Origin of the sequence: Methanosarcina spelaei (assembly GCF_002287235.1) — an archaeon.
Taxonomy (GTDB): domain Archaea; phylum Halobacteriota; class Methanosarcinia; order Methanosarcinales; family Methanosarcinaceae; genus Methanosarcina; species Methanosarcina spelaei.
The window spans coordinates 1-44,111 of the sequence record NZ_LMVP01000113.1 but is presented as its reverse complement, the minus strand read 5'-3'; the positions used below and the strand labels follow the sequence as shown (position 1 = coordinate 44,111).

At 39.2% G+C, this 44,111-nt stretch carries 38 protein-coding genes; 19 read left to right on the top strand and 19 right to left on the bottom strand.

Translation table 11 applies throughout. The annotated features are described in order from the left end of the window. Nucleotides 1-125: 125 nt before the first annotated feature. The 7 genes from mtbC to ASJ81_RS07810 all read right to left on the bottom strand — a co-directional run bounded on the left by mtbC (nt 126) and on the right by ASJ81_RS07810 (nt 8,774). Nucleotides 126-770, bottom strand: a complete 645-nt coding sequence (gene mtbC, locus ASJ81_RS07835) for a dimethylamine corrinoid protein MtbC (protein WP_095643997.1) — start codon at nt 768-770, stop codon at nt 126-128. 880 nt (nt 771-1,650) lie between these two features. After that, on the bottom strand, nt 1,651-1,848 hold the full coding sequence (locus tag ASJ81_RS07830) for a hypothetical protein (protein WP_095643996.1): 198 nt from the start codon (nt 1,846-1,848) through the stop codon (nt 1,651-1,653). Nucleotides 1,849-2,722: 874 nt separating this feature from the next. Further along, complete coding sequence (locus ASJ81_RS22690; protein ID WP_155396696.1) at nt 2,723-2,884, bottom strand: hypothetical protein; 162 nt, start codon at nt 2,882-2,884, stop codon at nt 2,723-2,725. Nucleotides 2,885-3,491: 607 nt separating this feature from the next. Next, nucleotides 3,492-3,698, bottom strand: a complete 207-nt coding sequence (locus ASJ81_RS07825) for a CxxC-x17-CxxC domain-containing protein (RefSeq protein ID WP_095643995.1) — start codon at nt 3,696-3,698, stop codon at nt 3,492-3,494. 673 nt (nt 3,699-4,371) lie between these two features. Then, nucleotides 4,372-5,376 carry a glycoside hydrolase family 130 protein gene (locus ASJ81_RS07820; protein ID WP_095644000.1) on the bottom strand — a complete coding sequence of 335 codons (1,005 nt, stop codon included), beginning with the start codon at nt 5,374-5,376 and terminating at the stop codon, nt 4,372-4,374. A gap of 16 nt (nt 5,377-5,392) precedes the next feature. Continuing rightward, on the bottom strand, nt 5,393-7,468 hold the full coding sequence (locus tag ASJ81_RS07815) for an amylo-alpha-1,6-glucosidase (protein WP_095643994.1): 2,076 nt from the start codon (nt 7,466-7,468) through the stop codon (nt 5,393-5,395). A gap of 340 nt (nt 7,469-7,808) precedes the next feature. Then, nucleotides 7,809-8,774, bottom strand: coding sequence for an alpha/beta hydrolase (locus ASJ81_RS07810; RefSeq protein WP_095643993.1), 966 nt, complete (start codon nt 8,772-8,774; stop codon nt 7,809-7,811). Between the two features lie 457 nt (nt 8,775-9,231). Between ASJ81_RS07810 and ASJ81_RS07805 the strand changes: the two genes are divergently transcribed. The 4 genes from ASJ81_RS07805 to ASJ81_RS07790 all read left to right on the top strand — a co-directional run bounded on the left by ASJ81_RS07805 (nt 9,232) and on the right by ASJ81_RS07790 (nt 12,508). Continuing rightward, nucleotides 9,232-10,392, top strand: coding sequence for an iron-containing alcohol dehydrogenase (locus ASJ81_RS07805; protein ID WP_095643992.1), 1,161 nt, complete (start codon nt 9,232-9,234; stop codon nt 10,390-10,392). Nucleotides 10,393-10,475: 83 nt separating this feature from the next. Then, nucleotides 10,476-10,679, top strand: coding sequence for a hypothetical protein (locus ASJ81_RS07800; protein WP_095643991.1), 204 nt, complete (start codon nt 10,476-10,478; stop codon nt 10,677-10,679). 128 nt (nt 10,680-10,807) lie between these two features. After that, the gene (locus ASJ81_RS07795; protein ID WP_212556047.1) at nt 10,808-11,335 is read left to right on the top strand and encodes an LURP-one-related/scramblase family protein; all 528 of its coding nucleotides are present in this window, start codon (nt 10,808-10,810) and stop codon (nt 11,333-11,335) included. 90 nt (nt 11,336-11,425) lie between these two features. Then, nucleotides 11,426-12,508: an AI-2E family transporter gene (locus tag ASJ81_RS07790; RefSeq protein WP_338037415.1), complete on the top strand. Its 1,083-nt coding sequence runs from the start codon at nt 11,426-11,428 to the stop codon at nt 12,506-12,508. A 1,270-nt stretch (nt 12,509-13,778) separates the two neighbouring features. Here the strand turns inward: ASJ81_RS07790 and ASJ81_RS07780 are convergent. Continuing rightward, nucleotides 13,779-14,219 (bottom strand): lamin tail domain-containing protein, encoded by a 441-nt coding sequence (locus tag ASJ81_RS07780; protein ID WP_095643988.1) that lies wholly within the window; start codon nt 14,217-14,219, stop codon nt 13,779-13,781. 668 nt (nt 14,220-14,887) lie between these two features. Between ASJ81_RS07780 and ASJ81_RS07775 the strand changes: the two genes are divergently transcribed. Continuing rightward, the gene (locus ASJ81_RS07775) at nt 14,888-15,916 is read left to right on the top strand and encodes an AI-2E family transporter (RefSeq protein WP_245859920.1); all 1,029 of its coding nucleotides are present in this window, start codon (nt 14,888-14,890) and stop codon (nt 15,914-15,916) included. A 284-nt stretch (nt 15,917-16,200) separates the two neighbouring features. Here ASJ81_RS07775 and ASJ81_RS07770 read toward each other — a convergent pair whose 3' ends face one another. Next, the gene (locus ASJ81_RS07770) at nt 16,201-16,746 is read right to left on the bottom strand and encodes an HdeD family acid-resistance protein (protein WP_095643986.1); all 546 of its coding nucleotides are present in this window, start codon (nt 16,744-16,746) and stop codon (nt 16,201-16,203) included. A gap of 766 nt (nt 16,747-17,512) precedes the next feature. On the opposite strand from ASJ81_RS07770, the gene ASJ81_RS07765 reads away from it, so the two are divergent. From ASJ81_RS07765 to ASJ81_RS07730, 10 genes are all read left to right on the top strand, one after another. Beyond that, complete coding sequence (locus ASJ81_RS07765; RefSeq protein WP_245859919.1) at nt 17,513-18,013, top strand: mechanosensitive ion channel family protein; 501 nt, start codon at nt 17,513-17,515, stop codon at nt 18,011-18,013. After that, nucleotides 18,010-18,195 (top strand): hypothetical protein, encoded by a 186-nt coding sequence (locus ASJ81_RS23640; RefSeq protein ID WP_245859917.1) that lies wholly within the window; start codon nt 18,010-18,012, stop codon nt 18,193-18,195. Before ASJ81_RS07765 ends, ASJ81_RS23640 begins: the two co-directional genes overlap by 4 nt. 782 nt (nt 18,196-18,977) lie before the next feature. Beyond that, nucleotides 18,978-19,424 (top strand): DUF1269 domain-containing protein, encoded by a 447-nt coding sequence (locus ASJ81_RS07760; RefSeq protein WP_245859915.1) that lies wholly within the window; start codon nt 18,978-18,980, stop codon nt 19,422-19,424. A 185-nt stretch (nt 19,425-19,609) separates the two neighbouring features. Then, the gene (locus tag ASJ81_RS07755) at nt 19,610-20,260 is read left to right on the top strand and encodes a sulfatase-like hydrolase/transferase (RefSeq protein ID WP_245859913.1); all 651 of its coding nucleotides are present in this window, start codon (nt 19,610-19,612) and stop codon (nt 20,258-20,260) included. 143 nt (nt 20,261-20,403) lie between these two features. Next, entirely contained in the window at nt 20,404-21,705 is a 1,302-nt protein-coding gene (locus ASJ81_RS07750) for an anaerobic sulfatase maturase (protein ID WP_095643984.1), read from the top strand. A gap of 263 nt (nt 21,706-21,968) precedes the next feature. Continuing rightward, on the top strand, nt 21,969-22,529 hold the full coding sequence (locus tag ASJ81_RS07745) for a YqhA family protein (protein ID WP_095643983.1): 561 nt from the start codon (nt 21,969-21,971) through the stop codon (nt 22,527-22,529). Between the two features lie 223 nt (nt 22,530-22,752). Continuing rightward, nucleotides 22,753-23,364 (top strand): matrixin family metalloprotease, encoded by a 612-nt coding sequence (locus ASJ81_RS07740; protein WP_245859912.1) that lies wholly within the window; start codon nt 22,753-22,755, stop codon nt 23,362-23,364. A 59-nt stretch (nt 23,365-23,423) separates the two neighbouring features. Continuing rightward, a complete protein-coding gene (locus ASJ81_RS07735; RefSeq protein WP_245859910.1) occupies nt 23,424-23,903 on the top strand; it encodes a hypothetical protein in 480 nt (159 codons plus the stop codon). Nucleotides 23,904-23,925: 22 nt separating this feature from the next. Further along, nucleotides 23,926-24,120 carry a methyltransferase family protein gene (locus ASJ81_RS23635; protein WP_245859907.1) on the top strand — a complete coding sequence of 65 codons (195 nt, stop codon included), beginning with the start codon at nt 23,926-23,928 and terminating at the stop codon, nt 24,118-24,120. Between the two features lie 310 nt (nt 24,121-24,430). Next, nucleotides 24,431-25,186, top strand: coding sequence for a CPBP family intramembrane glutamic endopeptidase (locus ASJ81_RS07730; protein ID WP_095643982.1), 756 nt, complete (start codon nt 24,431-24,433; stop codon nt 25,184-25,186). Nucleotides 25,187-25,437: 251 nt separating this feature from the next. Here ASJ81_RS07730 and ASJ81_RS07725 read toward each other — a convergent pair whose 3' ends face one another. The 5 genes from ASJ81_RS07725 to ASJ81_RS23630 all read right to left on the bottom strand — a co-directional run bounded on the left by ASJ81_RS07725 (nt 25,438) and on the right by ASJ81_RS23630 (nt 33,611). Further along, nucleotides 25,438-26,955 (bottom strand): aminoacyl-histidine dipeptidase, encoded by a 1,518-nt coding sequence (locus ASJ81_RS07725; RefSeq protein ID WP_095643981.1) that lies wholly within the window; start codon nt 26,953-26,955, stop codon nt 25,438-25,440. A gap of 972 nt (nt 26,956-27,927) precedes the next feature. Next, a complete protein-coding gene (locus ASJ81_RS07720) occupies nt 27,928-28,371 on the bottom strand; it encodes a universal stress protein (RefSeq protein WP_095643980.1) in 444 nt (147 codons plus the stop codon). Nucleotides 28,372-29,108: 737 nt separating this feature from the next. Next, on the bottom strand, nt 29,109-30,863 hold the full coding sequence (locus tag ASJ81_RS07715; protein ID WP_095643979.1) for an MFS transporter: 1,755 nt from the start codon (nt 30,861-30,863) through the stop codon (nt 29,109-29,111). Nucleotides 30,864-31,215: 352 nt separating this feature from the next. Then, nucleotides 31,216-32,436, bottom strand: a complete 1,221-nt coding sequence (locus ASJ81_RS07710) for a hypothetical protein (protein WP_095643978.1) — start codon at nt 32,434-32,436, stop codon at nt 31,216-31,218. A 479-nt stretch (nt 32,437-32,915) separates the two neighbouring features. Further along, on the bottom strand, nt 32,916-33,611 hold the full coding sequence (locus ASJ81_RS23630) for a hypothetical protein (RefSeq protein WP_095643977.1): 696 nt from the start codon (nt 33,609-33,611) through the stop codon (nt 32,916-32,918). A gap of 595 nt (nt 33,612-34,206) precedes the next feature. Here ASJ81_RS23630 and ASJ81_RS07700 point away from each other — a divergent pair. Next, a complete protein-coding gene (locus tag ASJ81_RS07700) occupies nt 34,207-34,488 on the top strand; it encodes a DUF3795 domain-containing protein (RefSeq protein WP_095643976.1) in 282 nt (93 codons plus the stop codon). A 117-nt stretch (nt 34,489-34,605) separates the two neighbouring features. On the opposite strand, the gene ASJ81_RS23625 is transcribed toward ASJ81_RS07700, so the two are convergent. The 4 genes from ASJ81_RS23625 to ASJ81_RS07685 form a co-directional block, all read right to left on the bottom strand. Then, a complete protein-coding gene (locus ASJ81_RS23625) occupies nt 34,606-34,791 on the bottom strand; it encodes a pentapeptide repeat-containing protein (RefSeq protein WP_245859924.1) in 186 nt (61 codons plus the stop codon). Next, nucleotides 34,719-35,417, bottom strand: coding sequence for a pentapeptide repeat-containing protein (locus ASJ81_RS07695; RefSeq protein ID WP_141241619.1), 699 nt, complete (start codon nt 35,415-35,417; stop codon nt 34,719-34,721). Before ASJ81_RS07695 ends, ASJ81_RS23625 begins: the two co-directional genes overlap by 73 nt. A 675-nt stretch (nt 35,418-36,092) precedes the next feature. After that, nucleotides 36,093-36,521 carry a pyridoxamine 5'-phosphate oxidase family protein gene (locus ASJ81_RS07690; RefSeq protein WP_095643975.1) on the bottom strand — a complete coding sequence of 143 codons (429 nt, stop codon included), beginning with the start codon at nt 36,519-36,521 and terminating at the stop codon, nt 36,093-36,095. 217 nt (nt 36,522-36,738) lie between these two features. Next, nucleotides 36,739-39,312 carry a PGF-pre-PGF domain-containing protein gene (locus tag ASJ81_RS07685; RefSeq protein ID WP_095643974.1) on the bottom strand — a complete coding sequence of 858 codons (2,574 nt, stop codon included), beginning with the start codon at nt 39,310-39,312 and terminating at the stop codon, nt 36,739-36,741. A gap of 423 nt (nt 39,313-39,735) precedes the next feature. On the opposite strand from ASJ81_RS07685, the gene ASJ81_RS07680 reads away from it, so the two are divergent. The 3 genes from ASJ81_RS07680 to ASJ81_RS07670 all read left to right on the top strand — a co-directional run bounded on the left by ASJ81_RS07680 (nt 39,736) and on the right by ASJ81_RS07670 (nt 42,941). Continuing rightward, nucleotides 39,736-40,194 (top strand): hypothetical protein, encoded by a 459-nt coding sequence (locus ASJ81_RS07680; RefSeq protein ID WP_245859905.1) that lies wholly within the window; start codon nt 39,736-39,738, stop codon nt 40,192-40,194. Between the two features lie 553 nt (nt 40,195-40,747). Continuing rightward, a complete protein-coding gene (gene splB, locus ASJ81_RS07675) occupies nt 40,748-41,776 on the top strand; it encodes a spore photoproduct lyase (protein WP_095643973.1) in 1,029 nt (342 codons plus the stop codon). A 316-nt stretch (nt 41,777-42,092) separates the two neighbouring features. Beyond that, complete coding sequence (locus ASJ81_RS07670; RefSeq protein WP_245859903.1) at nt 42,093-42,941, top strand: carotenoid biosynthesis protein; 849 nt, start codon at nt 42,093-42,095, stop codon at nt 42,939-42,941. Between the two features lie 526 nt (nt 42,942-43,467). On the opposite strand, the gene ASJ81_RS07660 is transcribed toward ASJ81_RS07670, so the two are convergent. Then, the coding region (locus ASJ81_RS07660; protein ID WP_141241618.1) for an IS110 family transposase at nt 43,468-44,111 on the bottom strand (644 nt) is incomplete at its 5' end.

Below are 44,111 nucleotides of genomic sequence, written 5' to 3'. Positions count from 1 at the left end.
GGAAGACACGTTTTCCGTCTCCCATTCTCAAAGCGTATTCAGTTGCCATTTTTATCCTCTTTCAAATGAATTTAGTTTAGACTGTAACTTAGTTTATACTGAACAGATTTTATTGATTATTGGGTTCAGAGTAGCAGTTCCTTTGCTTTTGCGACAGCTTCACTTGCATTTTCAGCGTAGCAGTCGGCACCGATTTTGTCAGCCCAGGCCTGAGTTGCAGGAGCTCCGCCTACCATGACTTTTACTTTGTCCCTAAGCCCTTCTTCCTTGAGTAGATCTATTATGGCCCTCTGTCCTTGAAGGGTTGTGGTCATAAGGGCGGAAATTCCAATCATATTGGCATTGACTTCCTTTGCCTTTTCGATGAAGTTCATGACCGGAACATCACGGCCAATGTCATAGACTTCAAAGCCAGAGGACTGGAGCATTGTTGACACTATGGACTTGCCGATATCATGGACATCGCCCTCGACAGTACCGTTTACGATAACACCGAGTTTCTTGTTCTCCGTCCCTTCTGGAAGCTCAGCTTCAAGCACTTTAACCCCTGCTGTCATTGCATCAGCAGCTATCATTACATGTGGCAGGAAAAGTTTCCCTCTCTCAAAAAGAATTCCTACCTGGTTCATGCCTGCAGAAAGACCTTTGTCAATGATCTCAGCAGGTTCCATAACTTCTTTCGCTTTCGCGACAGCTGCGAGCACTGCGTCTTTTTTGCAGGAGATAACTGCATCAGAAAGCTCCTGAATAAGTTCCTCTTTAGTTGCCATTTTTTGTACCTCCACGAATGCCAGAAATTCACTTAGTGTTTGAGGAATAAACTGAATCTGGCATTCCAATAGGATATTTATATATAAGTCCTGAATTATTTAGCCCAACCTGTAGAGTTTTTTCAAAAAAGGTGAGAACTTGAGTACTACCCGTGCATTTGAAAAGCCAGTGCGCTCTGACGACCCTAATGGGCAGAACTCAAGTTATGAGTTTTTTTAATGGTATTGAAAATTTCAATGAGCTTTTTTGTAGAATTAAATTTCAAGTGAGGTCAATTTTTCGGGTTTTATTGATTACGTAATCACATGTTTACTAATTCTCTGCCTTTCAGCTTCGGACCGAGCTTAAGTATCAGATGTCTGAATTTTCAAAGATAGTTGTATGTTTTCTGGCTCAACAGAATTTCAAGAATGAGTTCCCTGGTTATGAAAGTGATATTTATGGCATCGAAAAGAACTTTCCAGATGAAGAAGGAAATAAATATTTAAAACCTTGCTGACAAAAAATAAGAAATAAACCGGGATAAGTAAGCAAACAGTTATAAAAGATTTAAAAAACCCGATTTTGATCGGTTGCTTGTGAAGAATATATAAGCAATTAATTAAATTTGTTATTTAACAAATTACGTATAGATATTTAAGCTAAGGTTAACAAATATCTCTGCATTGAGCACATTGCAGAAAAGTTATGTATAATCCTCAAAGTTTTCTATTTTTGCCATCTTGAGAGATTAAATATATTTTTATTAAGTATTCGAGAGCTTATAACTGAAAAAGTTTTTCACTTCATGACGTTCTTGAGTGTTCTTCTTTTGCTTCTTTGTTTTTGATAGATTACAATATCTCTTGTCCTACTTTGTCAAATCGGAATTTGTAGCCGTCACGGCAGGTTCATTTGAAGGCTTGATTCTCCTACCAGGTTATTAACTTCTTCTTTAAGCTTATTGTTCTGGTTAGTATACTTTTTTATCTTTTCTTCTATTGCTGTAATTTGTTTTTTTGCAATTTTTATTTTCTTCTCATTTGACTGTATAGTTCTTAATTTCTCGTTTATTTCAGTTTGCGTTTCTGTGTCCATTAGTGATGCCTCTTAAATTTCTTAATTTATTAATATAAACTCATTACATAAATAAATTTTTGTTTAAGTTTTGCATATTTAATGTTTTGTCAGTATTCCAATCAGCTGCCAAAACTGTTTATAGTTCTAGTAACTTTGCCAACTATGTCGTTGGTACTTTTGAATTCTCTTGTATTTTATGCAAGATTTCCACAATAGTTTCAGATAGACTCAGGGAATAGTTTAACTGCTTAGCCTGTCAAAAAAGTCATTTGATATCGATTTTAATGAAAACAAGGAGTTTGATAACTAACTGATAAATAGACTGTATAGAGAATACCGAGATACCTGTTTATGATTAGTTTATATATCTTATTGACCCAATGCCAGTTGGTCAAGGTTCATACAGAACGAAAACTAGTGCTTCGATTCCAAAATCAATTCCTTAATTTCTGGAAAAATCCGTGATCTTCTAGTCTATTCAAAAGTTAAGTTTTATGAACCTACTTTAGAATCACAGTACTAGCTGTGTTCAAGAAATCAAACATATATATGTTAGACCTTAAAGTTCTCAGAGGAGTTTGATAAACTGAAGTTCATCAAATTTCTCAATGTAAACTTTTCAAAATACCAAACAATGCAAATGCTACCCAGATATAAAAATAGCCGGCAGAAGTGCAGAGCGATGCTATATTGTATATATTAAATTCCATCTGTAAAATGAGTTTGAAGATACATATTGATATTAAACTGTTGAAAAAGTAATAAAAGATATTCAGAACCTTCAGTCTCTTAATGTAAGAGTAGTTACCTGCAATATAATGATCTGGAGCACTGATTCCAGCTGATATTTCAATTACTCTTTATTTGTCATTGGTTAACAGAGTACGATAAATTACTTTTGTAGTTCCTTTTTAAGACACTCAGGGCATCCCTGCCCGATTTTAGTCCATTTCCTTCCAATATACATATAAACAGCTTGCTTATAGTATTCTCCGCAGATTTCACATGGGGCATAGTTCCCCCCTTTCTTTGCTTTTGATTTACCGATTTTCATTTTCAACTCCTCGTATCTATACACATTAATTAGTATCTAAATAACGTATACTGATGCATCGATCTCAAGTTACATCAAAAACTAAACATTTGATTTTAGATCCAGGAGAGATTAACGATCTTCAATTATGTGCCTGTTTTGGTCGATGCACCACTATAAAAAACAAACCAGTTCGCGTGAGCGAGCGAAAAGGACGGGGACTGTGCTGATTTTCTATAAAATGAGCTCATCCCAAAACCAATTTCATTCCCAAATCTAGAGCTGATCCCAAAACTAAAAATTGCTTCTCTGAATCCTGTATTTCGAATGATCACTCAAGTTTCTGATCATGACAACAATCCTGAAAATTCTTGATGATTAAGAACTAAATGGCTTTTGGGATAGGCTCCTATACTATTTTCATGTTTAGAAATTAGAGCAATTATTCAAAATTCAAGGTTTTGGGATAGGCTCAATCATAAATCTCAAGATGTCTTGGATAGAGATCGCAATATTGCTAAAGAAGCATCGTGCTCTCGGAGAGAAATTCATGAGGCAGAACCTTAACTCTGCCCCATAAAGGGAAGGAAAAATATGTTTTGATGTAAATCAGTTACAAAAATAACATTTAATATCTACGGTCTTCTCTGGGTGTCCTGTGTTTAGGAAGACATTCCCTGCAGTAAACCGGCCGTCCTTCGGTTGGTTTGAATGGAACCTCTGTCTCAATACCGCAATCCGAACAGATTGCCTTGTACATTTCTCTGGGAGCTCTGAAATCTCTGCTATTGCTGTCTCTTCCCCTGAAGGGTTTTCCTCTATCATTAAAAGCCATTTGTTTTACCTTTGTTCTGGTTGTTAGTTATAGTTTTAGAACTTATGTGCTGAACTGAAAAATCAACAACATTAACCCTCAACAGTTTAAAATGTTAACTTGAAAAACAGTGCTATTGTGATTGATTTTGTCCCTCAAGTGCGTAAGTCCTGTATATTGTAATAAGCGCAAGTTGTATATATACATACACACTTGTATATATACAACTGACTTTTGATTGTTATTTCCTGCATGTTTTATCCCAAAATTAGCCGTTTTTTAATTTTCTATTTGTGTCTCTGAAATATGATAATTTGAGTTACCTTTCACGGATAAATACTCTACTGGAATTATCCTAATGACATTTTCAGCAAATTTTAGCATTATGTCTCCACTTTTCCGAAACTCGTATGCTACCTTTACTTCCTTCACATTCAGCTTCTGTCTTTAATAAATCGATTACAGGATCAACATATGACAATCGGTTGCTATTTACATCTAGCAAAAGTTAAGTATAAACCTCAAAGTCTTCTATTTTTGCCTTTTGAAAGCTTAAATGATATTTCTTTTTAAGTGTTCGAGGGCTTATAGCTGAAAAAGCCTGCATCTTCATGCCACTCTTTAGTGCTCATTCTCTTTTTATGGTCTTCAGTAGACAGTCCATATCCAGCTCCAGACTCATCCTCTTCTCAGATCAATAGGGCTTTCCCTTGTTTTCTTCAAACCACCTGCAGTATTCTTCAGGGCATTGTTTCTCAGGACACCCGCAAATATATTCCATAATATCTTTCATTTTTGCACTGGCAACTGATACCGATGTATCAGCAGCTCCGTAATAAATACGGAGTTCATCGCCTATCTGAACCCATCCGCAGGGAAAAACAACGTCATTGACATCTCCACTGCGTTCGTATGGCTCACGAGGCCCGAAGATCCAGCCTTCAGACCTGCGAAGCACTTTCGTGGGATCTTCGAGATCAAGAAGAGCAAGTCCTAGCCGATAACTTATTTTGGAAGTCGTCTGGCGTACCCCATGGTACATAACTAACCAGCCCTCGGGTGTACGGAACGGCTGAGGACATAAACCGATTTTGTAAGCATCCCACCATCCACCTTCCCTGGCATACAGGAGAACTTCCGGTTTTTCCCAGGATTTCATATCATAAGAAAAGGAGATCCAGATATTAGCCTTCAAAGTATGAGTAGTAGGCGCAGGCCTGTGTAACATTGCCCATTTGCCATTAAACCTTACAGGAAAAACAGCAGCATCTTTATTATCAGGTGGCATCAAAGGTCCTGCTCGGTCAAAATTACGAAAATCCTCGGTAAATGCAAGGGCTGGCAAGGGACCACTATCCGAAAAAGCTACATACACTATTGCCCATTTTCCCAGTTCATCTATGTAAGTTATGCGCGGATCTTCAACGCCATATATCTCTTCAGGGTGATTTACAGGATCCGGAAAAAAGGTTGGCTGACTGTCAATTTCCCAGCCATCAATTCCGTTTTCACTCCTTGCTGCTGTAAAGTGAGATAATCCCCTGTGGTCCTCAACCCTGACCAGTAACAGTATTTTACCATCGACTATGGCAGCTGCAGGGTTAAATACCGAATTAGCCCGATAAGGCCAATCTTCAACCGTAAGTATTGGATTTTTTCTAGACCGTACAAATAACTCCCCATGGTCTTTCCAGGCCATATTATCTCCCTCCAGCTTATATTGTTCTCTCATTTATATTCATAGACGAAAAACTCATTATATCCAGTTCCGGGGATATAGCGTTTAAGAGTGCTGGAGATATTGTGCTTAAGAGTGGCCTTATCTCAAGCACATCTTCTACATATGCTCTAAGAATTTCTGCAACACTCCAGGCCTGAGCTATGCATCCGCCTGGAGAGTGTGGATAATCTCCATTAAAAACTTCGGAAACGGTGCCAAGTCCTGCGGATTCAAGATGAGTATTAAAACCCTCCAGGAGAGCCTTCATATCTTCCAGACTCTTTTCGGAATAGTTGTGGACTTTCCGGTAAGCTCTCACATAAGCACCAAGGAGCCAGGGCCAGGCTGTCCCGTTATGATAGGCTGTATCTCGGGTGAGCGCATCCCCGTGATACTGTCCTTTATATAATGGATGATCACACGAAAGACTTCTAAGCCCAAAGGGTGTCAAAAGGTCTTTTTCAACTCTGTCCACAATCGCTTTTTCTTTATCAGGAGGAAGTATGGTGTTAGGAAGAGCTACTGCAAAGATTTGATTGGGACGGATTGCAGGATCTTTAACCTCGTTTCCGGCTTCATCTCTATATATAAGGTCAAAGAGACAATTAGTTTCCGAGTTCCAGAAAGTGTTCTCAAAATTTGAGGCAACACCATCTGCAAGCATTTCATATAAAAAGACTTCTTTTCCAAGAAGAGTACCCAGGCTGGAAGCAATTTTCAAGGCATTGTACCAGAGGGCATTGATTTCACAGGCTTTACCTGCTCTTGGAGTTACGGCCCACTCTCCAATTTTGGCATCCATCCAGGTTAGTTGAGGTCCCTGTTGAATAAGATGATCAGAGTCCATGCAGATTCCGAAGTCCGTACCTTTACGGTAATTATCTATAATAGCCTCTATAGTGTCCCAGATATCCGCAAGGAAAAGAAAGTTGCTCGTATATGCGAAGTAACGGCTAACTGCATGTATAAACCAGAGAGAAGCGTCTACCGTATTATAGACTGGTTCTCCTCCGAAAGCCGGGAAAGTATTGGGGATTAAGCCTTTCCTGCAATATCGAGCAAAATTCATGAGAACGGACCTGGCCTCTTCATGTCGATAAGGAATTAAAAACAGTCCGGTCAGAGATATCATGGTATCCCTTCCCCAATCAGAGTACCAGTGATATCCTGCAATTACAGTGTTTTCACCTGAAAAAGTATTCTTCACCGTAAAAGTATCCGTTGCCCTGAGAAGTTTAAGGGCAAAGGGATCTCTAAGCCTGGAATTAAGAACAAGGAGATTCTGTCGGTTTACTGTCCGTTTATAAAGTTCGTCAACTTTTCTGAGGTTAAGTGAGGAGATATCTTCTGTTGAAGCTGCAATAAAGAAACGAGAAGTTCCCGATTTTAGTTTGCTTTCGAAATAGCCGGGATTAAAATTGTCTTCCTGGGAGTTAAGCCCTCTTTGCTTTTCAGCGTCATACTCCAGGTTATAGTACCACCTGGGATCGGAATGATACTCAAGATTGGATGAAAGATAAAAGGTGAAACCGTTAGAACTCTCCAGTTTTACTCCTGAAGAATCAGTTTTCTGAGAAAAAGAAAGGTATCCTGAGCGAGCAGTGTAATGGAAGTCTCTTGAGTTTACCAATGGAAAAATTTTTAGTAAAGCTTCTTCTTTTTTGGATTCTATATCATAGAGAACACATGTCATGTTACTATTATGAACCAAAAAAATTTTTTTCTTCACGGTAAAATCACCGGGCTGGTAGACCCAGAGAGGAAATGGATTTTGAGTGTACTCGGAAAGGTAATTGAAGCCTGTGGGAGAGATAGTACCTGGATATTTATGGACTGCAAGTTTATAAATATCTTCATCAGTAGAGATCTCCTCATCAAAGGAAGAAAGTAATACAAACCTTCCTGGAGAGTTTTCCGGAGCAGCAACAAGCAGTCCGTGGTAAGTCCTTGTGCTTACTCCAATAACTGTAGAAGAAGCATATCCTCCAAGTCCGTTTCCTATAATCCATTCTCTTTTTATTCCTTCTTCATATGTTGAAAGACAGTCTGCGTCAAGGCTGATCCCACTCATGTATATTTAATTAGGATTGATTTATTAAATAGCTATACGTTTGGAAAAAAACAAGCTTATCCAGAGCTATTGCACCTTTTTTATATATTTATTAGATCTCTGAGTTTTATGCATCTTCAAATTTATTTTTATATATTTATAAAATCAGAATTAATAGATTTTATATTACGTTAAAATCTGATGTTTAAGATCTAATGTTTAAGAGCTGATGTTTAAGAGCTGATGTTTAAGAGCTGATGTTTAAGAGCTGAGATATTTAAGAGCTGAGATATTTAGGATCTGAGATATTTAGGATTTGTGATATGTTTGATATTGCACCTTCATGAAGCAACCATAACAATTATGATTTTTTGAAAGCCGCCTTGAGGTGCTCGTTCGCCATACCAATCGCACTGCAAGTCGCAGGTGTACCAGCAAGTGCATTTAACATCACGAAATCGTGTGTAGTTCCTAAATATCTAACGGCTGTAACATTGACACCAGCCTGCATCAGTTTGTGGGCATAGGCTTCACCCTCGTCGCGCAGCACATCATTTTCATCGGTTATGATAAGAGCTGGTGGCTGTCCCTTGAGCTGGTCAAGCGATGCCTGTAAAGGAGAAGCTGTGGGCTTCTTGCGTGTTTCTTTGTCAGGCAAATAATTGTCCCAGAACCACTTCATAGCTTCACGAGTAAGCCAGATACCGTTTGCATACTGCTGATAAGAATGGGTATCAAAATTAGCATCCGTCACAGGGTAAAATAGCACCTGATAATCAATTTTTGGACCGCCCCTTTCCTTTGCCAGAAGTGAAACAGCTACCGCCATATTTCCGCCTACACTGTCACCAACAATTGCAAGCCTTGAACTATCCAGTTTGAGCTTCTCCCCATTTTCTGAAATATATTTTGTTGCTGCGTACGCCTCTTCTATTGGTGTCGGGTATTTTGCTTCCGGATACAGCGTGAAGTTAACGAACACAACCGCAGCGTTAGCTCCATTTGCAATTTCTCGAACTAGTCGGTCATGTGTATTTTTGTCTCCGAGTACCCAGCCCCCACCATGAAAATACATAACGACTGGCAGGATTTCCTTATTTCCTTTTGGCCTGATTATTCTGATTGAAACCTGCCCCTCAGGACCGACTGGAATGTCCAGGTCATCAATTTCAGCAGGTAGTTTTGCTACCTGATCAGCCTGCAAATCCAAAAGGACTTTACGGGCGTCTTTTGGTGATAGCTGGTAGATTGGTGTCCCACCCTGCTTGTTTACCTTTTCTATAAATGCTTTGGTTGCTGGTTCGAGCAAGTCGATTGGTTGACTCACGGATAAGATCCTCCTGGCTTGATTAAATCGTACTTAATACTATTGCCGGCAAATAAGGCAAAACAATATCCTTGATTGTCCACCGCCACATGAGTAATTGTTTTAAAATTCACAATAAAACTCACAAATGTAATTTTGTTTGAGTATACATTGTTCAGAGCAAACCGGAAAACAACTGATAATCTATGTATATTTTGATTACTGATAAATATATAAAATAGATAGAATATATTTTCCTTATGACAAATAATTTTAAAAAGTAAGGATAGTAAATATTAAAAAATATTTGCCTTTCGCTCTCAGGATTTTTAATTGAGGCTTCAAAAATTCTATCCCGGAGCAAAACTTTATTAGTTACCGGGAAAATTATTTTTATTAATATTTTGTGTTTTCAATAACAGATTTTGAAAGATCTGTTTAGGATATCTAGAAGGAGTTTCCAGGGGAAGTAAAAAGCATGACAGAAAACAGGACATACACTTATCTGAATCCGAAAGTAGCCCTTATGGGGGCCGGTTGCGTAAAAGAAATAGGCAAGCATGCAAAAGATCTTGGGGCTACAAAAGCCCTTATAGTTTCAGGCAAAAGCAAACATGGAGAACGGCTTGCATTGGATATTTACAAAATTCTTGAAGACGCAGGCCTGGAGGGCACAATCTTCCCAGGGGCAGACCCGAATCCGACTGATACTTCAGTTATGGAAGGAGCGGATATTTACAGAAAAAAGGACTGTAACATAATAATTGCTGTCGGAGGAGGAAGCCCTATGGATTGTGCAAAGGCGATTGGCATTGTAGTATATAATGGTGGACTGATCAATGAATATGAAGGCGTAGGAAAAGTTACGAAAGGAATTCCTCCACTTATCACAGTAAATACAACTGCCGGTACTGCAAGTGAGATGACAAGTTTTACGATTATTACGGATACTAAGCGACATATCAAAATGGCAATCGTAGACCCGCGTATTACCCCTGATATTGCAGTTAACGACCCTGAACTCATGGTAAGCATGCCGCCTGCACTTACGGCTGCAACCGGTATGGATGCTTTAACCCATGCAGTTGAAGCTTACGTTTCTACCATGGCTACGCCTACAACGGATGCAGCTGCTATCAAGTCCATAGAACTTATTTCAAAGTACTTACGTGAAGCTGTTTCCCATGGAAAAGATATAAGAACAAGGGACATGATGGCGCATGCCGAATACCTTGCAGGTATCGCTTTCAATAACGCAAGCCTTGGTTATGTACATTCCATGGCGCACCAGCTAGGAGGGTTCTACAACCTTCCTCACGGAGTCTGCAACGCGATTCTTCTTCCGTATGTGGAGGCATACAATAAGCAGGTCGTCCCTGAACGCTTTGCCGATATTGCCAGGGCAATGGGAGAAAAAGTGGAAGGGTTAAGCAATGAAGAGGCGGCAGACAGGGCTATAGAAGCCATCAGGAAACTTGCATCGGATATCGGAATTCCTTCCGGCTTAAAAGAACTTGGCGCAAAGGAAGAAGATCTGGAACTCCTGGCTGAACATGCGATGCAGGATGTTTGCCGCCTGACAAACCCCAGAGAGCTCTCAAAAGAAGATATTATTAAGATTTACAGAAAAGCCCTGTAAAAAATACATGAAAAGAGCAATTCTGGAGAGAAAAACTCTGGAAAAAATCAAGCCTGAAGAAGAAAATTCCGAATAAAACAGTTTTGAAAAGCTTAAACCTGGAGAGGCCAATTCCCGATAAAACAATTCTTAAAAGCTTAGACCTGAAGAAGGAAATTCCGGATAAAGTAGTTCTGGAAAGTTCAAGCCTGAAGAAGGAAATTCCGGATAAAGTAGTTCTGGAAAGTTCAAGTCTGGAAAGCTTAAACCTGGAAAGAAAGCGTAAAATTGAGATATTACGTTTTTAATTATCTTGCTAAAAAACGAACTATTATTATCTTTCTTTATTTTTTTCTTTGTTTGAGGATAAGATTTGTAAATTGTTTCTTTAAGAGAAGGTATTAAGATTGCATAGATAAGAGAGAGTGATTTTTCGATGAAACTATTTGGCGGCCGTGAAGGCTATGAAGAAGAAAAAAAGCACATTTATCTGATGCATGAAAAGCTTGTTGCCATTGGAGACGATTATTGGATCGAGAATGAAGAAGGAAAACGAGAATTTTATATTGACGGTAAGGCATTTCGTCTCCGAAACACCCTGATATTAAAGGACGCACAGGGAAGAGATCTTTACAAAATCCAGGAGAGGTTACTCAAAATAAGGGACACAATGGATATCAAGCGAGCTGACAACGGACTGGCTGCAACAATTAAAAAAGCGTTGATTAATATTTTGAGGGACACCTGGAAGGTCGAAATTCCGGACGGCCCTGAAATGGAAATTAAAGGCGATATTCTGGATCATGAGTATCGGATTGATGTTGAAGGGGAGAAAATCGCAGAAATTTCGAAAAAATGGTTCCACATCAGGGACACCTATGGAGTGGAAATAGAGCCTGGGCATGACAATGCACTCATCCTGGCGATTACAGCTACGCTCGATCAAATGGCACACGAGGACTGAGTTCTAATCTGAAAAGAGTCCGAAAAAAGTTGATAGGTTAAGGCAGGTATCTTTGATAGATGTTGCTTTTAGAGAAGTAGCAATCAGGGCATAAACTTCTATGATGACTACGAAAAGAGAAACTGGAGGGGTGAAAATATAAATTCAAATGATCACTCAGTACCCGCTAAAATTTTACTTTACAGCACCGTTGCTGTTATTTTGACAATAGGGATGCGGGAGATTGCATCAATACTTACAGTGGTCTTTTTCTCTATGTTTACCGCGCTGATCTTTACTCCGATTGTCCGCTGGCTAAAAAAAAAAGGGGTTCCAGGTGTACTGAGTGTTATTCTGGTAATTTTATTATTTACTCTAATTATCCTGGTCCTTGGGGTAATAGTTGTTAAAGCAGCAATGCAGTTTGGAAGTCAAATACCGATTTATCAAGCTCAGTTGACTGAACTCATAAATAATCTTACAAAACTTGTCCCTTCATATAAAGGATTTTCCGTAGAGTCAATTCTCCGTAGTGCCTTGTCAGTAACGATTTCTCTCATGGCAAATACTGTTAATGTAATTGTGAACGCCGGAACAACAGCCGGAATTATTATTATTACAGCAGCATTTTTGCTAATAGATGCAGCCAGTGCTCCTGAAAAAGTAGACTTGGAAATTGGAAAGCAATCCGAACTCCGCTTGAGGATGAGTGAGTTTAGCAAAAAACTGGTAAAATTCATTGTTATAAGAGCAGAAATAAACCTTATAACAGGTACTGTAATCGCCCTCCTTCTATTTATCGGAGGCATCGAGTATGCTATTCTCTGGGGAGTCCTCATATTTCTGTTAAGTTATATTCCCTATATTGGTCTGGTTATTGCTTCTATTCCTCCCATAATGCTTGCGCTTCTCAAGTATGGGCCTCTAGGTGCTCTTGCAGTCATTCTAATTATCGTTATCGTAGACGCGCTTGCAGAAAATGTCCTTTTCCCGTCACTTATGGGAAAAGGCCTGCAATTATCTCCTGCTTTCCTATTTCTTGCTCTTCTCTACTGGAATTTCGTATTTGGACTCGGAGGTGTGCTGCTTTCGATACCGCTTACAATAGTTCTGAAGATTATACTTGAAAGTTTTGAGGAAACAAAATGGCTGGCCAGATTGATGGGCCCGATTGAAGATGCTGAAGAAAGTTAAGAAAAACTAGATTCTGTGAACTAACCTTCTATGAAGGCCAGAAAACTTAGAAGCCTGACAAATTTTGTAGCCTGGATAATTAAATCACTATCGAATCAGGAAATGTGAACAAGAAACGACGATGAGAAGAGTTAAAACAATAAATTAATGAAAAAATTGAAAATTTTCTGCAAGAATAAAAGGTAGAGATAAATCAAAATCCATGCTTGCCACCTGAACAGGGATTTCCAATACCTTAACGGGTAATTGATCTATCACCATGCTACCTTATATCCAAAAACCATGTCCTGACATTCTTGACACAGCCCCGAACTCTTGAATTCCTTGACAAATACTTCGTTTCGGAATTCTTTTTCGTCTACTTTTTCCGCACATAACGGACATATACACTTTTTAACTATCAAAACTTCTCGTCTAAGTCTTATTGATTTTAGAAAGCTCTTTTTTTCTATATTCATATATATCAACTCTACAATTCTGATACAGTATACTACAATTTTGATACATTATACTGTTTTCATAAAACCACCCAAAAACAAGAAGTAAATACAGGTGGCTCATTTCTCTCAACTTAAATGCCAGATGCTTTTCAGCATACGTATCAACAAACAACTATGGCTGCAATGCTTGCAGTAGTGTTCTATCTTTGTTTTGGTGTGTTATTCGCGAATTTTTGTAATACAAAAGTAGTGTAGGATTTTCCTACCATTTCAATGTTTATTTAAATAAATCTTATTCGCGCATATAACAATCTGCAGAATCAGATATAAGTTTATTGGTTTTTTACGTATTTATTTAGCAAGATTTAAAATTAATTTCTAAAGTCTTTGTTTAATTTAACACCTTTCATATGAGTTATTTTGAGAAACCGTATAATTTATATCTTTGATTATTGCTGTTGTTGTTTTATTCTAAAATTATTTAATTTTTAATTTATTAGTACAGTCAGTTTTTGTATACAGGTGACCCATTATTTTGCCAACTTCTAATTTGTTTTATTTTACATTATCATTGCACAACACAAAATGAAATTGAAATTTACTCAACATTTGACTTTTTACGTCCCCTGTTGTTGTATTATGTATATTGGACTTCCAAATTGTGTTGAGTCTACGAAGTCATTTCAGGAGTCCACGAAGTCATTTCAGGAGTTCACGAAGTCATTTCAGAATGCAACAATTCGGGACAAGCTCGATACTTATTAATAACCTTGATAACAAGCATTAAACAAACGATATTAAAAAAGAAAAATAGAAGAGTTCTTAATATCTCATCCTTTCTTCGACGAAACTAGTTTTCCCTGAGCGTTCCACAAATAAGCCGTATCTCCATACTCTTTATGTTTGGGGTCGTGATTATTCCATATGAAAATATTTTTGCCCCAATAAAGCGTGCTTCCAGAGCTTTTACCAATTCCGCTTCTGAGAGTTACCGTAGATTTAGATTTTAATGTGTATGAACTAAAGATATAGGTGTGTTTTGCACCTTCGTCTTTGATTTTCCAACCTTTCAAGTTTACTGATGTTTTTCCGCCGTTTGTAAGTTTAACATATTCCTGGTTAGGCTTTTCACCAGTAGCGCCAACATATAAAGCACTTACATAAGCTGAACTTGACGAGCCGCTTATCTTTTCAGTGGCACCAAACGCAAAAGGAACGGTACCCAAAAGCAAACACATAACGACAATAGCTACCGCTAAGCGATTTTTCAATATTTACTACACTCCATACAGTTTTATTATTTTACAAAGTAAAATAACTCCATAAAAGATTTATATATTTTGTTTTTATGATAAAAGAAAAAATTTATATCATTGATAGAAAAATTTTTCTTTTTTACGAAATTTATATGTAATCTTTTAATCCAACTCTAATTTTCTTATGTTGTACTGCACTTTTAAAAAGAAAGAAAACTAAAAAATCAAAAAATCTGCCATTTGTTGACATCTGTGATGTTTCTGGTCTGCTAGCAGGGACAAACTATTGCATGTTCGGAAGTATTAAAAGATAACGATTATTTTTTGCTCTTTAACATACTTGTTCGTCCAGTGATTGACACCGGATTTCACGATCTAAAGCCAATTTTTATCTTCATATCAATAAAAGTTTAAAAGCCATTTTCATGATAAGAAACTTGTTGTTTATTCGGAATTTGAAAACTCAGAGATTCTTTTATTGAGTTCCGGATAAGCTCGTAAGTAAGCTTCAACACTGCTCATATTGATTCTGCATCATACTTGCTCGTTAGGTTTTTCTCTTAAGTCTGTTAATGTAAGAGTAGAACCAACTGAAGAAATAGCCATTAATCAAACCATAGTTTAGGAGAATTTCTTATATTTAGACTCATATGTTAATTAATGTAAAAACATTTGGGGCACATATGGACACGGACGATAATTCGGTACCAGCCAGTATTTTACTTTACGGTACAGCTGCGGTTATCCTGACTATTGGGATGCGGGAAATTGGAAGCATACTCGTGCCTATTTTTTTCTCAATATTCGCCTTTCTAATCTTTTCTCCCATTGTCCACTGGCTCCAGAGAAAAAAAGTTCCTGGTTCGATTAGTGTGGGTCTGGTAATTATTTTCCTTATCATATTTGCTATTGCTGCAGTGCTCCTTGTTACGGGGTCCTTACTTCAGCTCAGTACCCAGATCCCGGAGTATCAAACTCAATTAACAAGTATTTTTGAAAATATTGAGCGGTATTTACCTTCGTCAGGTCAATATTCTTCCATTGAGGGAATTTTACGTGACGTAGGAGCATTCCTGCTGGGTCTGACTGTAGGAATACTCACAGGAGCCTTAAATGCCGGAACAACAATTGCGCTCATTGTTATCACGACAGCATTTTTACTTCTGGATGCTGCAGGTGCGCCAAAAAAGTTGGAAAGAGAAATTGAAGATCAACCAGTCCTTCTTTTGCGGGTTCGCGAATTTGGAAGAAGTCTGGTAGATTTTATCCTCATAAGGACCGAAACCAACTTGATTGGCGGCATCGGAACGGCGATACTGCTCCTTATCGGAAGAATCGATTTTGCAATTCTCTGGGGTTTTCTGACATTCCTGCTAGGTTATATTCCTTATCTGGGCTTTTTCCTCGCAGCTGTTCCACCTGTACTGCTTGCATTATTTAAATACGGGGCCATAGGGGCCATTGCAGTGCTTGTCGGGATATGGCTGATAAACGTGCTTATAGAGAATGTTCTTTTTCCATCCCTTGCAGGAAAGAGCCTTAAATTATCTCCTTCCATAGTGTTTCTGTCTCTATTCTACTGGGGTTATGTGCTGGGCGGCTCAGGTGCACTTATAGCCATACCTCTTACAATGGTCGTGAAGATGATCCTTGAAAGTTCCGATAATACACGCTGGATGGCAAAACTGATGGAATCAGGAAGTAAAGAATAAAATACTTATGAAAGAGTAGAATAACTTATTTTAAAGAGTAGAATAAGTTATGAAAAAATAAGATAACTTATCTTAAAGAGTAAAATAAGCTATGAAAAAGTAAGATAACTTATTTTAAAGAGTAAAATAAGTTATGAAAAAGTAAGATAACTTATTTTAAAGAGTAAAATAGCTCATCTTAAAGAGTAAAGTAACTTATCTTAAAGTGTAGAATAACCTATCTAAAAACCTTAATCGAAATATCCGGTAATATATCTCCTCTTTTTATCCTTCGAAATTCGTATTCAGGTTCGTATTCTTATTCCCCAAATAACCGCTCCAATTCCCCCAATAATAAGGAAAAATCCGAATATCCAGGGTAGGATCAGAACTCCTGTCAGAGAGTTAGTCAACAAAAGTAAACCAAGGATAATAGAAACGGCACCAAGAATCCACATACCTCCTCCCCCTTTAAGTGTTGAAGCAAGTATTACAGCACCGTTGACAATAGCTAATGCTCCTATGAAGATAACGAGAAGCTTAAGAACTATGTAAGGACTGAAGATAGGGTACATCAGTATAATAACTCCTGCAATAATGCTCAAAATACCTGAAAGCAGCTTCCATTTTCCGTCCTTCGTAAAGATCAGCGCTCCTATAACAGCAATAATTCCTTCCGCTAGCCAGAAAATAGCCAGGAGTCGTATTAACAGAATAGTGGTTGCTATAGGCTCGTATAAAAGAAATATACCTATAACAACAGCAATAATTCCTTCAAGAAGTACAGACCACCAGGGTATCTGCGATACTTTTAACTCCGTTTTGGAATCAGTACCAATTGGTTGCTCCATATATCCCATCTCCCTATATTCGGACCTTATCACTAATGCTTGCCATATACAGGTATAAACTCATCTGAAGAGACTTAGGCCTATCCGAAAATTGTTCTTATGTGAAACTTTCACAGCGGGCAATATACACAGCCAGAAAGGATATTCGCAAATCATGATCCATTTTAACCTTTCAACTTGCATCACAGACTTTTCGGGCAGGTTCTAAATCCGATTCTACTTTTTGCCGGTTTAATCCTGATGTTAATTTTATACATACTCGTTTATATATATATTCTCATTTTTATATATTTATTGAATAGTACTTCTGTGACAGTTTTTTGACCGCAGAGATTTTGATAGAGGGAACGAAGCCTATAGAAAGCGTACGAGATCCAGATCTCACTCATATGACAACTAGCTGTTTGTGAAGCTCAGCACAACAGAATCATAACAGCAGGACTGGAAATAGAAAGAACACAAATCAAGAACCACTTTTCCAGGTGTAATCGGATACACGTTTGACCAGTCTGAATCAGCCTGGCCGGAATCACTGCGCGACAGAGTCTAACTTCATATTATACATCTTCACTATGTCTTCACTATGTCTTCACTATGTCTGCACTTCTTGGCCAAAAACATATATCCTTAAGAAGAGGTTGGGCACCACACAGGCAAAGCAGGTAAAGTAAAGAACTTCTAAGGAGAAAACGGGTGCATAATGCCCTGATATCAAGAGATAGATGATGAAAAAATCGACCAGCGAGTTGTTCGCTCCATACAGTACATGTTCCTGCTGGTTTTTAGTTTTCTAGCCATAGTTATACTCCTGAGACATTTCGGAATCACGGGAAATGCACTTACCGCATCACTTACAGCCCTCGGTCTTGGTGGAGTAATCATCGGGCTTGCAGCGCAGACAACTCTTACTGATATCATTACCGGGATTGTGCTTTTAATTGACCGCCCTTTTAGAATCGGAGACCGTATTCGGATAGAAAAACTCGATACGTGGGGAGATGTGGTAGAAATCGGGTGGAGGTCAACACGTGTTCTTACAAGAGACAATAGACTTGTAATAGTCCCTAATTCTGTGATCGGAATGGATTTGATCACTAATTATTCCATACCCGATAAGATATACCGTGTCGAGACCGATGTAGTCGTATCATATGGCCCGGATATAGAGTACGTACGAAACCTGATTATTGAAGCAAGCACGAAGACTGGATCATGCATGAAAATCCTATACAGGTTCTCTTACTCGAGTTCACAGGGTCAGGAATGAAACTCAAAGCCAGATCCTGGATAGAGGATTACGTGGAGACAAGAGTTTCAGAGGACCGACTAAACACGGCAATTTATAAAGCTTTGATAAATGCAAATATAGCAATGCCTTCTTCTGATATTATTATTCATTTTGCTGACCAGGGAAATGTGTTAACAATTTCCAAAAAAGACGAAAATTAAAAAAGGAAATAAGATTAGCAAAAAGAATAGAACATTTTTAATTTTAAAGAGTAATTCTCCTCAGCAGACTCGATAAAATAAGTCAACGTGCATAGAATAATATATAAAAGAATAATTATATAAAGTGATTTATTGAACCCCGAGATTGGGGAAATCTCGAAGGTTCTATTGGGGAGTTGACAGTATAAAAATTGACATGTAGATTCCTGCAAGAGGTTTTCGTAAAGAGATATTCGACATATCTCAGCATCCGGGTTGAAATAGAGAATTCAAAAAACAATTTTAATCGATTTGCCTACCTCTGGACAGTCCAGTGTCATGTATACAACAAAATGTCATACAAAATCGATTGCCATTACTCGAAATAATTGAGTTCTTCAGAATTGATGCGGCACTGGTCTGTGAAAGGACATCAATACATGTGAAATATGCAAGATCACACTGTACGAAGAAAATCATACTGGTGGCTTTCTGCAACAAACTGGCTGCTCCCTGACCCTGCCACAAAAAGCTTGAGGGATTTAAGTCAGGTTTTTTCCCGACTATTGTGCTTCTGCATGTTAAGACAGCATAAAACATGTAATCCGGGATGAAGACAGGACTAACCCAGCTTTTTCAATACTTAAAAAACGATAATTGCGATTATGATTTCACCTCTATTAATGAACTGACGTGAAAACATAATAACCAGCAAATATGTCGCATAAAAGGAGGTTTGAACCATAGCAACATTAACAGTTCTGAAGTTTGAAACCGCTGACGGTGCTGAACAAGCTCTTGAGGTGATAGAAAATTTAAGCAAAGAGCAACTGATCAATCTGCATGATGCAGCCATAGTCACCTGGCCTGAGGGAAAAAAGAAACCGAAAACAAAACATTTGAGCGATTTAAAAGGTGCCGGAGCGTTAAGTGGAGCTTTTTGGGGTTTACTTTTTGGCCTGATCTTTTTTATTCCTATATTTGGTATGGTAGTTGGGGCAGCAATGGGTGCACTGATGGGTTCCATGTCTCATGTGGGTATTGATGAAAATTTTATAAAGTCAGTGCGCAGCAAAGTGACTGAAGGCACTTCAGCTCTCTTTTTGATGACCAGTGATGCCATAGAAGATAGAGTCGCAGATGCAATGAAACAGTTCAAGTTTGAAATCATTGCTACCAATTTGTCCAAAGAAGAAGAGAGAAAGCTGCATGAGACATTCGCCGAAGAAGAAGCAGCTCCGGCACGCTAAAATTTGATCGAAAAATGCTAATCTGGGAAACACGTGTTTCTAGAACTTAGTTTAAGCCAAGAACAAAAATTCAAGAAGAAAATAAGTGGGAATAAAATGAGTGGGGGTGCAGAGTAAATTCAGTTCCTCTCTACACCCTTATTTTTATAAATTTTTTAGAAAATCAAAAATTGATAGGGAGACAAATGCCGCTTAAAGAATACAAACCAGGAACCACTTTTCCAGGTGTAATCGGGCGCACATTTGACCAGTCTGAACCATCATGCCATGACCCGGATGTCAGACTCAGGGAAGAAAGCTCGTATGAAGAAAAGAAGCTCTATGCCCGCATGATGGAAGTCTTTGTCGGATTTCTGGAACACACCGATTACCATATAGACAGGTTGCTGCAGTTTCTAAAAGACATTGGCGAATTTGAAAACATCTTGATTATGGTTATTTCCGACAATGGTGCCAGTTCCGAAGGTGGTTCTACCGTACCGGTCAACGAGAATTTATTATTCAACAATGTGCCTGAGGGACAGCACCAACTGCGCTTCGAGTTTGAGGTGACAGGTAAGCCAGATGTTGCTAACGGTAAGGGTGCACCCGGAAAGGCTCAACTCTATATAGACGGGAAATTAGTCGGCCAGGCTGAGATCCCTGTAACTACTCCTCTTGTACTCGGGTTAACCAGCGGGGTTACCTGCGGCTCAGCTCACGGATCACCGGTTACACCTGATTACGAGCCTCCTTTTGAGTTCACAGGCAAGATCTACAGGGTGACCGTGGACGTGAGCGGCAAACTGATCGAGGACAAGGAAGCTGAAACACGCATGGTCATGGCACGGCAGTAAACGGAAACACATCCAAGGAGCCAGGGGACTGCCAGTTCTTCAGAAAGGGTGAGAATCATTACGAATAAAGCCTCCAGAACTGTTTTGTCGGGAGTGTGATGTACGTTGAGCCTGGTTATTTCGATGCAGGGGGGAAATACTGAATGACACAAAACTATCTGCCTCCCAGAATTCATTTGCTGGCCAAGCCTACGGGAGCGATCTGCAACCTTGCCTGCTCCTATTGTTTCTTCCTGGCTAAAGAAGCACTCTACTCGGGTAGCAGGTTCCGAATGTCAGATGAAGTTCTGGAAAACTATATCCAGCAGCTTATCACAGCCCACCGCAGCTCGCAGGTAACTGTTGCCTGGCAGGGAGGAGAACCCACACTTATGGGAATAGACTTTTATCAGCGTGCAATCAAACTGCAGGAAAAGTACAGAAAACCGGGTATGGTATTCGAAAACACAATGCAGACAAACGGCACGCTTCTGGACGATGAATGGTGCCGGTTTTTTAAGGAAAACAATTTTCTCATAGGGATCAGCATCGACGGTCCTCGTGAACTGCACAATGCATATCGGGTGGACAAAAAAGGAGAGGGGACTTTTGACCGGGTCATGCAAGGGCTTCGCCTGTTGCAAAAACATGATGTGAAATACAACGTCCTGACAACAGTCAACCGAGTTAACGCTGACTATCCACTGGAAGTCTATCGCTTCCTGCGGGATGAAGCCGGAACAGACTGGATTCAGTTTATTCCGGTTGTAGAGCGAATCAATGAGGAAGGGCATACTCTTTACCAGAGAGGAAAAACGGTCTCAGACCGTTCAGTACAGCCTGAACAGCTTGGAAGTTTTCTGAGTCTTATTTTCGACGAGTGGGTTAGAAACGATGTGGGGAAAATATTCGTGCAGACTTTTGAAGCTTCCGCTCGCAAATGGCTTGGTCTGCCTTCAGGCATGTGCGTTTTTGAAGAAACATGCGGTATAGGGCTTGTTCTGGAGCATAATGGGGATCTTTACTCATGTGACCATTTTGTGGAACCTGAATACCTTTTAGGGAATATAATGAAAAAAGAAATAAGCGAGCTTGCCGCAGCGGAAAAGCAGTACAGGTTCGGACAGGATAAACGTGACTCTTTGCCTCATGTATGCCGTGAATGCAAGGTGCTCTTTGCCTGCCAGGGAGAGTGCCCAAAGAACCGTTTTCTGACCACTTCTGCCGGAGAAAACGGCCTGAACTATCTTTGTAAGGGCTGGAAAGCTTTCTTTCAGCACATTGATTTTCCGATGCAGATAATGACAGGTTTAATTCGCAGGGGTTATCCGGCTTTGGAAGTTATGAGAGTTATGGTTCTGGAAGATGCTTTTTCCCAGGCAGGGCGCAATGATCCCTGTCCCTGCGGTAGTGGACGAAAGTTTAAACGCTGTCATGGCACAAGAAAAAAAGAAAGAAGTATTTGAAAGAAGGAGCCTGAAACAGATAAAGCAGAGAGTTCAGCTGCAGCCCGGACCTGTAGTTTGATTTTGAAAGAAGTAAAGCTGAGAGTAAAAGAAAAAATTCATAGTTTAGTAACATAAAAATTCGTAGTTTTTTCTATTTAATTTCAGAAGGCTGTTTAAAAGCGCTAATTCAAGATATCAACCAATCTATTTGGGGGGTTAAGAATGGAAGAAAAGAAACCAATTATCCTGCTCATCTGGAGAAAGCAAGAAGGAGTCTGCCATTGAAAGTTGTAAGGTTTATTGCAGGAATGCGTTTTTTCGTATTGATTCCGGTGATAGGATTGGCGATTGCTGCATGTGTTTTATTCATTAAAGGCGGCATAGATATTATTCATTTCATGGGAGAACTCATTATCGGAATGTCAGAAGAAGGGCCAGAAAAAAGTATTATTGTTGAAATTGTGGAAACTGTCCACCTCTTCTTAGTCGGTACAGTGCTTTTCCTTACATCTTTCGGGTTATACCAGTTGTTTATACAGCCGCTTCCTTTACCTGAATGGGTGAAAGTAAACAATATTGAAGAACTAGAATTAAACCTTGTAGGGCTTACTGTGGTCGTACTGGGGGTCAACTTCCTGAGTATTATCTTTGAACCTCAAGAGACAGATTTAGCAATATATGGAATAGGCTATGCTTTACCCATCGCAGCTCTTGCTTACTTTATGAAAGTGCGTTCACATATTAGAAAAGGAAGTAATGATGAGGAAGAAATGAGAAACATAGGTGAAGTGACTTCTGTAAACAGCGAATCAAACTGGCTAATAAACAAAAAGGGAGACTGAAAAAGGGAGACTGAAGTCAGATCGACTATTTCACGTTCTTCTTTGCAGATTGTTCTTTATGTGTCTGTATAAATCAACAATTGCTTTTAAGTGCATTTTGTTCATAATATTGTATTAAGTTTTCAGGATCACTTAACTAATAGTATGGAGGCAGATTTATATTACCCGAAACAGTATGTCTGGAGTAAGATTGCTCTTTTTACTGCTGTTGATGGTACTTATTTTGCCCGTAGACCCGGCAGCTTCGGAGTTTAATTATCCAAGAATCTTAGACCATCCCTGGGATCATTCTCCTATCACTGTATATATAGATAACAAAAGTGTTCCTCCACATTATAGTCCTACTTATTACACACAGGTACAAAAAGCTCTGAATTACTGGGCAGAAGGAGGAAATGGAAAACTGGATTATACTCCCGTTTTTGAAATTGTGGATTCCGAAAAAGCTGACATCAGGATAAGATGGGTTGAAAACCTGCAGAAAGACCAGGGTGTTCCTCCTGAAGTTGCAGGTGCTACAGTTCCATTGATCGTCAACGGGCGATATATACGCGCAGATATAATGCTCGGAGTTGGATATTCTCAGTGGGGGGAATGGATCCCTTATAGTGATACTGCAATGCTTGCCATTGCAAAACATGAATTGGGGCATGCCCTGGGTTTGAATCACAGCAACGACAAGCAGGATATTATGTATCCAACCAACGAGCAGATAGATAATGCAAACCCTATCCTGGATAAGTACGGTTCGTTTTTGCTTTTTGCAGTTTACGCCGTTCTTGCTATTGCCGTTTTTCTCTCTGTAAGCTACGTATTAGGACGTATTGCCAAATAAAAGCTTATCCTAAAAATAATTACCAACTGCAACTTCCACAATAGAGGGGAGTTAATTAAATGAATACTGCTGAAACAACCACTTCTAACCTAAAAATAAAAACTTTGCTTGGCTTTGTAGAGCTTATTGTCATTCTGGGGTTGTTCCTTTTTGCTCCTGCAGGTTCATTAAATTTTTGGCAAGCGTGGGTTTATTCAATTATATACGTCGCATCATCAGTGACAATTACTTTTTATTTATGGAGAACAAACCCTGAACTTCTGGCTCGTAGGGTTAATGCGGGACCAGGCGCTGAAAAAGAAAAGACGCAGAAGATTACACATTTTTTTGTTATCTTATTATTTATTGCCATTCTCGTTATTTCCGCGTTTGACCATCGTTTTGGTTGGTCGCATGTTCCGTTCTACATTGTCATCCTGGGCGACATTCTTGTGATTCTGGGATTTTTTTTACTCTTTCTCGTCTTCAGAGAAAATGCCTTTGCATCCGCAATCATTGAAGTAACAGCCGATCAAAATAATAACAACCGGACCGTATAGTATAGTCCGGCATCCACTGTATGTGAGTGGTCTCATTATAATGTTAGGCACTCCTCTCGCGCTTGGATCGTGGCGTAGCTTACTTGTATTTATTCCCCTTACGCTGGTAATTATCTGGAGACTTATTGATGAAGAGAAGTTTCTATCCAAAAATCTGCCAGGCTATGAAGAATACTGCCAAAAAGTTCGTTATAGATTAATTCCATTTTTGTGGTAAATATTGTCATCAGTTGTAGTCAACTCAATAATCATTGGTTGACTATTTTTATTGGTAATTCATTTATGCTTTATGTTGTCGGCTTTCTACCGGTAGCGAATTACAGATTAAAGTTGATAATTAAATTGGACGTTGTGCAATTTCTGAGACTCAGGTATCCACTTGTCGGATTTTAGATGAAGCGCCACCCTCCTGATCGAACCCCGTCTCTGGTGAATATTTTACTCCGGCAATAGTGTTAGTAATAGCCCTGATGAAAGTAACAAAACTCCAATAAAGATATTGTCAAATCAAATTGGGGAAAACAAAGATGAATGTATCACGAAAACCCTGGCCAATTTCACTTGGGATCTTTACAATCTGGCTGATTGTTGTTGTAGGAGGAGGACTGCTGCAGGTTAAAGGCCAGCCTACTCAACTTGATGAACTGGTTAAAAGTCAGCTTATTTATGGAGTGCTTGCTGCAATAATCTTTTTGTCCGGAACAATTACCTATTTTAACTGGTGGAATAAGATTGGATGGAAAGGCCCTAATAGTTCACGGAATTTGCGCCTTTTATCATTACCGGCTCTGTTCCTTTTCATCATGCTACTGATAGTTTTATTTACAGGCCTGCCGTCAACCCGGGTACTCTTAATTGTAATTATAAACACCTTGATGGTAGGTATCAGCGAAGAGTTAATGTTTCGGGGTGTATTGTTTTATGGCGTCTCTTCATCATTTGGGATCTGGCGTGCAGCATGGATCACAGCAGCTATTTTCGGTTCGGTTCATACGTTAAACAGCTTAATAACCGGAGACTTTAGTGCAAGCGCATTCCAGGCTTTTTTTGCAGGTATGTTTGGAGTCTGGGCAGTAGCCTTGCGGGTTCGCCTCGATACAGTCATTCCATTAATCATCATTCACTGGCTATGGGATTGTCTGGCATTTCTTGCAGGTTCCTCGGAAAGGCTAGGGCTGGTATTGTTATTCTTTTCTTTTATTTTATTATTTTATGGCATCTGGTTATTACGAGGCTTTCGATCAACCGTTGCGCCGGTTAATCAAAACCGTTGCGCCAGTTAATCAAAACCGTTGCGCCGGTTTATCACGCCTATAGGGTTTGGGGATAAGGTACTCAAACTTAAACGTTTCTTGGGGTTTTCACTCAAGCCTTTTTTGAAAAGGCTTGTGACCACACTGTCATGATGTTTTTGAGTTAGCAGTGCTTTTCGCTCAAGCCTTTTTTTAAAAGGCTTGTGGGCAAGCAGTTTTTTTAAAAGGCTTTAGTTTCAAGTACAGGTGGATACCTGCCCATGCTGGATGAAAGGACCTTATCAATAAGTTTTAAACAGGTTTTCCAGGAATGTCCAGACTTTCTCAATAGAAGGAATGAAGATTTTTTCCGAAGGAGAATGTGCATCTTTGATCGTCGGTCCAAAAGAAATCATTTCCATACCTTCATGCACCGAGCCGATTATTCCGCATTCAAGTCCTGCGTGAATTACTTCAACCTCAGGTTCTTTCCCAAAAGTTTCGGTATAAACTTGCTTGCATTTTAAGAGTAGTTCAGATTTCAGGTCAGGTTCCCAGGCAGGATATTTGGGTTCATGTTCAACCCATGCGCCTGCGAGTTTTGCGATGTTTTCTACTTTTTTACTAATTTTCTCCAGTCTGAGATTGTTTGAACTGCGCTGGCTTGATACAATTATCACTTCGTTTTCAACTGTCCGCACCGTTGCAAGATTGTTTGAGGTTTCGACGAGTCCCTGAATAGTTTCCGACATCCTGTAAACCCCATGAGGTAGCCCCAGAATCAGTTTTTCAAGTTTTTCTTCGGTCTCTGGTGAAAAGACCCTAATACAAGGCACTTCCTCTCTACGTATCTTATCTTCTGCAACTTCAAAGATTATTTCTCTATTAATTTCTTCAAGACTCAAAATAAGTCCAGGATCAGTTTTTGCATATTCAGCTTTAAACGCGTGCCTGAGATCTGATACGGTTTTTTCGGCCTTTTCGCGTTTTTCCCTGTGAAGTGCAACAAAGGCTTCTGCAGTACTGGGAATTGCATTATGGACGCTTCCTCCGTTCATCAGGACAAGCCTTATATTTTCTGTCCCAAGCTTTTTCCGGAGTTCGGTCAGTGCCAGGAAGAGCAGCTGTATCCCGTTTGCGCGCTGTTTGTTGATTTCAACTCCGGAATGTCCACCTTCCAGACCTTCAACCGAGAGTCTGAAAAACCTGAATAAATCTTCTTTTTTGAAGTCAAATTCTTCCCACTCAACAGGAAGTGTAATTAACGAATTCTGCCCGCCTGCACACCCTATTATAAAAATACCTTCATCCTCGGAGTCAAGGTTCAGAAGTATTTTTCCTTCAAAAAAGCCAGTATCAAGTCCTCTTGCTCCTGTTAAGCCTGTTTCCTCGTCCACCGTAAAAAGCAGCTCAAGTGGAGGATGCCCGATTTCTCCTTTCTCCCCTGCTTCTGCCAGCACCAGCCCAAGTGCAAGGGCAATTCCATCATCCGCACCTATGGAAGTTCCATCTCCCCGCATCCAGTCCCCGTCGCAAATGCATCTTATAGGGTCTCTGGAAAAGTCGTGTCCGGAATCCTTACATTTCTCGCAGACCATATCCATATGCCCCTGCAGAATAAATGTGGTAGAGTTCTCATATCCGGCTGTTGCAGGAACTTTGATAAGTACATTGTTTAAAGAATCGGTTTTTGTCTCAAAACCTCTGGACCGACTCCACTCCTGTAGCCAGGTTGAAATCTGTTCTTCATGCTTTGAACGTCTCGGGATTTTATTGATTTCTTCGAAGACTTCGAGGATTTGTTGAGTTTTCGGGTGCATAGGAATCAGTTTTTAGTTTTTTATAGGGATTTAGTATAGGGTTCTTTCCAGGGTTGTCTTCAGGAATTCTTGATTGTGATCAAGGTTATTATTAGGGCTATCAAGGTGCTATTTGTTAGTTTACGGATTCACATATTTTTATAATTTATTGAAAACTGTCATGCAATTTAAATAATATACCCAAATTATACTTATTCAGTTTTAGTTTTCAGATTATATTGAGTTATTGCTTTACACTTTGGTCAAAGTTTCAAATTTTAAGGCTTGATGAGTATAATGACTCAGTACCAAAATCCAGTGATGAACGTAGAATTAAAAATCACTAGATTTTGAAAATGGACACAATCCTTTGAATACATCCTCTTGATTGAAGTCTTTAGATATCGAATAGTGAGTTTATAGAAGAAAGAATTCTTCCCGCAAATTCAGTGTTTCAATCGAAAAATGCAAAAATCACTGGATTTTGGACCAGAGTCAGTATAATACAGTAATTATCAACATTTCGATACAAAAAAGTGGTCAACGAAAAATAAATTAAGGCTATGAATGTCTTAAATTGACTTAAAATCAATTAAGGAACTGGATTATGAGGATCAGTTGCTGAAAACTGTAAAAAGGGTAATTCTCAGTCTGATAAGAAAAGTGCTTTCACTTTTTTGTCAGATTTGAGTGATGAACTTACTACCCTTTAGCTCTGTCTTTTCATTTGTTATTCGGTTTTAAAAATCCTAAACGGTATATTTTTATAAAAATATTTTAAATTAAAAGTTATGTAAAAATCTTCCAATTTATAATACACTAAATGTTTTTAAATAGATATAATAGAGTCGAGTTTGTGGTGTTGCATCAATCTTCGAAGACCTTACTAATCTGAGTATTTACAACCGATTCGACACTTCATTTTGCTGTTAACGCGATACCGGGTTTAAGTTGAGCCTAACGTAAACAAGTTTCTAGAGGACTAATGCCTTCTTATTTTCTACTTTTTATAGCCAATACCGGGCAATCAGCAGTTCTTATTACCTCATCGGCAACGCTACCTAACAAAAACCTTTCAATACCACTTTTCCCCTGCGTTCCGACAACAATCAGATCAACAGCTTTTTGTTCTGCAAATTCGGTGATTACACGGGCTGGCCTGCCAGATAGTATAAAGGTTTCCAGATTCACACCCTGTGCACTTTCTTTTACCCGATTAACTGCTTTTTCTCCCTCATCTCTGATTCTTCTGTAAAGATCCTCTGCAATTGGAACTTCAATTGCAGATTTCATCAGGCTCTCGTCCATTACATAGACAGCGTAGACTGTGGACCCGCATGCGCGGGCAATTTTTACTGCTTCTTCAACCGCAGACTTATTTTTTTCAGATCCATCAGTCGCGATCAGTATTTTTTCGAATAACTTTGAATTAGTCATAAACTATTTCCTGCTGGCTAGTTGCCGCTTAATCTTGATTTGCTGTTAGAATTAAAAAGAAGGGAATCAAGATAAAAATTGCGGAATAAGCCTATCCCAGGACTAATATTAAATTTATAATTTAAGTATTATGTTGACTCAGTACCAAAATCTAGTGATGAATGTAAAACTCAAAATCACTAGATTTTATAAATGGTCACCATCCATGTAATACAACTTAGTGATTCAAGTCTTTAGATAGCGAATATCGATTTTGATAAAAACTGGATTCTTCTTGCTAATTAAGACTTTCTATCAAAAATGCAAAAATCACTGGATTTTGGAACAGAGTCATTATGTTATTCCGTGAAACTGATGATGCTCTATGGAAGTTTATAAAACCCTATTTACCTCCATAGAAACCACATACAGGAAGGTCACGTGCTGATATAAGAAGTAAATGTAATGGTGTTTTGTACGTAGTTATTACAGCCAAAATTGCAAAATGTAATCAAATAGAGTAATAAAGTCTAATATGCCAATAAAAAAGAAATCAAAGAAAAAGAAACGAGGATGACCAATAAAGGTAGATTATCAAGAATATAAAAAAAGGAATAGTAAAAAGGTTCTTTAGCTGGATAGAGTCATGCAAGAAAGTGTTTTCAAGATAGAGATAAAAGAAATATCTTACTATGGAATTGTAATCTTAGCAGTAATAATGAGGTTAAGTGAAATTTCGGGATAGCCTCTTTCTCATATCATTTCCGCCCTTCTATTAGGTTTTCACTGGTTTCCTCATTAATCATGTGCGTTGGCCCGCGCATTGCTGACAGAACCGTAGCAATGATAGAGAGGATTGCGCCTATATAAAAAGACAAATGTAGGGAAGGCATAAACGCCTGTGCGAGAGTAGTAGGGAACCAGGTCGTTCCTGTCAGAATACTTATAGTCTCCGGGCTGATTGTAGCGGTGACTGACTGCGGTATTCCAGCAAGAATAGTACTGACCGGATTATATCCCAGAAACGCTGCAAATAATGCACCTGTAGGGGGAATCTCACTCATTGGAACAATGAGATTTGAAGCGCCGACATCTTTCAGTGATCGTGCGAGTTCCTCAGGAAACAGTCTTGTCAGGCTGACAATAACAATTGTAAAGAACATAGCCATGGAAGTAACCATCCCACTGTTCTGCAACATTGCTCTCATTCCAGATGCAACACCTCGCTCGTCAGATGGCACGGAGTTCATAATGGCTGCGATGTTAGGTGCACCGAACATGCCATTTCCCAGGCCCATAATAAAAAGAGCAACGGCAAAAATCGGGTAATTGAAATTATATGGCAGCGTAGCCAGTATCAGGAATGAAATGGTAGTAAGGAGTAGACCTGACGTCGCGAACAAACGGGAACCGTATTTGTCAGAAAGCCAGCCCGAAAGTGGTCCCATAATTACAAAGCCAGCAGTTAAAGGCAACATGAAAATTCCTCCCCAGAGGGGTGTTGACTCATAACTATATCCATGTAGAGGCAGCCAGATACCCTGAAGCAGCATGATTAGCATGAACATCATACCACCGCGGGCTATCGCATTCAAAAACCCAGCTATATTCGCAAAGGAAAACATTCGGTTCTTAAAAAGGCTTAGTCGAAACATCGGATCCTCTACACGGCTTTCTATTATTGGGAATAAAATTAAAAGAACAATACCGATAAATAGAGATGCGATTACCCATGGATCTCGCCATCCCATAGGGTCCCGCTTGTATGGAAGCAGTGCATATGTAATACCGATCAAAAAGATTGTAAGGCCACCTAAAAACGCCAGATTTCCCCATACATCTATTTTCTTGGTTTTTTCAGGTAAATTCGTCTCTTTAAGCTTAATGTAAGCCCACACAGTACCCAGGACTCCAACTGGAACGCTTACCAGAAATACGTATCGCCAGTGATAGAAAGCAAGTATGCCTCCAAGGATAAGTCCAATAAACTGGCCTGAGAGAAACGCCACCATGTTCAATCCCAGTGCTTTGCCCCGTTCATTTTCTGGGAAGGCATCGGTAAGAATCGCTGCGCTATTGGAGTAAGTAAATGACGCACCAACAGCCTGAACAAGTCGGAAAACGATAATTTCGATTGCTCCGGCATCGCCCGTATCAGGAGTAAGATAAAGCAGGATTGAACCAAACGTAAAGATCGCAAATCCGACATTATAAAGCCGAACTCTTCCATACATATCCGAGAGTCGACCGAAACTAAGCAGAAGCGTAGCAGTGACCAGGTTATACCCCATAAGCACCCAAATAAGATACTGGAATGAGGTCAGAGGGTTAATATTGATACCATCGAAAATCGCGGGCAGCGAAATGAGAATAATGCTCCCGTTAACTGATACCATGAACATCTCGATGGTTGTAATCGAAAGCACGATCCATTTATAGTCAATGCCTTTATGCTGTAAGTTTGCTGGGTTTTTTACACCGCGTTTCCCTGCCAGTAATGAAATAATTCTCATAATCACTACTCCATTTTGATGTATTAATCAAAACGCCGGAAGTGAGTTCCGAATTATATAAGGAAGCACAAAGAAGTTCTGCTACTCGATATTCTCAGTAACTAGCCCCACAACCTTTTATGAATCCCCTATCCTGAGATTATCCTGAGATTAAACCCACAAGAGTGAGCATTTTTTATATCCTGCAAGATAAGCACAACCAGTATTTAGACTTCAAAACTGCATTCCCGTATAAGGATAGGCAGATAGTACGCTAAAAAATCGATATTAATAAAAAGAAAGTTAACAGAAATATTAATCTGTTAACTCTCTGTGAAAGAACCCGGACCGAACATTTGGTATCAGTAAGAGCTTATTTATTACCAGCATCATTCGCCTTTAACTGGTAAAAGTGATACTCGTACGGCTGCCAGGTATCTTTGATGGTTCCGTCAGTGACAGTCAGGGTTCTGTTCTCCCATAAGACATCATACGTTCCGTTTGGCACGCCGGCAATTGTTGCATTATTTGCCGTACAATCTGCTTCAGTAAAATCGAGCATACTTGATGATGCAACTAACCTTCTACCGTCCGCATCGGTAAACATGTAGGCTGTAACTGCAGAAATTGTGCCACCTGGATCTGAATTAATACTTCTCGTGCCGCTAGTTACGTTTGTTGTCAGAAGCATCCGGTCGCCGTTCATAATCCAGGGCCAGACCTGTTCATACTTTGGCTTAAAATCGGCCCATCCAGCATAGTTTGGAGTATCGGCTGCATACTTATAAGCATATGAGAAAACCCCCTGCGCTCCACCTAAAATTCCCATCACAATCTGGCTTTGATGACGGTCAGCCACTTTTTGCTCAGTATCCAGATCCGGATCGGAAGCATTTACCTCAATAGCCTGACCAAAGGCTTCTGTTGTTACATATACTGTTCTTCCTGCTTTTTTCCAGTCAGGAGCATGGGCAATGAGATTTCCATATACCCAGGCATGCGGGCGTTCAGGATGAAACTTCGTGTAGGTAGTAAAGTAACAAACGTCAAGGCCTGGAATAAATTCCTCATCATCGATATTGGCCATATCGCCCAGATAATCTCCAGCAACAGCATTGGGGAAGTATTTCTTCATAGCTGTGCGCATGGTGATAAGTGTTGAAGGACTTCCTTCCTCGTCAGGGAAATAGACACCATAAAAATCATTGTCTGTAACTCCCATATCCTTGACTGATTTCCAGAAACTCTCAGAAACCATCTGAGGGCCGCTAGTAGCTACTAAATATTTTGAAATTCCAAGCTCTTTGCCTTTGTTTATGTTATCAACAAACTGCTGTGGCGTTATAGAAGTTTTCCATCCGAGATGAACAAGCGTAGCGTTATCTTCTAAAAATTGAGTGCCAGTTTCCCATCCCATCATCCCATAAGCAGGGGCTATACCACGCGGATAAGGAAATTCATTACCGGTTAAGGAATCATTCTGCGAAGCATTTTGTTCGCTGGACGCGAACGCAGCCGATGAACCTAGAATTAGAAAACAAATCAGGACTGCTGAAGTGAAAAACATTAAGTATAAACTATCTTTATTTTTCATCTATTTCCATCCCCCATTCCCTATTTGGTCGTGTATGTAAGTTATCCAGTGATTAACTATAAAATTAGATGATATTTATAACTGCAGGTGTATGCTCTATCGATCACAAACATATTTGAAAAGTTAATGTCATGTTGTAAAAAGTATAATGGCATGCTGTAAAAACAGATCATTCCCAGCTATTCGATTAATGCTGTTTTTAACGAATACTTTTAAAGAATTATTAAAAGATGCTACGTGGTAATTATGCTGTTTTTAATGAATTATTAAAAGATACTACCTGGTAATGCAGGCATTTAGACACGATCTCTGCATTGGAAATAATAAAATTCTATTTTTGATGAAAAAAGAGGATACAGAAAAGTCAAAGTTTAAGGAACGATAGGTACGTTGCTTATTAACATGACACAAATATCTCTCTTCTGACCCTTAATCCTCAGTTCAACAAACTCTATTTCAGAATGCAGTCAGTTCTCAGTTTACTTTTTTCTGAGCTTCCAACCACTGTATAGACAAACCAGGCTCCCTAATAATTCGAAACCTGGAGTTGAGTTAACCTTACTCGATTTATTTCCATTCGAGTCGTTTATATTAGAAGTACTATCATTAACGGAGTTTTCATCTGTCTCAGTCAAGCCTGGAGATTCAAAATCATCCAGAGTTAAATCATTTTCACGCATGAACACAACAGGAACTTCCTTAACTCCCATACTGCTTGCTTTTGAGTCAATAATCTGATAGTATTCATCCAATAAAGGCTTATCAATTTCCGAAGTATTGTTAACAGTTATCTCTATAACACCATCAAAGGTTATACCAGAAGTCACAATAGGGCCAAGTGGATCAAAATACTTCGAATTTTCCTGGTTTTGCATAAAACTTGCAGTATATAATTTGTCCAGTATGTTACCAAGGGTGTCAATCCATTGATATCTCTCCTCCGAAGTTGTAAAAGCGGGCATGCTTCCATATGCAGCAACACAATTCGGGTCATTTTTCAGTTTATCCAGAGTTTCCGGGCCAAAGGTAAGCTCCACAGCTATGTTTTCTTGTGTAGTCTCACTTTCTGGTGTAGTCTCATTTTCTTGTGCACTTACTACCGAAACTAACAAAATGACTGCAAGTAATGTTGTTGCAAATACTGCACCTATTCCAAGTTTTTTCTTTATTGTCATCTACTCTTTACCTCTTTTCTTTTACTCAAGAGGCAGGGATAAACAAACCCTAAGTACTCTCAAAGTTATCATTTCTCGCCTCTGTATATTGGTTTCAAATTTAGTTTGACAGACATATTTGAACTCTGTATATTACTTTCAAGGCATTTTTTATAAACTTTCTGTGCAAACTATCGAATTATACTACTTTACAACTATTTTTAATTATACAATTGAATAACATCTATCTCGTCTTTTTGTTTTATGTCATTTCACGGTATTATAGCGACTTCTAAAATTAATAAATTTTAAGAAGATGACCCCATCAGGTGCTTGAGACTAAAATCTAAAATTAATAAAGATTTGCTGCCTTTTCTGATAACACTTTGAAGTATTAATCTGAAAAAATAATTTTTGAAATAGAAGAATACTTTCAACTTACTTGGCAAAGTACTATAAATTTTAGGCAACTTTTGGAATTAAAGGTGAATACAATGTAATGAGCTTCAAAAGACTAACTAAATGTACTCAATGCTTTGAATAACCTAAAACAGTTACTTACCTTAAATCTCAAAATTTGTTTATATTTTATAAAATTGTTTACGGAAGGTATATAATGACTTGTGTATGTGGAGCAAATTGTGACGACTGCCTTCATTTGAATAGCGGATGCGCTGGTTGTGATTCTATTGAAGGCAAGGTTTATTGGGCCCAGTATATCTGTGCTGATGTCTGCCCTATTTACAAATGCGTTAAGGAAAAAGGTTATCAAAATTGCGGCGATTGTTCTCAAATTCCCTGCGAACTTTGGGTTTCTTTAAAGGACCCTTCCTTGAGTGAAGAGGAGCAGCAAAAATCAATTCAAGGCAGACTTCTCGTACTGAAAGAACTAAAGTGAACTTCAGATTGAACTTAAACTCATAAGAAGCATCATAAAAGGAGTCGATAAACAAAAAAAGTTGATGTAACCACTTGAAAGTTTCAGTGTTATTCTTAAACCGTTTTTTACTGATTTTCAAGCGGTAACATATAACTCATTAAATAGTGTAAAATTTTCTTCATCTAATTTTGCATTATGAAGGGTTTTTACTTTAGAGAGCTGGTCAAATGATAAGTTTTTCACATTATTTAGTTTAGCTTCCTGAAGGTTTGCTTCCTGAAGGTTAGCTTCCTGAAGGTTAGCTTCCTGAGCTGGGCAAATGATAAGTTTTTCACATTATTTAGTTTAGCTTCCTGAAGGTTAGCTTCCTGAAGGTTAGCTTCCTGAAGGTTAGCTTCCTGAAGGTTAGCTTCTTGGAGGTCAGACTTTTGAAGATCAGCTACATAAAGATCAGCTGCCTGGAGGTTAGCCCCGCGAAGATTAGCTCCATAAAGATTAGCTCCCTGGAAGTTAACACCTTGAAGATTAGCTCCTTGAAGGTTAGCCAAATGGAGATTGGACAACTGAAGGTTTGCTCCTTGAAGGTTAGCCCCGCGAAGATCAGCCCTTGTAAGGTTAATTCCTTGAAGATCAGCTCCTTGAAGATTAGCCCCTTGAAGATTAGCGCCTACACCCTCTAAAAGGTAAGAATTTGAAAGGTCGGCTCCTTGAAGGTTAGCCTCCTGTAAGTTTGCCTCCTGAAGGTTAGCCCCACGAAGGTCAGCCCCGCGAAGATCAGCTCTATAAAGGTTAGCCCCGCGAAGATCAGCCTGTGTAAGATTAGCTTTTATGAGATAAGCTTCCTGAAGGTTAGCTCCTTGAAAGTTAGCCCATATAAGATTATTTCTTTCGAGATGAGCACCTGGAAGGTTAACTCCTTTATAATTTTTCCTCTCTATAATGTTCATACGTAATAATTGGTGTTCCATAAAAATAAATATTACTATTCTAGGAAAAAACTTTCCGTTCTCCGAGGTTTATTATCCAGAGTACTTGTTTACAGGTCCATTGTTTTCCAAAAAAGTAAAATTTTCAACACGGATTTTACTTTCGTTTATATGCTCGTACAGCAGGTTGACCCAGCAGTGCCAGAAACGATGGAAAGAACGCATTAAAGTAAAAATATTTCCTAAAGCTAACAACGGCGTTTTGTGCTCCGAAAAAGATATTATTTTATGCACGTAAGGATTATTTAGATAGTAATATATAAGAGGTGTTTTGAATGTGTTGTTCTTATCTTATAACAATAGCTCTTAGTTCCGGAAATGAATCCCATACATGCGATGTTTCCCCAAAAAAAGGTAAGTTACCTGCCGAAGTAATATCGAAATACTGCAAAGGCGACTACGAAAATTGTCAAAGATTCATGTACCGTTCACGTTTGATGGAGTAATATTGGACAAAATATGAAAAAATAGATTTTGAGAGCTGATTCAAAACTCAAAATCCTACTATTTTATGAATTTAAAACAATTGTTTGAGCTTTTGATCCTGATGAATGACCCTGAAACATACACATACTCAGAAAGAATTAGATTGGTTTTACGACGGCTCATTAATTAAAAATATTTCTGGAGAATATTTCAATCGCCGAATTTGATGAACTTTTTAGGCTCGAAGTTAGTTTCCATTGTCCAGAAGTATGCTTCACCTTTAGCAATGCGGAAAATTATAAGTCCCGGATGATCAAATGTCAGACCAAACTCTTTAAGAAATGGCCTGTCCTCCAGGACTTTCTTCTTAAGCTCCGGATCATCTACAAACTCTATATTACCTGCAACTCTCATCATTTTTCCTGTTGCTTCACCGGGTTGCCAGAAACATGCCTCTACTTTTGGGTTTGTCTGAAGTTGCTTGTATATATCTTTCATAGCTCCGATTTGAAAGTAAAATCCACTTCTGTCGGCGAACCAGAACCCAAGTGCCCTAACTCGAGGTTGATATCCTTCTACTGTTGCCAGATAGCAAACAGGTGTTTCATTTGCAAATTTAATGCATTCATTAAAATCCATGTTAACTTCCTCCAAATGAATGTTAATTCTTAACTTTATTATATTTTAAATCAATTATTTCAAAGTAATAAGTGATCAGTCCCGAAAATGAATGTTATGTTTCCGTTAAAAAATACTGGTAGAAAGGCAGATTTAAACTGATTACTGAGGTAAATCTGCCCATCTGTCAAATTTGATTAGGGACTTTATACCATCTGCTTCTTACTTTCTTATCTTCTTATCTTTTTTTGTACAAGAACAAGCTAAGTAGGCAGAAGATACAGGAAGATATTTCAAAACCAGGCACTTTTGCATTTTCTTTTCCGGATGTTTTTGAGCTTTGATTTTGCTCAGGTGTTTGTTCTACACTTGTTGCCTCACTTCCAGTAGTAGATTTATTTTGATTGTCCACAGATGAGTGCGTTTTGTTCCCGGCCAAAGGCTTCGTTTCAGTTCCATTTGCTTGAGCTTTTCCTGTTATTGCAAAGAACGAGAATCCCGTTGTTTCTGCCGTGAAGTACAGGTAGTTAGCATCCTCTTTTAAGCATTTCACAGGTAGCTGTGACCATTTTTTGTCGCTGTACCTGTTGAGTGTAATTGAATTCTGGTCGATCTTCTTATCCTGCAGCCAGGACTTTTCAACCTTGAAGCACACTACAGGGTTTCCAATGTTCTTTTCGCTTGCAAATCCGCTGTTTCCTACCCAGAGATTGAAGTACTTATAAACCTCACCCGAGTCCAGTACTGAAGTAAGAGTGGATTTTGCTTTGAGCTGTTCGGCAATGGTTGTGATCTTACCTGCAGTCTTCTTTGCATCAAAGCTAACATACACAACGCAGGTTGCATTGTTTGTAAAATCAAATACTACAGGCTTTCCGTTTGTAACCTGTGCCTTTGAAAGTTCCTTGACCTGGACATTAGTTTGAGGTTCAGGGGAACCGCCACCTCCACCGCCTCCACTCTTGTGGCTATGTCCATCATCATCGTCATCGTCTGAACTGCTTTTTTGCGTGACAGTTATTGTAATAGGTTTTGCCACGGAAGTGCCATTTTCATTTATTGCAGTTAAGCTAACAGGATAGGTTCCGGGGTCAGTGAACACACAAATAATGATCGGGTCCGTAGAATCTACAGTTCCGTCATTCCTGATATCCCAGTTCCTTGAGGTTGCGTTTTGTGACAGGTCGGTAAGCAGGACCCAAAGAGGAGCATAGCCGCTTGTTACATTGGCACTGAAGTTTGCAACCGGAGCATTCGGATCAGTAACAACTATGTAACCCGGCTTTGTCAGTGTACTATTCCCTACGTTGTTTCCCACAGTCAGACTGATTGTATAATTTCCCGGTTTCGTAAACTTGTTAACTGCAACCGAATCTTTTGAGTTGGTACCGTCACCGAAATCCCAATACCAGGATGTAGGTGCACCAGAGCTGGTATCAGCGAATAACACCGTTAGAGGTGCTGTTCCAGAGGTAACATTAGTCGAGAAATTTACCACTGGTGCTTGTGGAGGAGTTACAGTAATATAATTAGATTTCGTTACCGTACTATTGCCTGCTCCATTTGCAACTGTTAAAGTAATGTTATATACCCCTGGGTTTGGAAACGTGCGGGTTGCATTCGTGGCATGCTTTGAATTGATACCATCACCGAAATCCCAATACCAGGAAGTAGGTACCCCACCAGTGCTAATATCAGTAAATTGCACAACTAAAGGTATAGTTCCAGAAGTTACGTTGGCGGTAAATTCAGCTACTGGTGGCAAGGTGTTTGTGGCAGAAAGATCACTCATATAGATGCCATTATCATTGGCAACACCCACACCATAGTTATCTCCTATTCCCCATACAATCGTACTATTGTAGATATCAGGTGTCGTGTAAGTCCCTATTGGGTAAATATATACTGGAGTGCTTTTTGCGGAAGGAATATCATAAACGTATACACCCGCATAACCAAATTGGTCATTGCCAGATTTTGAATATACGATTTTGTCCCTGTTTATGTCAATATGAGTACCGGTATCGTCTCCAGCATCAGTATACGAACCTGCATATTCAGGTAAGGTATTACCTGTATTATCACTGGTAACATCTATCGTGTTTTTAGTAACAAGGTCATACATTTGAATAAATCCGTCTCTGGAATAGAAGTTTGACCATATCACTTTATTACCATACATATGTGGACTAAATACCTGACTAGCATGATATACATTTATGGGCACCGTAGTATTAATATCATAAACAGCAATATTTCGCCCGTTCTCATCATCATAACCATATGTTATTTTGGTATCGTATATGTCTGGACTCTCACCACTTGCAATTCTGGTCTGTGTTGAAGTCGAGATGTCTCTCATATACACATTGTAATTGTAACTTGATTCGTTGTAGTTTGCACTCCAAACGATTCTATTGCCATAAATAGCAGGAATACTGCGGTTGTCTACATCCTGTGTGATATACGAACGATCACTTGAAGGTATGTCATAAACCGTTAGTCTTGGCACTCCACTGCTTTCATCATGCCAAACTAATTTGTCTCCGTAAATAGCTGGCTGAGATGCTGCAGAAGAGCTAACTGTGGTATCTGTTTTCGATGTCAAGTCATAAACATGAATAACACCGCTGTCTGTCCATACAACTTTGCTGCCATAAATAGCAGGATCGGATCCGTTACCGATCCTCGTCACCTGTGTCGCTACCTGTGACGCTGACGCCACGGATGAAATAAAAATTAAAATCAAAAACACAAAAACTAAGGCTGTTGAAGCTAAAGTTATTGAATGCGGTTTTCTATAATTTTTCATTTATTTTCCTTCACCACTCAACATTTAAAAAATATCAATACTTACTACATTCTAATATTTTTTAAACATTCTCTTTGAGTTTTAAACTGTAAGTGGTTGAATACTTGAAGGCTGGATACTCGAAATAGGACAATAAGTTAGAGTTATCGAAAACAAAACTGCTAATTTAAGTTTATTTGAATTAAAAATGAAAAAATGACCAGTAACTGATAGTTGAAATTAAATAATTGCAAATAATGCCTACCTGGTATAGACCTATCCGGAAAGCGATAACCGGATACTGAAAAAGGAAGTAGTTTCCAATATTCGCTCTTCTTCTTTTCCCCTATTTTGCCAATGATTAGCAATGTTGATGTAGGTTTTCAGTATTATATCTACTTGTGGGGATTATGTGGAGAAAAAATCATACATATAGCATTTGCTTTGATTTTTCTCATAAACTTTACATCAATAGCAAATGCCGGCAAAAAAATTGAAATCGTTAATGCGAGTACACCAGCGATCTATGGTGATAATCTTGTGTATGTAAGGTCAAAATCGGTTGACGGCCAGTATGCCTATTATCAACATGATCAGTATAACAGTTTGTACTTATACAACCTTAGCACCAGTGAAGAAATTCAGCTAACTCTGTATGAGCATGCAACCTACGGTGCTTCTATTTACGGGGATAAGATTGTATGGAGCCGGTCAAATCAGGTAAATCCAGGCGGATATAGTACAAATATTTCCATATACGACATACCCACAAAAAGAGTAAGTGACATCAGCAGAATTGGTAGAGCAGGTGATGGCAAAATTTACGAAAACATTGTTGTGTGGGTAGAACACAAAAATGGATTAATGAATATAATGGATGTCTATATAACTGGAAGGTTCTGAGCTAATTGGTAGTTACAAATATTTCTCATTTTCTTATTTTAATCTTCAACAAAAATCTTGAATTGCAATTAAATTGGTAGCGTTGACATTTTACACGTTATGATATATTCTTGCGATAAACATGGGGAAATTGTTAATACTTAGAGCAAGAAAATTCTATAATCAACACACGTTTGATGGGGTGATAAAAAGGTTCAGGCTCCTACAGCCCTTAACCTGACTGTTTTTCTATTTTTGTTTTTTTCCTTTGCTGTTTTCGTGAATTGACCTGGAAAAAGTATCATTGTTGAAATTTAAGAATAATCGACACTAAAGTAAAATCGACACTAAAGTAAAATCGACACTAAAGTAAAAGCCTATCCGAAAAATCAACAACAGCATATTGTAAAAGTTGGCCGTTTCCTAATATTCGGTTGATATCATTTACAAAATGAGTTTGGCACTTCTCAGCGTTTTTTGCTGCAGCTGTAAAATTCGCACTGCGGAAGCGATGAGGTAAGGAACAGATTTTCAAAAGATACTACAAGGATATGATTCGAAGGAGGTGTTAATGATGAAACCATTTTCACCAGACAGGGTGATTTTTGAACCCAGATCCCTGGACTATCCCCTTGGACGAAAAATTCAAGACTATTTTGAGGGTACCTCTACTGAAATCATAAAAGTGCCCATTAAAAAGATATCCTCTATCATTCCGGGAAGCACCGAGGGACAGAGATATGCAAGTGGCAAGAAAACCCTTGTTGTCACAGTTAAGAAAAGCTTGAAATTTGACGTATGCAAACCTTCCGCAGATTTTGAATTCTCGCTGGTGGCCGGCTGCCCGGCAAGCTGCGAATACTGTTACCTGTATACCACGCAGAGCAGCAAACCCTATCTCAGGACCTATGTAAACCTGGATGAGATCTTCGATTCCATCAAAAAGCATATCTTCCGCAGCGGCGATCGGCTGACTACTTTTGAGGTGGCAAGCGCGGGCGACCTTCTAGCTATCGAACACATCACAGGCAGCCTTGCGAGGACGATCGAGTTTTTCGGAACCCTGGACAAGGCCAGGCTGCGGGTCGTAACAAAGTTCAACAACGTAGACTCCCTGCTCGGCCTGAAGCACAACGGCCGGACTCGCTTCCGCGTAAGTATCAACTCCAGGTACGTCATAGAGAACTTCGAACACAACACAGCCAGCCTCGACGAAAGGATCGAAGCCGCTTCAAAGCTTGCTGCAGCAGGATATCCCATCGGCTTTATAGTAGCTCCCATCATGATTTATGACCGCTGGAAGGAGGATTACCTTGAACTCTTTGAAAAGCTCCGCAGCCGGCTTGATGCGGTCAAATCAACCGAAACCGTCACCTTCGAGCTCATCCAGCACAGGTTCACCCCCGCCGCAAAGAAGGTCATACTGGAACGTTTCCCTAACACCCGCCTGGATATGGACGAGAGCAAACGCACCCTGAAATGGGGAAAGTTCGGCAGGTACAAATATATCTACCCAAGGAAGGACGCGGTAGAAATCAGGGAATATCTCACCTCGCTGATTGGAGAGAAGTTTCCGGATGCCAGGATTGAGTATTTCACTTAATAAATGGGGGAAATTTCTAACGTGACTTATTTGCGTTAATGTCATTTAATATTCAAGGATTGCACAACTGGGGCAAAGGTGATGGATTTAAGATTACTTACGAAGGTTTTCGTGGGTTTGAATACTACCCATCGCACTAAAATTATGGGATATAACAATTAAAAAGTGTACGCGGTTTTGTAGAGATAACCACAACCGTATTTTTAAAAGTTTTCTTAAAACAGTATCTTTTATAAAAAAGTTTAAATGAAATTAAAATTTATGCGATCAAATATTTTCGCAAGTTTTTTAAGCCGTCATTCAGTATCTAATACGCATGCCCTTGCCAAATCTATACTTTCTCGCCTTCGAGATTCTGGTTTTAGTGCTCTTTCTGGCCTGTCTACAAAATGCATGGCAGCGAGGTTCTTCGGTAGCCTGGCAGCTTTTTGCGGGTGTGCTCTTCGGTTTGCTGCTGGAATGGGCTACGATCCAGCAGCTCGACGCTTACAAGTACGGAAGTTTTCTTGTAATGCTCGGGCCTGTTCCTGTGGTCGTTGGGGTGGCCTGGGGAACTATCATCTATAGCGTTCGTTCCTTTTCCGATAAAACCAGCCTTCCGGAATGGGCACGGCCTGTGCTCGACGGGCTGATGGGCCTGAATATGGACCTTTCCATGGATGCAATAGCCATCCGCCTGGGCATGTGGGATTGGGGAAAAGGGTTCGATTATCAGTACTTCGGTGTTCCTTACAACAACTTCTGGGCATGGTTCTGGGTTGTGTTTTCATTTTCAGCAAGCCTTCGATTGCTATCAAAGCTACCTGGTTTCTGGGGTCGCTGGTTCTCCCCTGCAGGAGCTATAATTTGCGGCACTACAGGCGTGCTTATTACCAACGAGCTCATTACCAACATTCCCAATGACCTGATACATTATGCTACTATCCTTGCAGTCTTAGTAAGTGCTCTGCTATTGATTCTGGCATTACGCCCAGAAATCTCGATCCGATCCCAGGCTGCGTTTGTCTTTCTTGTGCCTCTCGGATTTCATGCCTATTTCCTGAATAGCAGGATTAGTTTCAAACGTCATCCTGGACCCGCCTTTTTTGCTAGTGGTAAGTATAGTTATGAGCATAATAGCACTTGGGCTTCATCGAGATGCTCTAAATTACTGGTATCGGTCTAATAGAGAAAGCAAAACAGAGAAAGCAGGTAATTGACTACCGACTAAACCCCAGAAACCAGATTTTCTCATGTTTTAACCCTCTCTAAATTCTCCAAACTCTCTAAAACGTGGCTGTTGAGGGTGAAAGATTTATCAATTTTGGCGTTCTGCTTCATGTAATGTAAAGTTTCCTTCGAAAACCCTAACTTTTTCCAATCAGAATATGAAATGTTCAGGATTTTTTGCCTGATTTCACGGAAATCAACCGTCCGAACTCCAACATCAGGGCTAACAAATCCAGGATTTTATTTCAGTCGAATACCCCGCTAGCTTGCTGCGGGGATGGAAACTTCCCCGGTAACCGTTGATAATAATAAAATTTCTCAATTCCATTTTCGATTACTAACTTCTGCTCACACTAAATTGTTTAGGGTTATTATTTCCTTTAACGGAATTTTGAGCGGTGGCGCGAACATACCCCGTTGCTTGCAGCGGGGTGCGCCAGCGCAACTTTGATTTAGCATGAAAGTACATGAGGATATCTTCCTCACGTGCTCTCTTCACCTTCTTTTTCCATTATCGCAAATATTTCACTAATTATTTTTATTCGTTCATCAACTGAGAATATTTCTGTCTCAACAATCTTCCTATTTTGAATTTCTCCTTTTTTATATCCAGTTCCATCTTCGTACATCTCATCGTTTACGATAAGATGCCATATTATCGTTGCAATTTTCCTTGCCAAGGCAATAATTGCCTTGGAATGCCCAATTGACTTCTTTTTCCTGTTAAAAAACTCTTTTAACTTACTGTTATTCTTTCTTGCCGCTGCTTGAGAAATCTGCGTAAGAATCCATCTTGCTCCCTTTGATCCTCTCTTTGTGATTCTTCCGTTGTGGTATTTATCTGCAGATTGATACACATTAGGAACCAGACCAAGCCAGGAAGCAAGCTTATCTCCAGAAGAAAAATCCTTGAAATTGCCTATTTCAGCAAGTAAAATTGCCGCACCAAGTTCTCCTATACCTGGAACTGACATTAAAATCTCCATTTCTCGCTTATGCTTTTTATAAGCATAATTGAAAATTTCTTTCTCTAAAGCTTCGATCTCATCATCAATACTCTTTATGAGTTTCAGACAGATCTGAAGTCTGAATGCAGCACTTTGAGAGATTTCTCGATCAAGAATTT

Bases quoted from the DNA above. Each gene is read 5' to 3' on its own strand.
- ASJ81_RS07670 (WP_245859903.1), top strand. From the start codon at position 42,093: ATGCCCTTGCCAAATCTATACTTTCTCGCCTTCGAGATTCTGGTTTTA.
- ASJ81_RS07765 (WP_245859919.1), top strand. From the start codon at position 17,513: ATGTTCCTGCTGGTTTTTAGTTTTCTAGCCATAGTTATACTCCTGAGA.
- ASJ81_RS07820 (WP_095644000.1), bottom strand. From the start codon at position 5,376: ATGGCCTGGAAAGACCATGGGGAGTTATTTGTACGGTCTAGAAAAAAT.
- ASJ81_RS07690 (WP_095643975.1), bottom strand. From the start codon at position 36,521: ATGGATTTTAATGAATGCATTAAATTTGCAAATGAAACACCTGTTTGC.
- mtbC (WP_095643997.1), bottom strand. From the start codon at position 770: ATGGCAACTAAAGAGGAACTTATTCAGGAGCTTTCTGATGCAGTTATC.
- ASJ81_RS07805 (WP_095643992.1), top strand. From the start codon at position 9,232: ATGACAGAAAACAGGACATACACTTATCTGAATCCGAAAGTAGCCCTT.
- ASJ81_RS07825 (WP_095643995.1), bottom strand. From the start codon at position 3,698: ATGGCTTTTAATGATAGAGGAAAACCCTTCAGGGGAAGAGACAGCAAT.
- ASJ81_RS07695 (WP_141241619.1), bottom strand. From the start codon at position 35,417: ATGAACATTATAGAGAGGAAAAATTATAAAGGAGTTAACCTTCCAGGT.
- ASJ81_RS23640 (WP_245859917.1), top strand. From the start codon at position 18,010: ATGAAACTCAAAGCCAGATCCTGGATAGAGGATTACGTGGAGACAAGA.
- ASJ81_RS07815 (WP_095643994.1), bottom strand. From the start codon at position 7,468: ATGAGTGGGATCAGCCTTGACGCAGACTGTCTTTCAACATATGAAGAA.
- ASJ81_RS07725 (WP_095643981.1), bottom strand. From the start codon at position 26,955: ATGCACCCGAAAACTCAACAAATCCTCGAAGTCTTCGAAGAAATCAAT.
- ASJ81_RS07770 (WP_095643986.1), bottom strand. From the start codon at position 16,746: ATGGAGCAACCAATTGGTACTGATTCCAAAACGGAGTTAAAAGTATCG.
- ASJ81_RS07775 (WP_245859920.1), top strand. From the start codon at position 14,888: ATGGACACGGACGATAATTCGGTACCAGCCAGTATTTTACTTTACGGT.
- ASJ81_RS07700 (WP_095643976.1), top strand. From the start codon at position 34,207: ATGACTTGTGTATGTGGAGCAAATTGTGACGACTGCCTTCATTTGAAT.
- ASJ81_RS07750 (WP_095643984.1), top strand. From the start codon at position 20,404: ATGACACAAAACTATCTGCCTCCCAGAATTCATTTGCTGGCCAAGCCT.
- splB (WP_095643973.1), top strand. From the start codon at position 40,748: ATGAAACCATTTTCACCAGACAGGGTGATTTTTGAACCCAGATCCCTG.
- ASJ81_RS07685 (WP_095643974.1), bottom strand. From the start codon at position 39,312: ATGAAAAATTATAGAAAACCGCATTCAATAACTTTAGCTTCAACAGCC.
- ASJ81_RS07710 (WP_095643978.1), bottom strand. From the start codon at position 32,436: ATGAAAAATAAAGATAGTTTATACTTAATGTTTTTCACTTCAGCAGTC.
- ASJ81_RS23630 (WP_095643977.1), bottom strand. From the start codon at position 33,611: ATGACAATAAAGAAAAAACTTGGAATAGGTGCAGTATTTGCAACAACA.
- ASJ81_RS07735 (WP_245859910.1), top strand. From the start codon at position 23,424: ATGAATACTGCTGAAACAACCACTTCTAACCTAAAAATAAAAACTTTG.
- ASJ81_RS07720 (WP_095643980.1), bottom strand. From the start codon at position 28,371: ATGACTAATTCAAAGTTATTCGAAAAAATACTGATCGCGACTGATGGA.
- ASJ81_RS07730 (WP_095643982.1), top strand. From the start codon at position 24,431: ATGAATGTATCACGAAAACCCTGGCCAATTTCACTTGGGATCTTTACA.
- ASJ81_RS07795 (WP_212556047.1), top strand. From the start codon at position 10,808: ATGAAACTATTTGGCGGCCGTGAAGGCTATGAAGAAGAAAAAAAGCAC.
- ASJ81_RS07830 (WP_095643996.1), bottom strand. From the start codon at position 1,848: ATGGACACAGAAACGCAAACTGAAATAAACGAGAAATTAAGAACTATA.
- ASJ81_RS07715 (WP_095643979.1), bottom strand. From the start codon at position 30,863: ATGAGAATTATTTCATTACTGGCAGGGAAACGCGGTGTAAAAAACCCA.
- ASJ81_RS22690 (WP_155396696.1), bottom strand. From the start codon at position 2,884: ATGAAAATCGGTAAATCAAAAGCAAAGAAAGGGGGGAACTATGCCCCA.
- ASJ81_RS07755 (WP_245859913.1), top strand. From the start codon at position 19,610: ATGCCGCTTAAAGAATACAAACCAGGAACCACTTTTCCAGGTGTAATC.